This window comes from Microbacterium sp. bgisy189 (genome assembly GCF_057707225.1).
The window spans coordinates 57672-114160 of sequence record NZ_JBYIPT010000002.1 but is presented as its reverse complement, the minus strand read 5'-3'; the positions used below and the strand labels follow the sequence as shown (position 1 = coordinate 114160).

52 protein-coding genes (2 of these 52 cut by a window edge) are annotated in these 56489 nt (G+C 69.3%); 24 read left to right on the top strand and 28 right to left on the bottom strand.

What is annotated here, in order from left to right:
• From AC3ENX_RS03575 to glpK, 3 genes are all read left to right on the top strand, one after another.
• On the top strand, positions 1 to 1378 hold the 3' portion of the coding sequence (locus tag AC3ENX_RS03575) for a glycerol-3-phosphate dehydrogenase/oxidase (protein WP_434810489.1). Its footprint begins 353 nt before the window's first position; only the last 1378 of its 1731 coding nucleotides appear in the window; its start codon lies off the left edge, out of view; it ends in the stop codon at positions 1376 to 1378.
• A gap of 115 nt (positions 1379 to 1493) precedes the next feature.
• Positions 1494 to 2246, top strand: coding sequence for an MIP/aquaporin family protein (locus AC3ENX_RS03570; protein WP_434810488.1), 753 nt, complete (start codon positions 1494 to 1496; stop codon positions 2244 to 2246).
• Positions 2247 to 2291: 45 nt separating this feature from the next.
• Positions 2292 to 3809 carry a glycerol kinase GlpK gene (glpK, locus tag AC3ENX_RS03565; RefSeq protein ID WP_434810486.1) on the top strand — a complete coding sequence of 506 codons (1518 nt, stop codon included), beginning with the start codon at positions 2292 to 2294 and terminating at the stop codon, positions 3807 to 3809.
• 58 nt (positions 3810 to 3867) lie between these two features.
• Here the strand turns inward: glpK and AC3ENX_RS03560 are convergent, their stop codons facing one another.
• Together AC3ENX_RS03560 and AC3ENX_RS03555 are read right to left on the bottom strand one after the other, a co-directional pair.
• Complete coding sequence (locus AC3ENX_RS03560; protein WP_434810485.1) at positions 3868 to 4731, bottom strand: Fpg/Nei family DNA glycosylase; 864 nt, start codon at positions 4729 to 4731, stop codon at positions 3868 to 3870.
• A gap of 33 nt (positions 4732 to 4764) precedes the next feature.
• Positions 4765 to 5355 (bottom strand): GNAT family N-acetyltransferase, encoded by a 591-nt coding sequence (locus tag AC3ENX_RS03555; protein WP_434810484.1) that lies wholly within the window; start codon positions 5353 to 5355, stop codon positions 4765 to 4767.
• A 41-nt stretch (positions 5356 to 5396) separates the two neighbouring features.
• On the opposite strand from AC3ENX_RS03555, the gene AC3ENX_RS03550 reads away from it, so the two are divergent.
• The gene (locus AC3ENX_RS03550) at positions 5397 to 6413 is read left to right on the top strand and encodes a DUF559 domain-containing protein (RefSeq protein WP_488184904.1); all 1017 of its coding nucleotides are present in this window, start codon (positions 5397 to 5399) and stop codon (positions 6411 to 6413) included.
• A gap of 158 nt (positions 6414 to 6571) precedes the next feature.
• On the opposite strand, the gene trpS is transcribed toward AC3ENX_RS03550, so the two are convergent.
• The 7 genes from trpS to sdhC form a co-directional block, all read right to left on the bottom strand.
• A complete protein-coding gene (gene trpS, locus AC3ENX_RS03545) occupies positions 6572 to 7576 on the bottom strand; it encodes a tryptophan--tRNA ligase (RefSeq protein ID WP_434810482.1) in 1005 nt (334 codons plus the stop codon).
• Between the two features lie 68 nt (positions 7577 to 7644).
• A complete protein-coding gene (locus AC3ENX_RS03540; protein ID WP_434810481.1) occupies positions 7645 to 8481 on the bottom strand; it encodes an exodeoxyribonuclease III in 837 nt (278 codons plus the stop codon).
• Positions 8482 to 8522: 41 nt separating this feature from the next.
• On the bottom strand, positions 8523 to 9758 hold the full coding sequence (locus AC3ENX_RS03535; RefSeq protein ID WP_434810480.1) for a YihY/virulence factor BrkB family protein: 1236 nt from the start codon (positions 9756 to 9758) through the stop codon (positions 8523 to 8525).
• Between the two features lie 62 nt (positions 9759 to 9820).
• The gene (locus AC3ENX_RS03530) at positions 9821 to 10582 is read right to left on the bottom strand and encodes a succinate dehydrogenase iron-sulfur subunit (protein WP_434810479.1); all 762 of its coding nucleotides are present in this window, start codon (positions 10580 to 10582) and stop codon (positions 9821 to 9823) included.
• Positions 10582 to 12408, bottom strand: a complete 1827-nt coding sequence (gene sdhA / locus AC3ENX_RS03525; protein ID WP_434810478.1) for a succinate dehydrogenase flavoprotein subunit — start codon at positions 12406 to 12408, stop codon at positions 10582 to 10584. Before sdhA ends, AC3ENX_RS03530 begins: the two co-directional genes overlap by 1 nt.
• A 25-nt stretch (positions 12409 to 12433) precedes the next feature.
• Complete coding sequence (locus tag AC3ENX_RS03520; RefSeq protein ID WP_434810477.1) at positions 12434 to 12880, bottom strand: succinate dehydrogenase hydrophobic membrane anchor subunit; 447 nt, start codon at positions 12878 to 12880, stop codon at positions 12434 to 12436.
• Complete coding sequence (sdhC, locus tag AC3ENX_RS03515) at positions 12880 to 13317, bottom strand: succinate dehydrogenase, cytochrome b556 subunit (protein ID WP_434810476.1); 438 nt, start codon at positions 13315 to 13317, stop codon at positions 12880 to 12882. The genes AC3ENX_RS03520 and sdhC overlap by 1 nt, the downstream gene beginning before the upstream one ends.
• 208 nt (positions 13318 to 13525) lie before the next feature.
• On the opposite strand from sdhC, the gene AC3ENX_RS03510 reads away from it, so the two are divergent.
• From AC3ENX_RS03510 to AC3ENX_RS03470, 9 genes are all read left to right on the top strand, one after another.
• Complete coding sequence (locus AC3ENX_RS03510; RefSeq protein WP_434810475.1) at positions 13526 to 14641, top strand: mannose-1-phosphate guanylyltransferase; 1116 nt, start codon at positions 13526 to 13528, stop codon at positions 14639 to 14641.
• A 183-nt stretch (positions 14642 to 14824) separates the two neighbouring features.
• Entirely contained in the window at positions 14825 to 15934 is a 1110-nt protein-coding gene (locus AC3ENX_RS03505) for a BMP family lipoprotein (protein WP_434810474.1), read from the top strand.
• A gap of 93 nt (positions 15935 to 16027) precedes the next feature.
• On the top strand, positions 16028 to 17548 hold the full coding sequence (locus tag AC3ENX_RS03500; RefSeq protein WP_434810473.1) for an ABC transporter ATP-binding protein: 1521 nt from the start codon (positions 16028 to 16030) through the stop codon (positions 17546 to 17548).
• 5 nt (positions 17549 to 17553) lie between these two features.
• Entirely contained in the window at positions 17554 to 18870 is a 1317-nt protein-coding gene (locus tag AC3ENX_RS03495) for an ABC transporter permease (RefSeq protein WP_434810810.1), read from the top strand.
• Entirely contained in the window at positions 18867 to 20144 is a 1278-nt protein-coding gene (locus tag AC3ENX_RS03490; RefSeq protein ID WP_434810472.1) for an ABC transporter permease, read from the top strand. The genes AC3ENX_RS03495 and AC3ENX_RS03490 overlap by 4 nt, the downstream gene beginning before the upstream one ends.
• A gap of 8 nt (positions 20145 to 20152) precedes the next feature.
• Positions 20153 to 20554, top strand: a complete 402-nt coding sequence (locus AC3ENX_RS03485) for a cytidine deaminase (protein WP_434810470.1) — start codon at positions 20153 to 20155, stop codon at positions 20552 to 20554.
• Positions 20551 to 21843, top strand: coding sequence for a thymidine phosphorylase (locus tag AC3ENX_RS03480; protein ID WP_434810469.1), 1293 nt, complete (start codon positions 20551 to 20553; stop codon positions 21841 to 21843). The genes AC3ENX_RS03485 and AC3ENX_RS03480 overlap by 4 nt, the downstream gene beginning before the upstream one ends.
• Before the next feature lie 36 nt (positions 21844 to 21879).
• Complete coding sequence (locus tag AC3ENX_RS03475; RefSeq protein WP_434810468.1) at positions 21880 to 22995, top strand: adenosine deaminase; 1116 nt, start codon at positions 21880 to 21882, stop codon at positions 22993 to 22995.
• A gap of 43 nt (positions 22996 to 23038) precedes the next feature.
• Positions 23039 to 23974: a hypothetical protein gene (locus AC3ENX_RS03470; RefSeq protein ID WP_434810467.1), complete on the top strand. Its 936-nt coding sequence runs from the start codon at positions 23039 to 23041 to the stop codon at positions 23972 to 23974.
• Between the two features lie 127 nt (positions 23975 to 24101).
• On the opposite strand, the gene AC3ENX_RS03465 is transcribed toward AC3ENX_RS03470, so the two are convergent.
• The 10 genes from AC3ENX_RS03465 to AC3ENX_RS03420 all read right to left on the bottom strand — a co-directional run bounded on the left by AC3ENX_RS03465 (position 24102) and on the right by AC3ENX_RS03420 (position 34325).
• Positions 24102 to 24983: a hypothetical protein gene (locus tag AC3ENX_RS03465; protein ID WP_434810466.1), complete on the bottom strand. Its 882-nt coding sequence runs from the start codon at positions 24981 to 24983 to the stop codon at positions 24102 to 24104.
• Positions 24984 to 25369: 386 nt separating this feature from the next.
• On the bottom strand, positions 25370 to 26323 hold the full coding sequence (locus AC3ENX_RS03460) for an SDR family oxidoreductase (protein ID WP_434810465.1): 954 nt from the start codon (positions 26321 to 26323) through the stop codon (positions 25370 to 25372).
• Complete coding sequence (locus AC3ENX_RS03455; RefSeq protein ID WP_434810464.1) at positions 26320 to 27303, bottom strand: bile acid:sodium symporter family protein; 984 nt, start codon at positions 27301 to 27303, stop codon at positions 26320 to 26322. Before AC3ENX_RS03455 ends, AC3ENX_RS03460 begins: the two co-directional genes overlap by 4 nt.
• Entirely contained in the window at positions 27300 to 28625 is a 1326-nt protein-coding gene (locus AC3ENX_RS03450) for a flavin-containing monooxygenase (protein WP_434810463.1), read from the bottom strand. Before AC3ENX_RS03450 ends, AC3ENX_RS03455 begins: the two co-directional genes overlap by 4 nt.
• Before the next feature lie 73 nt (positions 28626 to 28698).
• Positions 28699 to 29850, bottom strand: a complete 1152-nt coding sequence (locus tag AC3ENX_RS03445; protein WP_434810462.1) for a mannitol-1-phosphate 5-dehydrogenase — start codon at positions 29848 to 29850, stop codon at positions 28699 to 28701.
• A complete protein-coding gene (locus tag AC3ENX_RS03440; RefSeq protein ID WP_434810461.1) occupies positions 29847 to 30287 on the bottom strand; it encodes a PTS mannitol transporter subunit IIA in 441 nt (146 codons plus the stop codon). Before AC3ENX_RS03440 ends, AC3ENX_RS03445 begins: the two co-directional genes overlap by 4 nt.
• A 111-nt stretch (positions 30288 to 30398) precedes the next feature.
• Positions 30399 to 31997: a PTS mannitol transporter subunit IIBC gene (locus AC3ENX_RS03435; protein WP_434810460.1), complete on the bottom strand. Its 1599-nt coding sequence runs from the start codon at positions 31995 to 31997 to the stop codon at positions 30399 to 30401.
• On the bottom strand, positions 31994 to 33664 hold the full coding sequence (ptsP, locus tag AC3ENX_RS03430; RefSeq protein WP_434810458.1) for a phosphoenolpyruvate--protein phosphotransferase: 1671 nt from the start codon (positions 33662 to 33664) through the stop codon (positions 31994 to 31996). The genes AC3ENX_RS03435 and ptsP overlap by 4 nt, the downstream gene beginning before the upstream one ends.
• Positions 33665 to 33684: 20 nt before the next feature.
• On the bottom strand, positions 33685 to 33957 hold the full coding sequence (locus AC3ENX_RS03425) for an HPr family phosphocarrier protein (protein WP_434810457.1): 273 nt from the start codon (positions 33955 to 33957) through the stop codon (positions 33685 to 33687).
• Positions 33945 to 34325, bottom strand: coding sequence for a PTS sugar transporter subunit IIB (locus tag AC3ENX_RS03420; RefSeq protein ID WP_434810456.1), 381 nt, complete (start codon positions 34323 to 34325; stop codon positions 33945 to 33947). Before AC3ENX_RS03420 ends, AC3ENX_RS03425 begins: the two co-directional genes overlap by 13 nt.
• Positions 34326 to 34432: 107 nt before the next feature.
• Between AC3ENX_RS03420 and AC3ENX_RS03415 the strand changes: the two genes are divergently transcribed.
• The gene (locus tag AC3ENX_RS03415) at positions 34433 to 36379 is read left to right on the top strand and encodes a BglG family transcription antiterminator (protein ID WP_434810455.1); all 1947 of its coding nucleotides are present in this window, start codon (positions 34433 to 34435) and stop codon (positions 36377 to 36379) included.
• A 101-nt stretch (positions 36380 to 36480) separates the two neighbouring features.
• Here AC3ENX_RS03415 and AC3ENX_RS03410 read toward each other — a convergent pair whose 3' ends face one another.
• From AC3ENX_RS03410 to AC3ENX_RS03395, 4 genes are read right to left on the bottom strand one after another with little or no spacing between them, the layout of a single operon-like run.
• Positions 36481 to 37056: a GNAT family N-acetyltransferase gene (locus AC3ENX_RS03410; RefSeq protein WP_434810454.1), complete on the bottom strand. Its 576-nt coding sequence runs from the start codon at positions 37054 to 37056 to the stop codon at positions 36481 to 36483.
• A 22-nt stretch (positions 37057 to 37078) separates the two neighbouring features.
• On the bottom strand, positions 37079 to 38176 hold the full coding sequence (moaA, locus tag AC3ENX_RS03405; protein ID WP_434810453.1) for a GTP 3',8-cyclase MoaA: 1098 nt from the start codon (positions 38174 to 38176) through the stop codon (positions 37079 to 37081).
• Positions 38177 to 38179: 3 nt separating this feature from the next.
• Positions 38180 to 39853, bottom strand: coding sequence for a phospho-sugar mutase (locus tag AC3ENX_RS03400; RefSeq protein WP_434810452.1), 1674 nt, complete (start codon positions 39851 to 39853; stop codon positions 38180 to 38182).
• Positions 39850 to 40683, bottom strand: a complete 834-nt coding sequence (locus AC3ENX_RS03395) for a purine-nucleoside phosphorylase (protein ID WP_434810451.1) — start codon at positions 40681 to 40683, stop codon at positions 39850 to 39852. The genes AC3ENX_RS03400 and AC3ENX_RS03395 overlap by 4 nt, the downstream gene beginning before the upstream one ends.
• A gap of 80 nt (positions 40684 to 40763) precedes the next feature.
• On the opposite strand from AC3ENX_RS03395, the gene AC3ENX_RS03390 reads away from it, so the two are divergent.
• Entirely contained in the window at positions 40764 to 42209 is a 1446-nt protein-coding gene (locus AC3ENX_RS03390) for an NAD(P)H-quinone dehydrogenase (RefSeq protein WP_434810450.1), read from the top strand.
• A 12-nt stretch (positions 42210 to 42221) separates the two neighbouring features.
• Here the strand turns inward: AC3ENX_RS03390 and AC3ENX_RS03385 are convergent, their stop codons facing one another.
• The 3 genes from AC3ENX_RS03385 to AC3ENX_RS03375 all read right to left on the bottom strand — a co-directional run bounded on the left by AC3ENX_RS03385 (position 42222) and on the right by AC3ENX_RS03375 (position 45688).
• Positions 42222 to 43061, bottom strand: coding sequence for a hypothetical protein (locus AC3ENX_RS03385; protein WP_434810449.1), 840 nt, complete (start codon positions 43059 to 43061; stop codon positions 42222 to 42224).
• Between the two features lie 125 nt (positions 43062 to 43186).
• Positions 43187 to 44953 carry an acetyl/propionyl/methylcrotonyl-CoA carboxylase subunit alpha gene (locus AC3ENX_RS03380; protein WP_434810448.1) on the bottom strand — a complete coding sequence of 589 codons (1767 nt, stop codon included), beginning with the start codon at positions 44951 to 44953 and terminating at the stop codon, positions 43187 to 43189.
• Positions 44954 to 45031: 78 nt separating this feature from the next.
• Positions 45032 to 45688 (bottom strand): Maf family protein, encoded by a 657-nt coding sequence (locus AC3ENX_RS03375; protein WP_434810447.1) that lies wholly within the window; start codon positions 45686 to 45688, stop codon positions 45032 to 45034.
• A gap of 66 nt (positions 45689 to 45754) precedes the next feature.
• Between AC3ENX_RS03375 and AC3ENX_RS03370 the strand changes: the two genes are divergently transcribed.
• The 4 genes from AC3ENX_RS03370 to AC3ENX_RS03355 are packed head-to-tail and all read left to right on the top strand — an operon-like array spanning position 45755 to position 49999.
• A complete protein-coding gene (locus AC3ENX_RS03370) occupies positions 45755 to 47092 on the top strand; it encodes a class I SAM-dependent RNA methyltransferase (RefSeq protein ID WP_434810446.1) in 1338 nt (445 codons plus the stop codon).
• A gap of 9 nt (positions 47093 to 47101) precedes the next feature.
• On the top strand, positions 47102 to 47755 hold the full coding sequence (locus tag AC3ENX_RS03365) for a response regulator transcription factor (protein ID WP_434810445.1): 654 nt from the start codon (positions 47102 to 47104) through the stop codon (positions 47753 to 47755).
• On the top strand, positions 47745 to 48971 hold the full coding sequence (locus tag AC3ENX_RS03360; protein ID WP_434810444.1) for a sensor histidine kinase: 1227 nt from the start codon (positions 47745 to 47747) through the stop codon (positions 48969 to 48971). The genes AC3ENX_RS03365 and AC3ENX_RS03360 overlap by 11 nt, the downstream gene beginning before the upstream one ends.
• Positions 48968 to 49999 (top strand): hypothetical protein, encoded by a 1032-nt coding sequence (locus tag AC3ENX_RS03355; protein ID WP_434810443.1) that lies wholly within the window; start codon positions 48968 to 48970, stop codon positions 49997 to 49999. Before AC3ENX_RS03360 ends, AC3ENX_RS03355 begins: the two co-directional genes overlap by 4 nt.
• A 233-nt stretch (positions 50000 to 50232) precedes the next feature.
• Here AC3ENX_RS03355 and AC3ENX_RS03350 read toward each other — a convergent pair whose 3' ends face one another.
• Both AC3ENX_RS03350 and AC3ENX_RS03345 read right to left on the bottom strand, forming a co-directional pair.
• Positions 50233 to 50454, bottom strand: a complete 222-nt coding sequence (locus AC3ENX_RS03350; RefSeq protein ID WP_434810442.1) for an acyl-CoA carboxylase subunit epsilon — start codon at positions 50452 to 50454, stop codon at positions 50233 to 50235.
• A complete protein-coding gene (locus tag AC3ENX_RS03345; RefSeq protein ID WP_434810809.1) occupies positions 50451 to 52070 on the bottom strand; it encodes an acyl-CoA carboxylase subunit beta in 1620 nt (539 codons plus the stop codon). The genes AC3ENX_RS03350 and AC3ENX_RS03345 overlap by 4 nt, the downstream gene beginning before the upstream one ends.
• Before the next feature lie 103 nt (positions 52071 to 52173).
• On the opposite strand from AC3ENX_RS03345, the gene AC3ENX_RS03340 reads away from it, so the two are divergent.
• The 5 genes from AC3ENX_RS03340 to AC3ENX_RS03320 all read left to right on the top strand — a co-directional run.
• Positions 52174 to 52953, top strand: a complete 780-nt coding sequence (locus AC3ENX_RS03340; RefSeq protein WP_434810441.1) for a biotin--[acetyl-CoA-carboxylase] ligase — start codon at positions 52174 to 52176, stop codon at positions 52951 to 52953.
• Positions 52954 to 53018: 65 nt separating this feature from the next.
• Complete coding sequence (locus AC3ENX_RS03335) at positions 53019 to 53573, top strand: PH domain-containing protein (protein ID WP_434810440.1); 555 nt, start codon at positions 53019 to 53021, stop codon at positions 53571 to 53573.
• Between the two features lie 59 nt (positions 53574 to 53632).
• Positions 53633 to 54760: a 5-(carboxyamino)imidazole ribonucleotide synthase gene (locus AC3ENX_RS03330; protein ID WP_434810439.1), complete on the top strand. Its 1128-nt coding sequence runs from the start codon at positions 53633 to 53635 to the stop codon at positions 54758 to 54760.
• Positions 54761 to 54880: 120 nt separating this feature from the next.
• Entirely contained in the window at positions 54881 to 55348 is a 468-nt protein-coding gene (gene purE, locus AC3ENX_RS03325) for a 5-(carboxyamino)imidazole ribonucleotide mutase (RefSeq protein ID WP_434810808.1), read from the top strand.
• Positions 55349 to 55472: 124 nt separating this feature from the next.
• Positions 55473 to 56489: the 5' portion of an LCP family protein gene (locus tag AC3ENX_RS03320; RefSeq protein WP_434810438.1), read on the top strand. It continues 312 nt past the right edge of the window; only the first 1017 of its 1329 coding nucleotides appear in the window; the start codon lies at positions 55473 to 55475; its stop codon lies off the right edge, out of view.

Here is a 56489-nt window from a genome sequence, read left to right as displayed (position 1 = left end):
GGCGCCGTTCCGACTGCTGTTCACCCACGGCACCGGCAAGCCGAATGAGCGCGGCGCGCTGCTGATCAAGGTCGGCCTCATGATCTACGACACCTTCTCCCGCGACGGAGGCTCCGTTCCCCGCCACGTCTTCCGTGGAAAGAAGCGTTCATTGCGCGCCTTCCCGCGGATGAACAAGGGCGTGGCGTACACGGCCACCTACTTCGATGCCTCGATGCACGACCCCGAACGCCTCGCGCTGGACGTGCTGCACGACGGAATCATGGCAGGACGTGGCGCCGCGCGCGCCGCGAACTACGTCTCGGCCGTCGACGCCGACGGTGACGGCGTCGTGCTGCGCGACGAACGCACCGGCGAGACCTTCACGTTCAACGCACGTGTCATTGTGAACACGAGCGGACCGTGGACGGACCTGACGAACGCGGCTCTCGGGCGACCGACGACCTTCATGGGTGGGACCAAGGGGTCGCACATCGTGCTCGAGAACGACGAACTCCTCGCGGCCACCGGCGGCAACGAGATCTTCTTCGAGCACTCCGACGGCCGGATCGTGCTCATCTATCCCCTGAAGGGGCGCGTGATGGTCGGAACAACCGACATCGACGCCGACCCGCGGGAGCAGTCGGTGTGCACCGACGACGAGATCGACTACTTCTTCGATCTGATCGGGCACGTCTTCCCCGACGTGACGGTCGAGCGCTCCCAGATCCGCTACACGTTCTCCGGCATCCGGCCGCTTCCGCGGCACGATGACATGGCACCCGGCTTCGTCTCGCGCGACTACCGGATCGAGCGCGGACAGCTCGGCGGCGTCACCACCCTCAGCCTCGTCGGTGGCAAGTGGACGACCTTCCGAGCGCTCGCCGAGCATGTCGCGACGGACGCGCTGAAGATCCTCGGTCGAGAGCGCGTCGCATCGACAGCCGACCTCTCGATCGGCGGCGGCGTCGACTACCCGCGTACCCCTCGGACGCGCGCGAAGTGGATCGCCGCCCATCGGGGCGAGCACAGCGCGGCGCTGGCCGAGCAGATGCTGGAACGATACGGAACCCGCGCCGCCGACGTGCTCGACGCCGTCACGCCCGGCGCAGCCGAGCTGAGCGCGGTCCCCGGCTACTTCGCTGAAGAGATCGCGTACCTGTCCGCGACCGAGGACGTCGTGACGCTGACCGACGTCATCTTGCGCCGCACGTCGATCGCCTTCGTCGGTGGCATGACAACCGCCGGACTTCGCCAGATCGCCGCAGCCGCCGCGTCATCGTTGGGCTGGGATACCGAGACGCAGGCCGCGGAGGTCGATGAGGCGACCCGCGTGCTGCGTGCCCACCACCGCACCGCCCTCGACGCGGATCACGACAGTCTGGTCGCGCTCGGCTGACGGCGCGCGTCGGCGACGCCTGGCGTCGACGCGCACACGAACAATCCCAGGCGCCACCTACCACCGAGCGACGATGGTCGACGTTCGGCGTGCAATGAAAGGTCGATGACGACATATGAATGACATCAACATGGGGCTGTACTTCCTCTCCGAAGTCGTCGGGACGGGCATGCTCATCCTGCTCGGCTGCGGCGTGGTGGCCAACGTGATCCTCGCCAAGACCAAGGGCTTCGGCGGCGGCACCCTCATGATCAACTGGGGCTGGGGGCTTGCGGTCTTCGCCGGTGTGCTCACGTCGGCCTACTCCGGCGCGCAGCTGAACCCCGCGGTCTCGTTCGGGCTGCTGCTGGCCGGCAAGCTCGAGGTCGGGCTGTTCTTCGTGGCGGTCGCAGGCCAACTGACCGGGGCCTTCCTCGGTGCGATCGGCTGCTGGCTCGCGTACAAGCAGCACTTCGATGCCGAAGCAGACCCCGCAGCCAAGCTCGGCGTGTTCTCGACCGGGCCGGCGATCCGTTCCTACGGCTGGAATCTCGTCACCGAGATCTTCGGCACCTTCGTCCTGGTGTTCGTCATCTTCGCGTTCGCTGACTACGGCGACATCGAGATCGGCACACCCGGAGGCCTCGGCCCCCTCACGGCGCTGCCGGTCGCGCTTCTCGTGGTCGGCATCGGCGCCTCCCTGGGTGGTCCGACCGGATACGCCATCAACCCGGCACGTGACCTCGGTCCGCGCATCGCGCACGCACTCCTGCCCATCAAGGGCAAGGGCTCGAGTGACTGGGCCTACTCGTGGGTCCCCGTCGTCGGACCGTTGATCGGCGGCGGTCTCGCCGCCCTCGCGTCGCCTGCGCTCCTGGCACTCGTCTGAGCCGACTCCGCTACCATCCATCACACGAACAGACAAGGAAGTCCAATGGCTGACTACATCATCGCCATCGATCAAGGCACCACATCGAGCCGCGCGATCATCTTCGACCACGGCGGGTCGATCATCGCGACCGGGCAGAAGGAACACGAGCAGATCCTGCCGCGCGCCGGCTGGGTCGAGCACGACCCGACCGAGATCTGGCACAACGTGCAGGAGGTGATCGGCGTCGCGCTCGCCAAGGCCGACCTGACGCGCCACGACATCGCTGCGATCGGCATCACCAACCAGCGCGAGACCGCGGTGGTCTGGGACAAGCACACCGGTGAGCCGGTCTACAACGCCATCGTGTGGCAGGACACCCGCACCCAGGCAATCGTCGACCGACTCGCAACCGAAGGGCTCGGCACCGAACGCTACAAGGGCATCGTCGGTCTGCCCCTCGCGACCTACTTCTCGGGCACCAAGATCGCGTGGATCCTCGAGAACGTCGACGGTGCGCGCGAGCGCGCCGAGGCGGGCGACCTGCTGTTCGGCACAACCGACACGTGGGTGCTTTGGAACCTCACCGGCGGCCCGGACGGCGGCGTGCACGCTACCGACGTCACCAACGCGTCGCGCACGATGTTCATGGATCTGGAGACGCTGCAGTGGCGCGAGGACATCCTCGACGACTTCGGCGTACCGCTGTCGATGATGCCCGAGATCCGCTCGTCCTCCGAGGTCTACGGTCACGCCGAGGACTCGTCCCTGCTTCGCGAGACGCCGGTCGCCGGCATCCTGGGTGACCAGCAGGCAGCGACGTTCGGGCAGGCGGCGTTCGACAGTGGCGAGAGCAAGAACACGTACGGTACCGGCAACTTCCTGATCTTCCAGACCGGTGAGGAGATCGTCCACTCGCGCAACGGCCTGCTGACCACCGTCGGGTACAAGCTCGGTGACCAGCCGGCCAGGTACGCGCTCGAGGGATCGATCGCCGTGACCGGATCGCTCATCCAATGGCTGCGCGACCAGGTGGGGCTGATCGACTCGGCACCCGAGGTCGAGACCCTCGCGGCCTCGGTCGAAGACAACGGGGGCGTGTATGTCGTCCCCGCCTTCTCGGGCTTGTTCGCGCCGTACTGGCGTCCTGATGCGCGTGGTGCGATCGTCGGTCTGACCCGCTTCGCGAACCGCGGTCACATCGCCCGCGCCGCACTCGAGGCGACCGCCTTCCAGACGCGCGAGGTGCTCGACGCGGTGAACGCAGATTCCGGCGTCGACCTGACCGAGCTGAAGGTCGACGGCGGCATGACCGCGAACTCGACGCTGATGCAGTTCCAGGCAGACATGCTCGGTGTCCCGGTCGTGCGCCCCGTCGTCGCCGAGACCACCGCGCTCGGCGCCGCGTACGCTGCCGGCCTCGCGGTCGGATTCTGGTCCGGCCTCGATGAACTCCGCGCCAACTGGCAGGAGGATGCCCGCTGGGAGCCCACTGACGACGCCGAGGAGCGGGACCGTCAGCTGCGGCTGTGGAAGAAGGCCGTCACGAAGTCCTTCGACTGGGTCGACGACGACGTGCGCTGAGCAGCGCCTGAACGGGGCCCCGCCGCAATCCGCGGCGGGGCCTCGTCGTCGCTCCGGGCTACTTCAGCAACCGCGACAGGCGCCGGTCGGCGAGGATCTTACCGCCGGTCTGGCAGGTCGCGCAGTACTCGAGCGAGTTGTCGGCGAAGAACACGCTGCGCACCTCGTCACCGCAGACCGGGCACGGCTGACCGCGGCGGCCGTGCACAGCCATGCCTCGCCGCTTCGCGTCCTTCAGATCTGCCGGCGGCTTGCCCGACGCCGCACGCACGGCCTCGTCGAGCGTGGTCGTGACGGCGGTGAACAGGGTGTCGACCTCGGTGTCGGCGAGGCTCGCCGCCAATGCGTACGGCGACATCCGCGCGGCGTGCAGGATCTCGTCCGAGTAGGCGTTGCCGATGCCGGCGATGATCGACTGGTCGCGCAGCACACCCTTGATCTGCGTGCGTCGCCCCTGCAGCATCTCGGCGAGCGTGTCGCGCGTGAAGCCGGCATCCAGCGGATCAGGACCCAGCCGCGCGATGCCGGGAACGTCCTGCGGGTCGCGTACCGCGTAGACGGCGAGCGACTTCTTCGTGCCCGCCTCGGTCAGGTCGAAGCCGGCGCCGTCCGCGAGGCGCACCCGCAGCGCGATCGGCGTCTTCCCCGGCCGGATGACGGTGCCCGGGATCTGGTCGTACCAGCGCAGCCACCCCGCCTTCGCGAGGTGGAACACGAGGTGGACGCCGGCATCCGTCGTGATGTCGACGAACTTGCCGTGCCGTGAGACACCCGTCACCGTCGCCCCGGCGAGGGTCTCGATCTGCGGGTCGTACGTCTTCAGCGCCGCGATGTTCGCGACCGTCGGCCTGCCGAACGCCACGCCTCGCAGCCGCCCGTCGAGGAAGTCGACGAGCCCCTGCACCTCGGGCATCTCGGGCATGACCTCATCCTGCCACGCGCCGCCGGCGCCGTCTCAGTCCTCGAGCACGCTCCACGGCTGCCGCGTGCGGTCGTCCGTCGCGAGCACTCCCGTGATCCAGCCGTCGTGACGGCCGCGCGGATCGGACAGTCCCTGCCGCAGCAGCCCCTCGTAGCGGAAGCCGAGCGCCCGGGCAGCGCGGGCCGAGGGGATGTTGCCGGCGATGGCCCGCCACTCGATGCGCGCCAGGCCCAGGCCTTCCGCGGAGAAGCCCCACGCGACGACGGCATGCGCAGCCTCGGTCAGATACCCGCGTCCGCGGGCCTGCAAGGCCATCCAGTACCCGATCTCGGCCGCCCCGCCGGCGTGGTCACGATGCGACGGGCGCGACTTGTGGGTGTGCAGCCCGAGCATCCCGATCCACTGGCCGCCGGCGCGCACGGCCCACGTGTACTCGGAGTTCTCGTCCCACCAGGAGCGCGACAACCGCACGAAGTCCTCCGCGTCGGTGCGCTTGTAGGGCGACGGCAGTGTCGTCCACCGGGGCACCTCGGGATCCTGCGCGGCGGCGGTGATCGCCTCGACATCCGTCCCCGTCGGGATCGAGAGTTCGAGCCGCGCCGTCCGCAACATCACCGGTTCCATCCGGCCACCATATCCGCGCCGGGCCCGTTCAGGATTCAGGCTTGGAGCACCGCGGCGGTCCGTGGCCTGCGGAAAACTGCGCGGTCACCTCGCGCCGGCATCCAGTGAGCCTGAATGTTGAACGGATCGTCGCCTCCTCCACAACTCGCGATCTTGGGCAATTGTGCCCGCACGAGCGTCGTCGTTCAATCGAAGTGTCCGCGGCTTGCGAGTGTCGGGGGATGTTCGAGGTGTGGACGAGGGCGGAACTCCGCGAAATGGGCCTTTCCGGCCGCGAGATCACCACAGCCGTACGTCGCGGCGACATCTTGCGTCCGAGGCAAGGCTGTTACGTCGCCCGCGACGCACCGGAGCTGTTCGTACAGGCAGTCCGTGTCGGCGGCCGGCTCGCGTGTGTATCGCTCCTCGCCGAGCTCGGGGTCTTCGTCTTCGACGCGACCCCGCTTCACGTCCACATGGAGCCGAACGCGAGTCGCATGCGCGCCCCTGCGGGGTGCACGTCGCTGCTGCCGCGTACACAGCGGGCCGTTCGCCTCCACTGGCGTGCGCCGGAACGGCCACCGACGGCCGGATGCGTCAGCATCATCGACGCGCTGATCGATGCGGTCCGATGCCAGGAGCCGCGGTACGCGATTGCCACCCTTGACAGTGCGCTCAACAGAGGATGGGCCGACCTCGATGACATCGCCGAAGTGTTTGCGGCCCTCCCGGCTCGATACGGTGCGCTCAAGAGGTGGATCGATGGTGCGGCGCAGGCCGGCACGGAGACGCTCGTGCGGCTGATGCTCATGCGCCTCGGATGTCACGTCGATCTGCAAGTGGCCTTCAGCGGCGTCGGCTGGGTCGACCTCGTCGTGGACGAATGGCTTGTCGTCGAGTGTGACAGTAAAGAGTTCCACTCGAGTTGGGAGCAGCAACGCAAGGACTACCGCCGTGATCGACGTTTGGCCGAGCTCGGATTTTGCGTGCTCCGACTTACCGCCGAAGACATCCTCTACCGGCCCGCGAGCGTGCTCGCTGCGCTGAAGGGACTTCTCGAGAGCCGTCGCACGTCATGACGCATCGAGCGCGGTCGAGATCTTGGTGCAAGATTCAGGCTTGCCTGGCGACGGAGAAGGCGCTTGCCCGAGAATCCGAGGCGGCGGGCGAAGGGCCCGCTCGGGAAACCTGAATACCGAACGGACCACCGCGCCGAACGACCGCCCGGATGCCGGGGTCAGACGCGGCGGAGGAGGCCGACCTTGTCGTACACGGCGGCGAGGGTGGCGTCGGCGACCTCGTCGGCGCGGGCGGCGTTGGCGGCGAGCACGCGGTCGAGTTCGGCGGGGTCGTCGAGCAGTTCAAGGGCGCGCTCGCGCACCGGGCCGAACTCGTTCACGACGACCTCGGCGAGCCCCTTCTTGAAGTCGCCGTAGCCGCGACCGGCGTACTCGTCCTCGATCGATTCGATCTGGCGGCCGGTGAGGGCCGCGTAGATCACCAGGAGGTTCGAGACGCCGGGCTTGGTCTCGCGGTCGTAGCGCACGGTGCCGTCGGAGTCAGTCACGGCCCGCATGATCTTCTTCGCAGAGACCTTCGGGTCGTCGAGCAGCCACAGCACACCGGCGTCCGATTCGGCCGACTTCGACATCTTCGCGGTCGGGTTCTGCAGGTCGTAGATGCGGGCGGTGTCCTGCTGGATCACGGGCATCGGCACCTGGAATGTCTTGCCATGGCGTGCGTTGAAGCGCTCGGCCAGGTCACGCGTCAGCTCGACGTGCTGCTTCTGGTCGTCGCCGACCGGCACGATGTCGGTCTGGTACAGCAGGATGTCGGCGGCCATGAGCACCGGGTAGGTGAACAGGCCGACGTTCGTCGCGTCGCTGCCGTATCGGGCCGACTTGTCCTTGAACTGCGTCATCCGACCGGCCTCACCGAAACCGGTGATCGTCGACAGCACCCACGCCAGTTCGGTGTGCGCGCGCACGTGCGACTGCACATACAGGGTCGACTTCGACGGCTCGATGCCGGCGGCGATGTACTGCGCCGCGGTGCGCCGAGTCTTCGCGCGGAGCTCGGCCGGGTCGTTCGGCTGCGTGAGCGCGTGCAGGTCGACGACGGAGAAGAACGCCTCGTAAGCCTCCTGCAGGTCCCGCCACTGCATGAGCGCCCCGATGTAGTTGCCGATCTGGAGGGAGTCGGCGGAGGGCTGCATTCCGGAGTACAGGCGGGGTTTGCTCACCCGATCGATTCTATGCCGGGCGGGTGGAGTGGGCGTTTCGTCTCGCTGCGCTCGCTCAACGACCGCGCTCAGCCGAAGGCGTAGTCGGCGACGACGGGGGCATGGTCGCTCCAGCGGGTATCCCACGCCGACGCGCGATGCACGCGGTAGTCGGCGACCCGTGCGGCCAGTGCGGGGGATGCCAGGTGGTAGTCGATCCGCCACCCCGTGTCGTTGTCGAACGCCTTGCCGCGGTTCGACCACCACGTGTACGGACCGTCGACCTCGCCGGCCCAGAGTCGGCCGACGTCGACCCAGCCGAGTCCGGTGCCACGCCCGCCGTCGACGGTCGCGACCTCGGCACCCTCCACCCCGGTGAACCGATCGAAGTATGCACGTTCGCGCGGCAGGAAGCCCGCCTTCTTGACGTTGCCCTTCCAATTGCGGATGTCGAGCTCGCGGTGCCCGACGTTGAGGTCGCCGGTGATGAGCGCCAGCTCGCCGAGCTGCGGCATCCGCGCCTCCATCGCATCGAGGAACGCGTACTTGGCGACCTGCTTCTCGGTGCCGTCTTCGCCGGTGAACACGTAGGCGCTGACGACCGTCACCAGCTCGCCGTCGACGTCGATCTCGGCCTCGACCCAGCGGCCTTTCGAATCGAGGGTCTCGTCACCGAGCTCGACACGCCACACGTCGAACGGCTCGCGGGTGGCGATCGCGACACCGGCGCGGCCCTTCGCGAGCGCCTCGTCGTTGACGATGTGCCACCCGGGCAAAGCGGCGGCGAGGTCGGATGCCTCGGCACGCACCTCCTGCAGCGTCAGCACGTCGACACCCGACGCCTCCAGCCACGGCGTCATCCCCTTGCGGGCGGCGGCACGGATGCCGTTGACGTTGACAGAGGCGATGCGAAGGTTCCGGGGCACCAGAACACACTACCCAGCGCCTCCGACACCGCCGGGCGGGGTCAGTCGAGCAGCGACGCCCCGCGCCGACCGGGCCGCGGGGGAGCGGATGCCTCGACCTCGACGAGCTCTTCGTGCGCCTGCCGCACCGCACGATCGGCGGGGAGTCGCCGGTACCACGGCGCCTGCGAGCGAGCATCCTGCGCCGTGCGCAGCCGCACCTGCGCCGCGACGAGCAGCGCCTGGTGCTCGTCCCACAGCCGTTGCGCCTCGCTGCGCTGCAGCAGCGGCACGTTCTCGTCGGCGGCGGTCACCGCGATCCACGCGGCGGCGATCAGCACGACCATGCCCAGCGCCCGGTACCACAGCAGTAGTCCGACGAAGATCGCGAAGGTCGCCAGCAGCGGATTGCTCGGCGTGTAGCTGAGCAGGAGCCCCGCGGCCAACTGCAGCACCGTCAGCCCGATGCCGCCGGCCAGCGAACCCGGCCAGATCGTGCGCCAGCGGCGGGTCGTGCCGGTGAGGAACCAGAACAGTGACGCGAGCGCGGCCGTGTTCAGGCCGAGCGAGACGGCGACCGAAACCGCCTGGATGCCGCCGTTGAACAGGATCGAGTCGGTGCCCCATCCCAGCAGCCCGAACACGGCCCGCAGCGACCACGTGCCCACCGTCGTCAGCACGAAGCCGACGATCAGCGCCGCGCCGAACGCGGCGGCCGCCACCAGGTCGCGAGCCTTCAGCAGCACGTACGACCGGTCGTCGAACGGCAGCCCGAAGATGTCGCGCACGGCACGGCGCGTGTAGGTGACGAACCCGATGGCCGTCCACCCGGCGGTCACGAGCGCGATCGCGCCGGTCACGGCCAGCACGCTCGCCGTGCCCCGGGCGATCTCGACGACCTGCTCGGTGGTGAGGAGTCCGGCATCCGTATCGTCGGTGATGAGCCCCGGCACGTAGGTGTTGATGATGGCGATCATCCGCTCGATGGCCTCGCGGCTGCCGCCCAGCCACAGGCCGACGCCGGCGAAGGCGACGTAGATGCCGGCGAAGAACGAGAAGAGGGCCTGGTAGCTGACGCCCGCGGCGATCAGAAAGCCGTTGTGCTGCAGGAAATGGCGCCACACGCGCACCGGGAACATGCCCATCGTGCGTCGCGTGATGGCCGTCGCCCGCTCGATCGGCGCGTCGAACCGTTCGCGGAGGGATGCCTGGGTCGCCTCCCATCGGCGGCGCAGCCCCTCCTCTTCGGCTCGCGCCTCGGCGGCCGCGCGGTGCGGGGGAGCAGGACGGTCGGCCACGGCTCCACACTAGCGAGGGGCCCCGCCACATCGGCGGAGCCCCCCTCGTGAAGCGTTGCGGTTCAGCCGCGCAGGACGGCCTGCTTGACTTCGGCGATGGCCTTCGTGACCTCGATGCCGCGGGGGCATGCCTCGGTGCAGTTGAAGGTCGTGCGGCAGCGCCACACGCCCTCTTTGTCGTTGAGGATGCTCAGGCGCACGTCGCCGGCGTCGTCGCGCGAGTCGAAGATGAACCGGTGCGCGTTGACGATCGCAGCGGGACCGAAGTACTGGCCGTCGGTCCAGAACACGGGGCACGACGAGGTGCACGCGGCGCACAGGATGCACTTGGTGGTGTCGTCGAAGACCTCGCGGTCGACGATCGACTGGATCCGCTCCTTGCCGGCTTCGGGCTTCGAGTTCGCGATGAGGAACGGCTGCACCTCGCGGTACGACGCGAAGAACGGCTCCATGTCGACGACGAGGTCCTTCTCCAGCGGCAGGCCCTTGATCGCCTCGACGTAGATCGGCTGCGAGATGTCGAGGTCTTTGATGAGCGTCTTGCAGGCCAGGCGGTTGCGGCCGTTGATGCGCATCGCGTCGGACCCGCAGATGCCGTGGGCGCACGAGCGGCGGAAGGTCAGCGAGCCGTCGACCTCCCATTTGATCTTGTGCAGCGCGTCGAGCACACGGTCGGTCGAGTACAGCTCGACGTCGTAGTCGACCCAGCGCGGCTCGCTGTCGACCTCGGGGTCGAAGCGGCGGATGATGAAGGTGACGAGGAACGACTGGATGCCGGTGTCGTTCTGCGCCTCTGCCGTGGCGTCGTCGGCGACGAGGGTCATCAGTACTTCCTCTCCATCGGCGGGTAGTTCAACTCGCCCTTCTCGTTCTTCGTGAAGACGACGGGCTTCCACCCCAGGCGGATGTGGTCTTCGGCGTTCGACGACCCGGCGTCGCCCGAGAGGTACGACATCGTGTGCTGCATGTAGTTCTCGTCGTCGCGGTTCGGGAAGTCGTCGCGCATGTGCCCGCCGCGGGATTCCTTGCGATTCTTCGCGGCGACGACGACGACCTCGGCGATGTCGAGCAGGAAGCCCAGCTCGACGGCCTCGAGCAGGTCGGTGTTGAACCGCTTGCCCTTGTCGTCGACGTGCACGTTCTTGTAGCGCTCGCGCAGCTCTTCGATCGTGCCGAGCACGTCGGTGAGTGACTCGTCGGTTCGGAAGACCTGGGCCTTGCGGTCCATTTCGTCCTGCAGCGTCTTGCGAAGCACCGCGATGCGCTCGGTGCCGGGGTTGTTGCGCAGCCCTTCGAGCATCTCGCGAACGTCCTTCGCGGGATCTTCGGGCAGTTCGACGAACTCGGCGGTCTGCACGTACTCGACCGCGTTGCGGCCGGCGCGCTTGCCGAAGACGTTGATGTCGAGCAGCGAGTTGGTGCCGAGGCGGTTCGAGCCGTGTACCGACACGCACGCGCATTCGCCTGCGGCGTACAGGCCGGGCACGACGGTGGTGTTGTCGGCGAGCACCTCGGCGTTGGTGTTGGTGGGGATGCCGCCCATCGCGTAGTGCGCGGTCGGCATGACCGGCACCGGCTCGACGACCGGATCGACGCCCAGGTAGGTGCGGGCGAACTCGGTGATGTCGGGGAGCTTGGTCTCGAGCACCTCGGCGCCCAGGTGCGTGCAGTCCAGCAGCACGTAGTCGCGGTGCGGACCTGCGCCGCGGCCCTCCGCGACCTCCTGCACCATGCAGCGGCTGACGATGTCGCGGGGTGCGAGGTCCTTGATGGTGGGCGCGTAGCGCTCCATGAAGCGCTCACCTGACGCGTTGCGCAGGATCGCGCCCTCACCGCGGGCGCCCTCGGTCAGCAGGATGCCGAGGCCCGCGAGCCCGGTCGGGTGGAACTGGAAGAACTCCATGTCCTCCAGGGGGAGGCCCTTGCGCCAGATGACGCCGACGCCGTCACCGGTGAGGGTGTGCGCGTTCGAGGTGGTCTTGAAGATCTTGCCGAAGCCGCCCGTCGCGAACACGACCGCCTTGGACTGGAAGACGTGCAGCTCACCGGTCGCGAGGTCGTAGGCCACGACCCCTGCCACCTGCGTGTTGCCGTCGGCATCCTTCACGGTCACGAGGTCGAGGACGTAGAACTCGTTGAAGAAGTTGATGCCGAGCTTGACGCAGTTCTGGAACAGCGTCTGCAGGATCATGTGGCCGGTGCGGTCGGCCGCGTAGCAGGCGCGTCGGACGGGGGTCTTGCCGTGGTCTGCCGTGTGCCCGCCGAAGCGGCGCTGGTCGATCTTGCCCTCGGGCGTGCGGTTGAACGGCAGACCCATGTTCTCGAGGTCGATGACGGCGTCGATCGCCTCTTTCGCGAGGATCTCGGCGGCATCCTGGTCGACGAGATAGTCGCCGCCCTTGACGGTGTCGAAGGTGTGCCACTCCCACGAGTCCTCTTCGACGTTGGCGAGCGCCGCCGCCATGCCGCCCTGCGCCGCACCGGTGTGGGAGCGGGTCGGGTAGAGCTTCGTGATGACGGCGGTCTTCGCGCCGGGGCCGGCCTCGATCGCCGCGCGCATGCCGGCCCCGCCGGCGCCCACGATGACGATGTCGAACTGGTGGTAGTGCACGCCGTCCTTGACGACGGAGTCTGCGGTGTCAGTGCTCACAAGCTGCTTTCTTTCCGCGCGCCGATCAGGCTGCGCACACCTCGGCCAGCACGCTGCCGTCGCTGAGGTTGGGGATGCACGGGTCGAAGGTGAAGACGACGAGGGTGCCGAGGAGGATGAGGAAGCCGGCGGCGACCCACAGCGCCCACACGAGCACGGTGCGTGCCTTCTCGTTGGTCACGTAGTCGTTGACGATCGTGCGCATGCCGTTGGCGCCGTGGATGAGCGCGAGCCACAGCATGAGCACGTCCCACCACTGCCAGAAGGGCGTCGCGAACTTGCCGGCGACGAAGGCGAAGTCGATGCCGCGGATGCCTTCGCCGAGCATGAGGTTGACGAAGAGGTGACCGAAGATCAGCACGACCAGCAGCACGCCGGAGACGCGCATGTAGATCCAGCCCCACTTCTCGAGGTTGGCGCCCTTCTTGCGGACGGCGGGGGTGCGGGGTGCGGCGAGCGTGTCGGCGGACATCAGTGACCCCCTCCTGCGAATTCGGCGAAAACGATGGGCAGGTGACGTGCGGCGAAGCCGGCGACGGTGATCACCCACACGACCAGGACTGTCCACCACAGTTGACGCTGGTGGCGTGTCGCCCACGGCCAGATGTCGACCGCGATGATGCGCAGGCCGTTGAAGGCGTGGTAGACGATCGCGGCGACCAGGACGGTCTCGCCGAGACCCATGATCGGGTTCTTATAGGTGCTCATGACGGCGTCGTAGGCCTCGGGCGCGACGCGGATCAGCGCAGTGTCGAGCACGTGCACGAGCAGGAAGAAGAAGATGGCGATGCCGGTGATGCGGTGCAGCACCCAAGACCACATGCCTTCGCGGCCGCGATAGAGCGTTCCGCGAGGCGTCGGGGACGTGGTCTGAGCTACCGACGGCGTGACGCGTGCTGGTGCAGACACGGTCGTCCTCCCTTGGTATGAACGGACACCTCGCGCACGATCGGGGCGACGCTGCGTCCCGGGGAATCCGCCCCCTGCGCCGCGCGTGGATGCCGTTTCATCCTATTCCCGTCTGTTCGAACGGTCGACGAAGGGCACCCTAAGTTCTCTCGATATCGAGAGAAGAGAGAGGAACTGAGGTTCTTTCGATCACCGGTAGCCTCGGAGCATGGCAGCTCCCATCGACGACTTCTACGCCGTGATTCCCGCAGGCGGTGTCGGCAGCAGACTGTGGCCGCTGTCTCGCGCCGATGCGCCGAAGTTCTTGCACGACCTCACCGGGTCGGGCCACTCGCTGCTGCGCGACACGTGGGACCGCCTCGAGCCGCTCTCCGGTCCCGATCGGATCGCGGTCGTCACGGGGCGCGCGCACCGCGCCGCCGTGGAGGAGCAGTTGCCCGGCATCGCCGACCTCAACGTCTTCCTCGAGTCCGAACCGCGCGACTCCGCCGCCGCGATCGGCCTCGCTGCTGCGATCCTGCACCGTCGCGAACCCGATGTCATCATCGGATCGTTCGCCGCAGACCACGTGATCCGTGGCTCCCGCGTGTTCGAATTCGCGGTGCGCGACGCCGTCGAAGTCGCACGCGAGGGCTACATCTGCACCATCGGCATCTCGCCGTCGGAGCCCGCCGTGGGGTTCGGCTACATCAAACGCGGCGGCGAACTCATCGTCGACGGCGCGCGCGATGCCTCGCTCGTCGAGCGGTTCGTCGAGAAGCCCGACCTCGAGACCGCCAAGGCCTACGTGGCAGATCGGTCGTACCTGTGGAACGCGGGGATGTTCATTTCTCGCGCCGACGTGCTCTTGGCGGAGATCGAGGCGAACAACCCGGCATTGCATGCGGGGCTCCTCGAACTGGCCGAGGCGTGGGATGACCGTGACCGTCGCGGCCCCGTCGTCGATCGCGTGTGGCCCAAGCTGCCGAAGATCGCGATCGACTACGTCGTCGCCGAGCCTGCGGCGGACAAGGGCAAGCTGGCGGTCGTGCCGGGCCACTTCGACTGGGACGACGTGGGGGACTTCGCGAGCCTCGCCAAGCTCAACTCCGGCGGTCGCAAGAACGACCTCGCGATCCTGGGCGAGAACGCCCGCATCCTCTCCGATGCGGCGAGCGGCATCGTGGTCAGTCACACGAAGCGGGTCATCAGCCTGATCGGGGTCAAGGACATCGTCGTCGTCGACACCGACGACGCGCTGCTGGTGACCACGAGTGAGCACGCACAGCGGGTGAAGGGCGTCGTCGACGCGCTCAAGCTGACCGGTCGCGGTGACGTGCTTTGAGGGCGGAACCCGGACTCACCGATCGTGAGACCGGGTGCAGGATGCCGTGTGCATGACGGATTGATTGCGTCTTTGTAACCTTTCCCGTCCCGCGGCCCACGCAGGGTGCAACTTGGCCGTCACAGTGGGTAACTTTTGCGTGATCCCCGCGAAGTCCGCGGGACCTGCCACGTGGAGGCTGTCTTGACCATCTCGACCACCAAGAAGCTCGCCGGCGTCACCGCCGCTGCCGGGCTCATCATCGCGCTCGCCGGCTGCGGCGCCGCTCCCGAAGCCGACCCGACGGGTGAGGCACCCGCAGAGACGCTCGAGGCCGTCGAGGGCTTCAAGCCCTGCATGGTCTCCGACGAAGGCGGCTTCGACGACAAGTCGTTCAACCAGCTCGGCTACGAGGGCCTGGTCCGCGCCTCCGAGCAGTTCGGAGTCGAGCCGGTCACGGTCACCTCCGACGCAGAAGAGGACTACGCGCCGAACCTGCAGAGCCTGGTCGACCAGAACTGCACGCTCATCGTCACCGTCGGCTTCGCGCTCGCCGCCGCTGCCGGCGAGGCCGCTGCCGCCAACCCGGACATCAGCTTCGTCTCGATCGACGACATGGTCGACAACGACTTCGACGGTACGACGGACTCGCCGAACATCAAGCCGCTCGTCTACGACACCGCGCAGGCCGCCTTCCTGGCCGGCTACGCCGCCGCGTCGTACTCCGAGGCCGACAAGGTCGGTACCTTCGGTGGTGCGCCCTACCCGACCGTCACGATCTTCATGGACGGCTTCAAGCAGGGCGTCGACTACTGGAACGAGCAGAAGGGCGAGAGCGTCGAGGTGATCGGCTGGGACGGCACCGACGGTGTCTTCACCGGTGGCTTCGCGGCCAACAACGACGCCATCAACGCGGCTGACGGCATCGTCGGCCAGGGCGTCGACGTGCTGCTGCCGGTCGGTGGACCGATCTACCAGAGCGCCGCCTCCGTCATCCGTGACTCGGGCCGCGACATCGCGCTCATCGGTGTCGACGCCGACGTCTATGAGACCGACCCGACGGTCGCCGACCTGCTGCTCACCTCGATCCGCAAGTTCATGGATCTCGGTGTCGAAGAAGCCGTTCTCGCGGCGGGCCAGGACGAGTTCGACGCGACGGCGTACGTCGGCACGCTCGAGAACGGGGGCGTCGGCATCGCCGACTTCCACGACTTCGCGGACCTCGTCTCGGGCGACCTGCAGGGCGAGCTCGACACGATCAAGGCCGGCATCATCGACGGCTCGATCGAGGTCACCTCGTACCTCGCGCAGTAATCCACTCCTGACGTGGGGAGGTCGGTACGCCGACCTCCCCACGTCACGTTTCCACCGGTGCGCGCGGCGCACCCCTTCCCTAGGATCGAGATCATGAAGCTCGAACTTCGCGGCATCACCAAGCGGTTCGGCAGTCTCGTCGCGAACGAGCACATCGATCTGGTGGTCGAACCCGGCGAGATCCACTGCCTGCTCGGTGAGAACGGCGCCGGCAAGTCGACCCTGATGAACGTGCTCTACGGCCTGTATCGCGCCGACGACGGCGAGATCCTGCTCGACGACCACCCCCAGAACTTCCAAGGACCCGGTGACGCGATGCGCGCCGGCATCGGCATGGTGCACCAGCACTTCATGCTGGTCTCCGTCTTCACCGTCGCCGAGAACGTCATGCTCGGGCACGAGGCCACCAAGGGCGGCGGCTTCCTCGACCTCGCAACGGCACGTCAGCGCGTCCGCGACATCTCGGCACGCTTCGGGTTCGACGTCGACCCCGACGCCATCGTCGAAGACCTTCCCGTGGGCGTGCAGCAGCGCGTCGAGATCATCAAGGCGCTCTCGCGCGACGCGCAGGTCATCGTCTTCGACGAGCCGACCGCGGTGCTCACGCCGCAAGAGACCGACGAGCTCATGGGCATCATGCGCGAGCTGAAGGCCGCCGGCACCTCGATCGTGTTCATCACGCACAAGCTGCGTGAGGTGCGCGAGGTCGCCGACCGTATCACCGTCATCCGTCTCGGCAAGGTCGTCGGCGAAGCCTCGCCGACCGCCTCCAACGCCGAACTCGCCTCGCTCATGGTCGGCCGCGCCGTCGAGCTCACGGTGCACAAGGATGCGCCCAAGCTCGGCGAGAAGGCGCTCGTCGTCGAGGGGCTCACGGTACGCGACGCCGTCGGCACCAACGTCGTCGACGACGTGTCGTTCGAAGTGCGCGGCGGTGAGATCCTCGCGATCGCCGGTGTGCAGGGCAACGGCCAGACCGAGCTCACCGAGGCGATCCTCGGCCTGCAGCCGCTGGTGCGGGGGTCGATCACCCTCAACGGCACCGAGCTCACCGGTCGTTCGGTGCGCGGCATCCTCGACGAGGGCGTCGGATTCGTGCCCGAGGACCGCAAGGTCGACGGGCTGGTCGGTACGTTCACGATCGCCGAGAACCTGATGCTCGACCGCGCCGACGGCGCCCCGTTCGTGCGCGCCGGCACGATCCAGCGCGGCGCGCTGGAGGCGTTCGCCGAAGAGAAGTTCGCTGAGTTCGACGTGCGCGCGCAGGGCATCGACACCCCTGTCGGCACGCTCTCGGGCGGCAACCAGCAGAAGGTCGTGCTGGCCCGTGAGCTCAGCCGCGACCTGTCGCTGTTCGTCGCCGCGCAGCCCACCCGCGGCGTCGACGTCGGATCGATCGAGTTCATCCACAAGCGCATCGTCGCGACACGCGACGAGGGCGTGCCGGTCATCGTGATCTCGACCGAACTCGATGAGGTCGCGGCCCTCGCGGACCGCATCATGGTCATGTACCGCGGCCGCATCGTCGGCATCGTCCCGGGCGACACGCCCCGTGACGTGCTGGGCCTCATGATGGCGGGCGAAGCTCCCGCAGGAGAAGGAGCGGCGGCATGAGCGCCATGACCACGCAGACGCCGGCAGAGGTTCCGCCGCCGTCGACATGGCACACCACTCTGCGCCAGATCACCCAGGGCAATGCGCTGATCTCGGTACTCGCGATCATCCTCGCCCTGCTCGTCGGCGGCGTCATGATCGCCTTCACCGACAAAGGCGTGCAGGCGGCCTCGGGCTATTTCTTCGCGCGACCGCTCGACACGATCGTCGCCGTGCTGGATGCCGTGGGCGGTGCGTACGCTGCGCTCTTCCAGGGGTCGATCTACAACTTCGGCGCCCCCGACTTCCTCCGCGGCATCCGACCGTTCACCGAGACCCTGACGTTCGCGACGCCGCTGATCGCCGCAGGTCTCGGCGTCGCGCTCGCGTTCCGCGTCGGCATGTTCAACATCGGTGGCCGCGGCCAGATGCTGCTGGCGGCAGCGGGCGCCGGCTGGGTCGCGTTCGCGCTCGACCTCCCCTGGGGCCTCCACATGATCGTCGCCCTCGTCGTCGGTGTCGCCGCCGGCGCGCTGTGGGGCGGCATCGCCGGGTTCCTCAAGGCCCGCACCGGCGCCCACGAGGTGATCGTGACGATCATGCTCAACTACATCGCGTACTACTTCGTATCGTGGATGCTGCGCACCCCCGGGCTCCTGCAGGCCCCCGGCTCGAGCAACCCGAAGACGCCGCCGATGAAGGACACCGCCGTCCTCCCGGATCTGCTGGGCCCCGGCTACAACCTGCACTTCGGCTTCATCCTCGTGATCCTCGCGACCGTGCTCGTGTGGTGGATCCTGCGCCGGTCAAGCCTCGGCTTCCAGTTCCGCGCCGTGGGTGAGAACCCCAACGCCGCGCGCGTGGCGGGTATCAGCGTGCCGCGCATGTACATCTACGGCATGCTCATCGCCGGTGGCCTCGTCGGCCTCGCCGGTGTCGTGCAGGTGCTCGGCACCACGACCACCGGCTTCACCTCGGGTGTCGATGCCGGCATCGGGTTCGACGCGATCACCGTCGCGCTGCTGGGCCGGTCGACTCCGTGGGGCACCTTCGCCGCCGGCATCCTGTTCGGCGCCTTCAAGGCCGGCGGCTACAGCATGCAGGCTGCCGAGCAGGTGCCGATCGAGATCGTCACCGTCGTGCAGGCGCTCATCGTGCTGTTCATCGCGGCGCCGCCGCTCGTGCGCACCATCTTCTTCCTGCCTTCCGACGAGCGCGACCGCCGTCGCCGTGAGAAGGCGCGCAAGAAGGAACTCAAGGCGAAGATCGCCGAAGACGCCGCCGCAAGCGAGGAGGCAGCCGCCGACCACGTCGACGCCGCGACCGAGGAGGTGTCGAAGTGAGCCACGCCACCGTCTCGACCACCGATGCGCTGCCCAAGACGACCATCGTGCGCAGTTGGAAGACACCCATCGCGCTCGCCGTCTTCACGGCGCTGTTCGCCCTGTTGCTGATCGCCGCCCCGCGCGGCGGTGAGACGACGTTCCGCGTCTCGACCGCGGCCGACGCCATCCTCCTGCCCGACGTCGTCGCACCGGTCGGATTCACCGGTTGGGCGTGCGTCGTGCTCATGGCACTGCTCGCGGCGGGCTCGGCCTGGCTCGTCCGCTCGGTCGGCAGGTCACCCCTGTGGGTCGTGAGCGTGTTCATCATCGTCGGCGTCGTCGGCTTCCTCACGTGGGCGGCCTCCGGTGGCACCGTGCCGGTCGCGAACCTGCTCGCCGGCGCGCTGCTGGGCGCGATGCCGCTCATCTTCGGGGCCCTCGGCGGTGTCATCGGTGAGCGAGCCGGTGTCGTCAACATCGCGATCGAAAGCCAGCTGCTCGCAGGAGCGTTCACCGCCGGCGTCATCGCGAGCATCACCAAGCAGCCGCTGTTGGGCCTGGTCGGTGCGGCGTTCGCCGGTGTGCTGGTCGCGGTCGTGCTGGCCGTGTTCGCCATCAAGTACCTCGTCGAGCAGGTCATCGTCGGTGTCGTGCTGAACGTGCTCGTCGCGGGACTCACGAGCTTCCTGTTCACGCAGGTGCTGCAGCCCAACGCCCAGACGCTGAACAACCCGACGCGCCTGCCGCGCATCGCGATCCCGTTCCTGAGCGAGATTCCGGTGATCGGGCCGGTGTTCTTCCGCCAGACCGTCATCGTCTACCTCGCCTACTTCATCGTCGCCGCGGTGTTCGTCGCGATGTTCTACACGCGCTGGGGCCTGCGTCTGCGCGCGGTGGGCGAGCACCCGCAGGCAGCAGACACGGTCGGCATCAACGTCAACGCCACCCGGTTCTGGAACGTGCTGCTCGCCGGCGCGATCGCAGGCCTCGGCGGCGCACTGTTCACCGTCGGCGGCGGCATCGCCTTCGGCAAGGAGATGACCAACGGTGCCGGCTTCATCGCCCTCGCGGCGGTCATCTTCGGCCAGTGGCATCCGATCAAGGCGACCCTCGCGGCGCTGCTGTTCGGCTTCGCATCCAACCTGCAGAACACGCTCAGCATCATCGGCTCGCCGGTGCCGAGCGAATTCATGCTCATGCTTCCGTATCTCGTCACGATCTTCGTGGTGGCCGGTGTCGTCGGAAAATCCCGCGCACCCGCCGCCGACGGCGTGCCGTACATCAAGGGGTGATCGATTCCGTGACCGACATCGACTGGGACGAACTGCGCCACGTCGCCACCGACGCCATGCAGCGGGCCTACGCGCCCTACTCGCGCTACCGCGTGGGCGCTGCCGCACTCGTGAGCGACGGACGCATCGTGTCCGGCTGCAACGTCGAGAACGCCTCGTACGGCGTCGGCCTGTGCGCCGAGTGCGCACTCGTCGGCGACCTGCACATGTCAGGCGGCGGGCAGCTGGTCGCGTTCGTGTGCGTCAACAACGACGGCGAGACGATCATGCCGTGCGGGCGATGCCGCCAGCTGCTGTACGAATTCGCGCTGCCCGGGATGCTGCTCGAGACCGTGTCGGGCATCCGCACGATCGATGAGGTGCTGCCCGACGCGTTCGGTCCGCGCGACCTGGAAGAGGGCGCCCGATGAACGCCGTCGAGCCGTTCGACGCCGTCGACGTCATCCGCACCAAGCGCGATGGCGGCGCCGTCCCCGAGGACGCGCTGCGCTGGATGATCGACGCCTACACGCGCGAGTACGTGGCCGATTCGCAGATGGCGGCGTTCGCGATGGCGGTGCTGCTCAACGGCATGACCCGCGACGAGATCCGCGTCATGACCGACGCGATGATCGCGTCGGGGGAGCGCATGCGCTTCGACGGCCTCGTCAAGCCCACCGTCGACAAGCACTCCACGGGCGGCGTGGGAGACAAGATCACGTTGCCGCTGGCACCGCTGGTCGGCTCGTTCGGCGTCGCCGTGCCGCAGCTGTCGGGTCGCGGGCTCGGCCACACCGGTGGCACCCTCGACAAGCTCGAGGCGATCCCCGGCTGGCGCGCCGCACTCAGCAACGACGAGATGTTCGAGCAGATGCGCACCGTGGGCGCCGTCATCTGCGCCGCAGGCTCGGGCCTCGCGCCCGCCGACAAGCGCCTGTATGCCCTTCGCGACGTCACCGGAACCGTCGAAGCGATCCCGCTGATCGCCTCGAGCATCATGTCGAAGAAGATCGCCGAAGGCACCGACGCCCTCGTGCTGGACGTGAAGTTCGGCTCGGGCGCGTTCATGAAAGACGTCGACAAGGCCCGCGAGTTGGCTCGCACGATGGTCGCCCTCGGCACCGACTCCGGCGTGGCCACGACGGCGCTGCTGACCGACATGAACACTCCCCTGGGGCTCGCGATCGGCAACGCGAACGAAGTGCGCGAATCGGTCGAGGTGCTCGCCGGCGGTGGCCCCGCCGACATCGTCGAACTCACCGTCGCCCTCGCGCGTGAGATGCTCACCCTCGCCGGTCAGCCCGACGCGGACGTCGAGGCTGCCCTGCGCGACGGCCGTGCGATGGACACGTGGCGCGAGATGATCCGCGCGCAGGACGGCGACCCCGACGCGCCCCTACCGACCGCAAACGAGACGCACACCGTTACCGCAGATCGCGACGGCGTGATCACGAGCATGGCCGCCCTGCCGTTCGGGGTGGCCGCCTGGCGCCTCGGCGCCGGCCGCGCCCGCGCGCAGGATCCGGTGCTGCACGCCGCCGGCATCGACCTGCTCGTCAAGCCCGGTGACACCGTCACCGCAGGCCAGCCCATCTTCACGCTGTCCGCCGACGACGACACCCGCTTCGGGCGCGCGATGGACGCCCTCGAGGGCGCGTGGGAGATCGGGGCGGAAGCCCCGGCATCCACCCCGCTCGTGCTCGAGCGCATCACCGCCTGATCTTCTCCCGCCCTCCCACCACCCCAGAGGACTGACATGGCCATCGACCAGCACGGCGACCGCAAGCTGCAGGGCGTCTCGATCCGCTCGCTGCCGAAGGTGTCGCTGCACGACCACCTCGACGGCGCCGTGCGGCCCGCGACCATCATCGAGCTCGCAGAGGACATCGATCTCGACATCCCCGAGACCGACGCCGACGACCTCGCCGACTGGTTCGAGGAAAAGAGCGACTCCGGGTCGCTCGTCGAATATTTGAAGACATTCGACCTGACCACCGCCGTCATGCAGACCGCCGACGGGCTGCGCCGCGTCGCCAAGGAGTTCGTCGAAGACCTCGCCGCCGACGGCGTCGTGTACGGCGAAGTGCGGTGGGCGCCCGAACAGCACCTCTCGCGGGGGCTGTCGCTCGAAGCCGCCGTCGAGGCCGTGCAAGAGGGCATCGAAGAAGGCGAGGATGCCGTCGATGCGAACGGCGGCGACATCCGCGTCGGCCAGCTCATCACCGCGATGCGCCACACCGACCGGTCGCTCGAGATCGCGAAGCTCGCCGTCGACTTCCGTGGTCGCGGCGCCGTCGGATTCGACATCGCCGGCCCCGAAGACGGGTTCCCGCCGTCGAACCACCGCGAGGCGTTCGACTACCTGGCATCCGAATTCTTCCCCGTCACGGTGCATGCCGGCGAGGCCGCGGGGCTCGACTCAATCCGCTCCGCCCTCATCGACGGTCGCGCGCTGCGCCTGGGCCACGGCGTGCGCATCGCCGAAGACCTCGACGTCGTCGGCCGCTCGGGCGAAGAAGTGCGCGTCACCTTCGGCGACCTGGCCCGCTGGGTGCGCGACCGCGAGATTCCGCTCGAGCTGTCACCCTCGTCCAACCTGCAGACGGGCGCGATCGCGGCATGGGGCGAAGAGCTCGCCGACCACCCCTTCGACCTGCTGTACCAGCTCGGCTTCGCCGTCACGGTCAACGTCGACAACCGCACGATGAGCCGCACGTCGCTCACGCGCGAGCTGTCGCTGCTGGTCGACACGTTCGAATACACGCTGGAAGACCTCGAGTCGTTCCAGCTCAACGCCGCCGCCGCAGCATTCCTCTCGGTCGAGGAGCGCGAAGAGCTCATCGAGATCATCGCCGACGGCTTCCGCGCCTGACCTTCCTGCCGGGAGCGAGCTGCCCGGTGGATAGGGTCGAAGCATGGGGAACGCACGGGATGAGCTGCGCGAGGTCGCGGCCGCACGCACCGCACGATCAGGCCTCGAACGGCAGCTCCAGGCGATGCTGGCGAGACGGGGCGAGACCCGGCAGCGGGTGTCTGGCGCAGAAGCCGCGCTGGCTGCTGAGGCACGCGACGTTGCCAAGCTGGAGTCGTTCTCGCTGACCAAGGTCTGGGCGAGCCTGCGCGGCACCGACCTCGACGACTTGCAGCGTGAGCGCGCCGAAGTGCAGGCCGCGCAGTACGCGCTCGCCGAGGCGCGGCAAATGCTTGCCGATCACGACGCGAGCGTCGCCGACCTCGAAGGCCGACTCGCAGCGTTCGGCGACCTCGACGCGCGTCACAGCCGGGCACTGGCCGCACGGGAACATGAGATGCGCGCGGGTGACGGTGCGGCCGAGGCGCTCGACCAGGTCGCCGAGCGGCGCGGTGCACTCCACGCCGAGGTCGTCGAGCTGCAGCAGGCGATCGAGGCGAGCGTGCACGCCGACGCGGCCCTCGCCGCAGCCGAAGAGTGTCTCGACAGCGCCTCGGGGTGGGCGACCTACGACACGTTCTTCGGCGGCGGGATGATCGCCGACCTCGTCAAGCACGACCGCATGAACAAGGCCGCCGATCTCATCCGCCGTGCCGACCGTGCCCTCGCCGAACTGGGCGCCGAGCTCGCCGACGTCGGGATGGCGGCGGCAGGCGACCTCGGCATCGACGACTTCTCGCGCGCACTCGACATCTGGTTCGACAACATCTTCACCGACTGGGCGGTCCGCGACCGCGTCGTGGCCGCCGCACAGCGCGTGCAGCAGCTGCGCGCCGGAATCGCCGGCATCCACACCGACCTCACCGCCCGCCTGATCGCCGCCCGCGCCCGCGACGCCGACCTCGTCGCCGAGCACGAGCGCCTCCTCGCCGCCGACTGACGCCGAGCCGCAGCCGGTGTTGCCGCGTGTCGTGCGCCATGAAGAAGCGTTCCCCCGGCGCCGAACTCCTGAGAATCCGGCGACGGCGGGCTCGAACCACCCCCATACGGTTCCGCGGCGCGATTCCTCAGGAGTTGCGCCCAATGCACGGGCGCGGGCGTCGAGTGGACGACCTGGAGTCAGCCCGGGGTCCTTGGGCAAGCGCTGCGCGTAGCCAGCCGATGATGAGATCGGGGTGGTACAGCACGTCTTCAGTGAGGAGGCGCAGCGGGGTGTAGCCGAGCGCGATGGCGGCGGCGTCGCGGCGTCTGTCGCGTCGATGGTCTTCCCATGAGCCATGAAACTCCTCACTGTCGCATTCGATGATCAGCCAGCCGTCGACGAGCAGGTCCACCCGCCCGACACCGCGGATGCGGACCTGGAGTTCCGCGCGATATCCGAGCGCACGCAGCATGAGTCGAACCAGCGTCTCAATGCCTGATTCGGCTCGGCGATCCAACAGCGGCCGCAGTCGGCGGTGCCGCCGCGGGACGAGCGCGAACACTTCCGCCAGATCAGCCTCATCGACAAGACCGCGGTGCCACGCGCTGTCCAGCGTCGCGATTGCGGCGCGAGGTGATTGGCATCGGATGGCCTGCGCGAGCGCCTCAGTGATCGGTACTTCCAGATCGTCGCGGCCCGCATCGCTCGGGCGCCAGTGGCGGGTGGCATCGTCGGGGCAGGCCGGGAGACGGCTCGCAGTCGGCGCGACCTGCACGTGGAGCCGGGCGTGATCCTGGACGAATACACCGAGCCGTCGCAGCCGAGAGATGCAATCCAAGCGCGCGCCGAGTCGTGCTGCGGCAAGGATCGGGCTTGGGACGTCGGGTGCAACGAAGCGGCCGCGGCGAACACGGACGAGCGCTCCTTCGTGGACAGCGTCAGCGATCGCTCGGCGACCTATGCCGTCGTGTCGCAGCTGTGCTGTGCTGAATGAACGCACGGTCGGGGGCGGAGCGGAGTCGAACATAGGCCGAAACTGCCACCTTGGAGTCGCCGCTGACGCGCCCGTCGATCAAATTGTGGATGACCCGGTAGATCGCCGCGTCGTGGAGGAAGCGACGCGCAGCACAGCGATGCGACACATCGCGGGTCGAACTCCGGAGTTTCGTGGCCAGCGGCATCCAATCGGCAGCACCCGGGCATGTCGATGACCAGAACTCAGGAGTTCGGCACGGCTCGGGGCTCGCCGCGCCGTGCCGTGGTCGCCATCGGCGACCTGACCCGGTTGCCTGTTCTCGGAGGGAGAATCCGGCCGAACTCCTGAGATCTGGGCGTCGCTGGGTCAACAACCGGTGTCTCGCGCGCGACGGCGGTGAGAACTCCTGAGTTGCGCGTCGGTGCGGCCCGGGCGGGTCAGCGGCGGGTGACGGCGGGGTTGGCGGCGAGGTAGGCCTCGAAGGCTTCGCGGCTCGTGCGGCGGGGCGTGTAGCCGAACTCTGTCTTGAGGGCGTCGTTGGCCAGCACCGGGCGGTACCGCAGGAATCCGACCTGCTCGGGGCCGTGCACCGTCAACCGAAGCGCGTTCGCGACGCGCAGCGCGGCCGCGAGGACGCTGGCCGGGACCACGAGCGTCGGTTTGCCGAGCCGGCGCGCGATCTCGGGCACGGTGACGCTGCCGTCGCCGGCGACGTTGTAGACGCCGGGCGGGCCGTCGGTCGCGGCGCGCGCCATCGCGGCGGCGACATCGTCGACCCAGACGAACACGAACGGTGCGTCCGAGCCGGCGACGCGCAGGATGCTGCGGCCGTCCCACAACCTCGTGATCTGGTTGCGGACGGTCGGGCCGAGGATCGTGCCGATGCGGAAGACGACCTGCTCGAGTTCGGGGTGCGCCGCCCGGTACGCGCCGAGCAGCTGTTCGACGAGTCGCTTGTGGCGCGCGTACGGAAACGCGTCGTTGCCGCGCAGCGAATCGGACTCGCGCAGCCACGGCGGGTTGTCGGCGTGATAGCCGTACGCGGCGCCGGACGACGACACGACGATGCGCCGCACCCCGGCTGCAAGGCACGCCTCGAGCACGTTGTGCGACCCGTCGACGTCGACGTGGTATTCGGTCTCGTGGTCGCGGCCCGGATTGACGATCGCCGCGAGGTGTACGACGGTGTCGATGCGGTGCCGGTCGAGCAGCGGCGGGATGCCGCCGGGGTCGACGACGTCGCCGCGTTCGTAGACGACGCCGTCGACGGGTTCGACGGGATCTCGCACGTCGGCGGCCACGACGAGTTCAACGTCGTCGCGCGCTGTGAGGGAGCGGGCGACGTGGGTGCCGAGGAACCCGCAGCCGCCGGTGATCAGGACGCGGGTCACGTCGCGGGCTCCGCGGGGCTCGACGCGGCGTCGGGTGCGGATGCCGTGGCGTGGCGGGTCGCGTCGCCCGAGACCGAGCCGGTGCGGCGCTTCGTGCCGCGAGCCCACAGGGTCGCAACGACGAGCCCGGCGATGATGTCCCAAATGCCCCACCATCCGGCGACGATCGCCATGCCGCCGAGGCCGCCGAAGAACGAGAACACGATGCCGAGGCCGAGGCCCGCGTTGCGCACGCCGACCTCGAAGGTGATGGCCTTGCGCTCGCGGGTGCCCATGCCGCCGACGGCCGCGGTGGTGTAGCCGATCGCGAAGGCGACGGCGTCGTGGATGGCGACGGCGAGGACGATCACACCGAGGAAGGCGATGAAGATCTGCCAATTGCCGGCGAGGGCAGCGACGATGAACACGAGCAGGGCGGCGAGCGAGATCCAGCGGACGAACGGCTGTACGCGGGCGGCGAGCGTCGGCAGCTTGGCGCGCACGGTGAGCCCGACGACGAACGGCACCCCGATGATGAGGGCGATCTCCAGCAGCATCTGCGCGGGGTTGAGGGCCACGACGTGCAGCAGGACACGGGTGTCGTCGCGCAGCGACCCCCAGAACGCGATCGACAGCGGCATGGCGAACAGGTAGAGCAGGTTGCCGACGGCGGTCATCGACACCGACAGCGCCACGTTGCCGCCGGCTCGGTGGGTGAGCACCTGCGAGATGTTGCCGGCGGGGCAGCAGGCGACGAGGATCATGCCGAGCGCCATCGACGGCGTCACCGGCAGCAGGAACGTCAGGCCGAAGGTCACCGCGGGCAGCACGAGCAGCTGCGCGATCAGCGCGATGATCATGGGCTTCGGCTTGCGCAGCACCGCTTTGAAGTCGCTGGGGGCAACATCCAGCGCGATGCCGAGCATCAGCAGGCCGAGCACGACGTTGAGGATCATCAGCGTCGCGGGGGTGAAGTTCAAGACGACGTCGTCGGGGTTCATCGGGTGCCCCTTCGTCGAGGGTGTCGGGGGTGCGACGCGGGCTGCAGGGATGCCGTGGCGTCGCGTACGGCGCGCCGGTAGGCGTCTTTGTTGACGTAGTACGACATGCGCTGCAGTGCGAGGTAGCGGTAGCCGCCGGTGAGGTCGGGCCACGGCTCGTCGGTGACGCGGGCGCGGAAGGCTGCGGCATCCGCCTCGGCGGCGGAGAGGTACGCGGCGATGAGCTCCGCCTGCTCGTAGCGGCCCTGCCAGCCGATGCCCGAAGCCTCGATCATGCCCATGACGAACAGGCCGTTGAACCCTGGCGGGAAGACATTGAGGAACAGGTGCGGCGCCATGCCGCGCCAGTTCAGGTGCTCGCGATCGACGAAGGGGTAGTCGAGGGTGTAGCCGGTCGCGAGCAGCACGGTGTCGTAGTCGCCGCTCGTGCCGTCGCGGAAGTGCACTCGTTCGCCGTCGAAGCGCGCGATGTCGGGCCGGATGCGCAGGTCGCCCTGCCCGAGGTGTCCGAGCACCTGGGTGTTGACGATCGGGTGCGATTCGTAGATGCGGTAGTCGGGCTTGGGAAACCCGAATCGGGTGGGGTCGCCGGTGAACGCGCGCAGCACCCTGGTGTCGACGAACTGCTTGATGCGCGCCGGCAGCGGCCGGCCCTGGTTGAGGGTGTCGGAGGGGCGCCCGAACAGGTAGCGGGGCACGAAATAGTAGCCGCGGCGCACGCTCATATCGACGGATGCCGCGTGATGCACGGCATCCACTGCGATGTCGCAGCCGGAGTTGCCCGCCCCGATGATGAGCACACGTCGTCCCGCCAGCGACGTGCCCCGCTTGTACTGCGACGTGTGCAGCAGCTCCCCGGTGAACGCGCCGGGGAAGGTGGGGATGCTGGGCTCGGCGAGTGTGCCGTTGGCGAGGATGACGCCGGCGAAGGTCTCGGTGTGCTCGCCGTCCGGCGAGGTCGCGGTCACGTCCCAGGAGCCGCCTTCAGTGGGGGAGAGCGCCGTGACGCGCGTGTTGAAGCGGAACAGCCCGGTGAGTGCGAAGGCGTCGGCGTAGTCCTCGAAGTACTGCTTGAGCACGCGGTGATCGGGATAGTCCACGGTCGTCCGCATCGGGAACTCGGCGAACTGCGTCGTCGTGCGTGACGAGATGAGGTGCGCCGACTCGTACATCGTCGAGCGGGGATTGTCGATGTCCCAGAGGCCGCCGACACCGTCCGACGCTTCGAACCCGGTGACGTCGAGTCCTGCCTTGGTGAGCGCCCTGGCCGCGGCGAGCCCTGACGGGCCTGCGCCGATCACCGCGTAGCGGCGTGCTGCCATGGCGTGTATTCCCTCGTACTGAGCGGCCGCATCGGGCTGCGGCCGCTCAGGCAATGCTATCGAGGGGGTGTGCTCAGGTGAGCGCCGCCTGGCGGGCGGCGACGATCTCGACGATGCGTGGATGCAGTGGATGCGAGGGCTCGAGGCCCGTGACCTCCGCGGTGAACGTCACCGCATCCTGTTCCCGCAACAGGCGCTGCAGCTCGACCGACTGCTCGTCGGCGGGATCGTCGAACTCGAGCGCGGCGGCCATGGCGGCGACCAGGGCGTCGACACCGAGCCCGCGCTCGGCGGCTTCTGCGGCGGGCCCGACGAACCGTTCGTGGCGTGAAAGTTTGCGCAGCGGTTGGCGGCCGACCCGACCGACGGTGTCGGGCAGTTCGGGGTTCGCGAACCGGCGCAGGATGGTCGCGCGGTAGTCGGCGAGTTCGGCGGCGTCGAGCCCGTGCTTGGCCTCGAGCAGCGCCGAGGTCTCTTCGAGGGCGGAGGCGACCTTCGTGCCGATCGCCGGGTCGGCCAGTGCATCCGAGACCTGCTCGATGCCGGCCTGCGCACCGAAGTACGCGGTGGTGGCGTGGCCGGTGTTCACCGTGAAGAGCTTGCGCTCGATGTACGGTTCGAGGTCGTCGACGAAGTGCGCCCCGGGAATGTTCGGCGGGTCGTCGCCGAACGGGGGACGCTCGATGGCCCACTCGAAGAACGGTTCGACCGTGACATCCACCCCTGCCCCCGCGGGCTGGGCGGGCACGATGCGGTCGACGGCGGTATTGGCGAACACGGCACGCGATGCCACGGCATCCCACCCGTCGCCGGCGAGGGCGACGATGTGCTCGCGCAGCTGGTCGGTCGCACCGATCGCGTTTTCGCACGCCATGACCTGCAGCGGTGGCGCGGCGGGGTCGCGCAGGGCGAGCCCGGCGAGGATGTGGGGCGCCACGAACTTCAGGATCGTCGGGCCGACCGCCGTCGTCACGACGTTCGCGGTCGCAACGGCGTCGGCCACCGCCTGCGGGTCGTCGGCGCTGTTGATGGCCGAGAACCCGGTGACCACCTTGTCGGTGCCGCCGTCGCCGACCTCGTGCACCGTGTACTCCGAGGCGTCGTTGATGGCGTCGACGAGGGGAGCGGCGACGTCGGAGAACACCAGCTCGTAGCCGCCCTCGTGCAGCAGCAGCCCGACGAAGCCGCGGCCGATGTTGCCCGCGCCGAAGTGGACCGCTTTCATCCCTCGTTCACCGACGCGACGAGTGCGAACAGCTCTTCGGGCGTGCCGGCCGCCTTGAGCGCGGCGACCTCGTCGTCATCCGAGAACAACAGCGCGATCTGCGACAGGATCTCGAGGTGCTCGTCACCCTTGCCGGCGATGCCCACGACGAAGGTGACCTGCTCGCCGTCCCAGTCGACGCCGCCGTCGTAGCGCACGAACGACAGGGCCGAGTCGAGGATCGCCTCTTTCGTCTCGTTCGTGCCGTGCGGAATCGCCAGTTCGTTGCCCATGTAGGTCGAGACGGTCTGCTCGCGCTGCTGCATCGCGTCGTAGTACGCCGACGTGACCGCGCCGGCGGCCTGCAGGATGTCGGCGGCCTCGCGCATCGCGTCGTCGCGGCTCACCGAGCCTGCGTGGATGCGAACCTGCCCGACGTTGAGAACCTCACGTGCCATTGGTCTTCACCTTTCTGTTCGTGCTTGCCGGTCTGTCTGGGGCGCTTTCGAAGAGGGGCGATGGGGTCGGGGGCATCTGGCCGGCCCGACCCCACCACCGGTCTTCGGACTCTACGCGCCGTCGGAGTGCTGATCCACGACTCGCTGGACGACCTCGTCGTAGCGCGGCGAGTTCATGAAGTTGTCCACCGAGACGTGCAGGGCGCCGGGATGCTGCGCCTTCGCGCGGTCGGTGAGCTGGTTCTGCGTGATGACCAGATCTTCGGTGCCGTCGAGGTTCGCGATGGCTTTGTTGGTCACCGTGACGTCTTCGACGCCCGCCTTCTTGATCTTGTTGCGCAGCACGCTGGCGCCCATCGCCGAGGAGCCCATACCCGCGTCGCACGCGAACACGATGCTCTTGATCGGCTGGTCGGTGGTGGCAGCGGCCGGTGCGGCGGCAGCGGCCGGTGCAGCTGCGGCGTCGCCACGGAGGCCCGACAGCGCCTCGGACTTCTTGCCCTTGTTGGCTTCGGTTTGCGAGATCGCCGCTCCGAACGCGTCGCCACCGGCTGCCTCGGCGGCCAGGTCGCGCTTGCGCGATGCCCGCAGAATCACCGCCGCGACCAGGAATGTGACGGTCGCCGAGAGGATCACCGAGAGAATGACGCCGACGTAGCTGTCGTTCGCCGTCTGCAGCAGGATCGCGATGATGCTGCCAGGGGCGGCGGGTGCACGAAGGCCCGCGCCGAACAGCATGTTCGTGGTGACACCGGTCATGCCGCCCGCGATGAGCGCGAGGATCAGCATGGGCTTCATGAGCGCGTACGGGAAGTACACCTCGTGGATGCCGCCGAAGAAGTGGATGATTGCGGCACCCGGCGCCGATGCGCGGGCCGCGCCGATGCCGAAGAACGCGAACGCGAGGAGCAGTCCGACACCCGGGCCGGGGTTCGCCTCGAGCAGGAACAGGATCGACTTGCCCGAGTCGCCCGCCTGCTGGAAGCCGAGCGGCGTCAGCACGCCGTGGTTGATGGCGTTGTTGAGGAAGAAGACCTTCGCGGGCTCGATGATGATGCTCGTCAGCGGCAGCAGCCCGGTATCGACGAGCCAGCCGACCGCGCCGCCGAGCACGCGCATGATGCCGTTGACCAGCCAGGCCACCGGGTAGAAGCCGACGATCATCATGATGAGGCCCCAGATGCCCGCCGAGAACATGTTGACGAGCATCTCGAAGCCGGCCTTGACCTTGCCCTCCCAGAGCTTGTCGAGCCAGCGCATCGTGTACGCCGCGAGCGGTCCCATGATCATCGCGCCGATGAACATGTGGATCTGGCCGAGTGGGCCCTCGCCCTGCGGGTCGCTGTCGGAGGGCCACACGCCGCCGAGCTCGGCGAGTCTGGCGTCGTTGACGGCCGCGATGAGGAAGTCGGACCCGGCGATCGCACCCATGACCGCGATCGCGCCGATGACGCCGCCGCGGATCTTGTAGATCATGTATCCGGCGGTGTACGCGATGAGGATCGGCAGCAGGTAGTGGATCATCGGCCCGACGATCGTGGCGAGTGCCGGGACCGGAATCCACCCCACCTCGATGAAGAGGGCCGTGAGCAGACCCCACGCGACGAGCGCGGGGATGTTGGGCATGATCATGCCGGACAGGAACGTGCCGAATCGCTGGACCGCGACGCGTGCACCCCCGCCCGGCTTCGTCGTTGACGCCGTTGTCATTGCTGGTTCTCCTTCGGTGCGGCCGCAGCCTGCGCTGCGGCTCGGGCGGTTGCCGCATCATCGGCGGCGAGGGCGGCGTCGGCGATGCGACGGGCATCGTCGAGCGAGTGGGTGAGCAGGGTCGCGCGCACGTCGGCGAGCGCGGTGGGCGCCATCGACAGGCTCGTCGCGCCGAGCCCGACGAGCACGACGGCCAGCAGCGGGTCGGCGGCGGCTTCGCCGCAGATGCCGACCGGCTTGCCGTTCTTCGCACCACCGTCGGCGGTCGCCTTGACGAGCTTGAGGACGGCCGGATGCCAGGGGTCCTGGAATGATGCGACCGAACCGAGCAGTCGGTCTGCGGCCATCGTGTACTGCGTGAGGTCGTTCGTGCCGATCGACGCGAAGTCGGCCGTCTGCAGGATGCGGTCGGCCATGAGCGCCGAAGACGGCACCTCGACCATGACCCCCGCGGTCTTGATGCCGTGCTCGTGCGCCATCGACACGAAATAGTCGGTCTCTTCGACGTTCGAGACCATGGGCGCCATGACCCAGAGATCGGCGTCGGTGACGGCATCCGCTTCGGCGAGGGCGGTGAGCTGTTCGCGCAGGATGTCCTCGCTGGCGCGGAGGGCGCGCAGCCCTCGAAGCCCCAGGGCCGGGTTCTCTTCGTGGGCGTCGTTGAGGAACGCGAGCGGCTTGTCGGCACCGGCATCCAGCGCGCGCACGACGACCTTCTTGCCCGGGAACGCCTGCAGCAGTTCGGTGTACGACGTGCGCTGCTCCTCGATGGTGGGGGCGTGGCTGGCCGACAGGAACAGGAACTCGGTGCGGAACAGGCCCACCCCTTCGGCACCGAGCTCGACCGCCTCCTGCGCGCCGCCCGGCTTGCCGAGATTCGCGAGCAGTGGGATCGCGGTGCCGTCCGACAGTGCTCCGGGCGTGATCGGTGCGTCGGCAGCGGCACGCCGTGCCTCGGCGCGCTCCTGCGCCTTCGCGAGCTCGTCGGCGGACGGATCGGTCGTGACGATGCCTTGGGCGGCGTCGACAATCACCGTCTGGCCGTCGGTGAGGTTCACCGCGTCGGTGGCACCCACGATCGCGACGATCGACTTCTCGCGCGCCAGGATCGCGGTGTGCGAGGTCGGACCGCCGTCGCTCGTGATGAGCGCGAGCACCTTGTCGAGGTCGAGCAGCGCGGTGTCTGCCGGGGCGAGGTCCTTCGCGACCAGCACAAACGGGTGCCCGGGGTCGGGAACGCCCGGGGCGGGCAGTCCCCGCAGGCGTGCGATGACGCGCTGGGCGACGTCGTCGAGGTCGGCAGCGCGCTCGCCGAGGTAGCCGCCCATCGCCGCGAGCGTGTCGCGGAAGCTCGCAAAGGCGTCGTGCACCGCGAACTCACCCGTCTTCCCCGCCTGTACGCGGGTGCTGATCTCGTCGTCGAGCGTCGGGTCCTCGGCCATCATCGCCTGCGCCTCGAGCACGTCGCGGGCCGCGCCGCCCGCTTGCTCTCCGCGCGCCTCCAACTCGCGTGCGACGGCGGCGACCGCCTCGCGCACGCGCGCCGACTCCTCCTCCGGCGTGAGGGTGCTCGCGGCATCCTCTGGCGCGGCCAGCGGCTCTGCCATGCGTGCCACCGGTCCTTGGGCGACCCCGAGGCCGATTCCCACTCCGCGCATCGTGCTCATCGCATTCGTCCTTCCGTCGGTCACTGGTCGTGGTCGGTCGTGAGCAGCTCGGTGAGCTCGTCGAGCACGTCGTTCGCGCGGTCGTCGTCCGCGGCGAGCGTGACGTAGTCGCCGTACTCGATGCCGAGTGCGATGACCCCGAGGATGCTGGCGGCGTTGACCGGCGCGCCGGATCCCTTGCTGATGGTCACGGCGATGCCGGACTCCTTCGCGGCCTGTGCGAACAGCTTCGCGGGGCGGGCGTGCAGTCCGTGGGATGAGCCCACGCGCACCGTGCGGGTCACTTCTGCCATGTCGGCTTCCTTTCGTCGTCGCCTTCGGCGCTCAGGTCTTGGGGTCTTTGGGTTGAGGGGTCGCCGGGGGAGAGGGCTCTGTCGAGGAGGGCGAGCGTGCGGCTGCCGTCGAGGTCGCCGAACACGTCCTCGGGCAGCAGAACCGCTCGGGCACCGTGCTCGGCGGCCAGCCGGTCGATTTCGGGCATCGACGCGTTCAGGTGCGGTCCGACCATCACGATGTCGGCTCCATCGAGTCCTGCGTGCAGCGAGTGTTCGGTGCCGGCGACGGCATCCACCTGTTCGCCACGCGACTGTGCCGCTCGGCGCAGTCGCTGCGCGACGAACGTGCTGGACGCACCCGCCCCGCAGATCACGAGGATCCTCATCGATCCGCCTCCTCTGACGCCATTGTTGTGAATTCGCTGAGTACCGACAACCACTCCTGTTTCCGCAGGGGCGGAAAGTCCGCTCGTACGCATGATTGACTTGGACGGTGACCAGAGCCCGGCAAGATCGTGTGGTCGGGCTGCTCACGCGCGACGGCGACTGGATGACGGCGAGCGAACTCGCCGACGCGATCGGCGTGACGCCGCGCAGCATCCGCAGCTACGTCACGGCCCTCAATGCGCGCGTCGCCGACGGGGTCGTCGTCGAGTCGGGCCCGCAGGGCTACCGCGCGGGCGGTGGCGCATCGGCCGCGCTGCGGCAACCCGATTCCGCGACCCCACGTGAGCGCCTGCACCGGCTCGTCCGTGCCATTCTCGGCAGCCCGGACGGCGTCGACGTGCACGAGACGGCAGACGCCTTCCACGTCAGCACGGCGACGCTCGAAGCCGATCTCGGCCGTGTGCGTGCCCTGCTCGGTGGCACCGAACTGGCGCTGGAGCGGTCGGGGTCGCGGGCGACGCTGCGCGGCACCGAGATGGCCCAGCGGCGCCTGCTGAGCAGACTCGCCCACGAAGAGACCGAAGCGGGCGGGTTCGACCTGGCGGCGCTGCGTCGCTCGCTCGGCGAGGACGCGACGGGTGCCGACGCGCTCATGACGTTCAAGGCCGAGCTGGTCGCCGGGCTGGCCGACCTCGGCTACTTCGTGAACGAGTTCGGCATCGCCGATGTCATGATGCACATCGCGATCACCGTGGACCGGGTCGCGCACGGTCGCGCACTCGACGTGCCGGGTGCCGGCGAACCTGCCGAGCTGGCGCGGATCGGCGAGCTGCTCGACACGCTCGTCGACCGCTATTTCGCCGTGCGCCTCGGTGCCGGTGATCTTCGCCATCTCGCGACCCTCGTCCACAGTCGCGTCATCGCCCCCGGCGGCGCCGCGGGCACCATCGCGTCGCGACTCGAGCCCGACGTGGCGGCCGCCGTCCGCGACGTCGTCCACCGGGCTGCGGCCGAGTTCCTCGTCGACATCGAGCACGACGACTTCATCGAGCGCCTCGCACTCCACGTGCAGAACCTGCGCCAGCGCGCGCGGGAGCAGGCGTGGTCGCGAAACCCGCTGACGCGATCGCTGAAGGCGACGTACCCGATGATCTTCGAGGTCGCGGTGTTCATCGCCGACGGGCTGCGCGGACTGCTGGGCTTTCCGCCTCGGAGCGAGGCGGGCGCGGACGAGGTGCGCATGGAGGAGGACGAGATCGCGTACATCGCGATGCACGTCGGCGGTCGGCTCGAGCGCAGCGGCGCGGGGGCTCGTCGGCTCACGGCGACGATCGTGTGCCCCGGCTACTACGAGCTGCATGAGCTGCTGCGCACGAGCATCGACCGCTCGCTCGGTCAGGCCGTCGACGTCGTCGGCGTCGAGACGCGGGTCGATCCCGACTGGAACGCGATCGACACCGACCTCGTGCTCACGACGATCGACGCCCCCATTTCGGGGGACCGGGTGGTCCGCATCCCCCCGTTCCTCACCGAACCCGACATCGAACGCATCCAGACCGCGGCCGGCCGGGTGCGGCGTGCCCGCCGGCTGGCGCGGCTTCGGGTCGAGCTCGAGCGGTACTTCAGCGCCGATGCGTTCGTCGCACCGCTGTCGGGCGCGGGAGGCGAGGAGGGCGTCATCCGCGAACTCGGTGCACTGTTGGTCGCCCAGGGCGTCATCGACGACGGCTACGTCGAGCGCACGCTCGAACGCGAACGGCTCTCGTCCACCGCCTTCACCGACGCACTCGCCGTCCCGCACGCCCTCGGCATGACGGCATCGCGCACCGCGATCGCCGTCGGCATCGCCGACCCCACGATCGCGTGGGGCGACGGCCGGGTGCACGTCGTCGCGATGGTCGCCTTCTCAGAGTCCGACCGTGCGGCGTTCCAGACGGTGTTCGAGCAGCTCGTCGAGGTGTTCAGTGAGCGCGACAGCGTGCAGCGGATCGTGCGCCGCGGCACCTCGTTCGCCGCGTTCCTCGACGAGCTCGTCGCGGTGGTCGACGGCTGAGGGGAACCCGCCCCGTGCGCAACTCCTGAGAATCCGACGGCGTCGGCCGCAGAGCGGCGGTTCGGAGGGCGTTCGACTGAGAACTCAGGAGTTCGGCACGGTCAGCGGGCGAGCCGCGACAGCAGATTCAGGCGGACCGCGGGCCACTCGTGCGGGAGGATCGAGTACACGACGGTGTCGCGGAGGGTCCCGTCCGGGCCGAGCCGGTGGTTGCGCAGTACACCGTCCTGCTTCGCGCCGAGTCGCTCGATCGCTGCGCGCGACTGCCGGTTGTGCCAGTGCGTGCGAAACTCCACTGCGATCGCGTCGCAGGTCTCGAACGCGTGGCCCAGCAGCAGTAGTTTGGCGGCCGTGTTGACCGCGGTGCGCTGCACGCTCGCGGCGAGCCACGTGTAGCCGATCTCGACGTGGCGGTTCGGCTGGTCGATGTCGCAGAACGTCGTCATGCCGACGGGCTGATCGGATGCCGGGTCGACCACCGCCCAGGGGTTCATGCGCCCCGCGGCATGCTCACCGAGGCGCCGTTCGATCTCGGCATCCACGTCTGCCGGAACCGACGTGTACCAGGCGTAGGCGAGATCGGCACTCGCGGCACGGAGCCCGGCTGCGTGGTCCGTGCGCAGCGGTTCGAGGCGCACGTGCGGGTTCTCGAGCACGATCGGGTCGGTCAGCAGCATGGTGCCAGCCTACGGTCGGGGCTCAGCCGCCGATGTAGCTCATTTCGATCCGCTGCCGGGTCGCGCGCAGCTCGGGTGTGAGACTTGCGCGCTCCTCCGAGTACCGGTCGTCGCGCGCACCCCAGATGGATGCCATCGCCGCCGCCAGCTCGGGGTCACTCGCGCCGCCGCGCAGCAGCGCCCGCAGATCGTGGCCCTCGGTCGCGAACAGGCAGGTGAAGAGCTTTCCCTCCGTCGAGATGCGCGCGCGGTTGCAGGTGCCGCAGAAGGTGTCAGTGACAGATGAGATCACGCCGATCTGGCCGCCGCCGTCGCGGTACCGCCAGCGGCGAGCGGTCTCGCCGGGGACCGCGGCGGGGATCGGGTCGAGGGGGAAGCGCGCCCCGATGCGTTCGACGATCTCAGCGGCGGGCACCACGTCGTCGAGTGCCCACCCGTTGGAGGTGCCGACATCCATGTACTCGATGAAGCGCAGCGTGAACGGCGTGCCGCGGAACCGCTCGGCCATGCGTTCGATCTCGCCGTCGTTGAGGCCGCGCTTGACGACCATGTTCAGTTTGATCGGGCCGATGCCTGCCGCGTGCGCCGCGTCGATCCCGTCGAGCACCCGAGCGACGGGGAATCGGACGTCGTTCATCCGCTGGAACAGTTCGTCGTCGAGCGAGTCGATCGACACGGTCAGGCGGTCGAGGCCGGCGTCCTTCAATGCCTGCGCTTTGACCGCCAGCGCCGAGCCGTTCGTGGTCATGGCGATTTCGAGGCGGGTGCCGTCCGGTGTGCGGATGGCTGCGAGGCGTGCGACGAGGTCCTCGACGCCGCGTCGCAGCAGTGGTTCGCCGCCGGTGAGGCGCAGTTTGCGCACCCCGTGGCCGACCGCGATGCGCGCGATCCGTTCGATCTCATCGAAGGTGAGGAGCTGCTCGCGATCGAGGAACGCGTAGTCGGGGCCGAAGACCGCGCGGGGCATGCAGTACACGCACCGGAAGTTGCACCGGTCGGTGATCGAGATGCGCAGGTCGCGCAGCGGCCGGTCGAACCGGTCGGCGAGGGCACCGGTCGACGGCAGCCGAACGGCCCGCGGCGCCCGGTGGGCGTCGGAGTCGATCGGTGCCGTGGCCATCGTTCAGCCTCGGGCGGCGTCGATGATGGTGCGGGTAGCCGCGTCGAGCGCTGCAAGGCGGGCGTCGGCGTCGGATGCCGAGTCGCCGCGCACATCGAGATACGCCTTGAGCTTGGGCTCGGTGCCGCTCGGGCGGACGATGACGCGTGACCCGTCGACGAGCCACAGTCGCAGCACGTCGCCCGGGGGGAACCCGTCGACGCCGGTCAGCAGATCGTCGATGCGGTCGACCGCGACGTCACCGAATGTCGTGGGCGGTGCCGCACGCAGCGCCGCCATGATCCGGCCGATGATCGACACGTCGTCGACGCGGATGGAGACCTGACCGCTCGCGAAACAGCCGAACTCGTCCTGGAACTGCGCCAGCAGGTCGGCGACGGTGCGCCCCTCCTCGCGGGCCGCTGCGATCATGCCGAGCATCGCGACGGCAGCAGAGACGCCGTCCTTGTCGCGCACGGTCTCGGGATTGACGAGGTACCCGAGGGCCTCCTCGAACCCGAAGACGAGTCCGGGTGCCCGCGAGATCCACTTGAAGCCCGTGAGGGTCGCGTGGAAGTCGAGGCCGTGCGCCTCGGCGACGGCGGCCAGTCCCGGCGATGACACCAACGAGCAGGCCAACGACGCGCCGGGGTGCTTCGCGGCGGCCGTGCGCGCAGCACGCCACCCCAACAGCAGACCCACCTCGTTGCCGGTGAGGCGTCGCCACCCGCCGTCCGCCGACGCGTCGGGGATCGCGACCGCGAGCCGATCGGCATCCGGGTCGTTCGCGAGGATGAACTCTGCACCCGACGCACGCGCGGCCTCGTACGCGAGGTCCATCGCGCCGGGCTCTTCCGGGTTGGGGAACGCCACGGTCGGAAACCGCCCGTCCGGTTCGATCTGCGCGTCGACGACCGTCGGCAGCGGGTAGCCCGCGACTTCGAGGATGCGTGCGAGCGTCTCGTAGCCGACGCCGTGCATGGCGGTGTAGACCCACGGCATCCCTGCGGCGCCCGCGGGGGCGGGGGCCACTGTCGCAGTCGCCGCGATGTACGCGTCGATGAGCGACTCGTCGGCGACCTCGTACGCCTCCGAACGGGGCAGCACGCCGATGTCGCCGGCGTCTGCGACCCGCTGGATGTGCGCGGCGATCTCGGCGTCGGCGGGCGAGACGATCTGCGCGCCCTCGTCGGCGCCGCCGAGGTACACCTTGTAGCCGTTGTCGTCGGGCGGGTTGTGCGAGGCGGTCACCATGACGCCCGCGGCGGCACCCAGGTGCCGCACCGCGAAGGCGAGCACGGGGGTCGGCAGCATGCGGGGGAGCAGCACGGCGCGCAGGCCTGCACCGGCGAACAGTTCCGCGCTGTCGCGGGCGAACACGTCGGAATTGCGCCGACCGTCGTAGCCGATGACGACCGTCGGGGTCTCTCCCGATGCGGCCTGCTCGGCCAGGTAGCCGGCGAACCCGGCCGCCGCCTGCGACACGAGCACCCGGTTCATGCGGTTCGACCCGGCGCCGAGGCGGCCGCGCAGGCCGGCGGTGCCGAACGCGAGGCGGGTCGCGAATCGGTCGTCGAGGTCGGCGGATGCCGCGGGATCCCCGTTCTCGGCCGCCTCGATCAGCGACGACAGTTCGTCGCGGGTGACGGGGTCGGGGTCCTGCGCCAACCAGGCGCGGGCGGCCGCGAGGGTGCTCACAGCTGCCCGATCACGCGGGCGAGCAGGTCCGAGATCACCGGCTCGGCCTCGCGACCGGCGTCGATGACCTCCTGGTGGCTGAGCGGCGTGGTCTGGATGCCGGCGGCCATGTTCGTGATGAGCGAGAAGCCCAGGATCTCCATGCCGGCCTGCCGCGCGGCGATCGCTTCGAGCGCCGTCGACATGCCCACGATGTGCCCGCCGATGGTCTTCGCCATCCGCACCTCCGCCGGGGTCTCGTACTGCGGCCCGCGGAACTGGCAGTAGACGCCCTCGTCGAGCGACGGGTCGACGCGGTGGGCGAGGTCGCGCAGCCGCGTCGAGTACAGGTCGGTCAGATCGATGAACGTCGCACCCTCGAGTGGCGAGTCGCCGGTGAGGTTGATGTGGTCGCTGATGAGGACGGGCTGGCCGGGCTTCCACGTCGGTTTGATGCCGCCGGCGCCGTTGGTGAGCACCATCGTCTTCGCGCCTGTCGCGGCCGCCGTGCGCACGCTGTGCACGACCCGTCGCGGCCCGTGCCCCTCGTAGTAGTGGGTGCGTGCGCCGATGACGAGCACCCGCTTGCCCCTCGGCGTGACGATGCTGCGGAGCGATCCGACGTGGCCGGCGAGGGCGGGCTTGCTGAAGCCGGTGACCTCGGTGGCGGGGATCGTGGCGGTCGTCTCGCCGATGAGCTCTGCCGCCTTCCCCCATCCGCTGCCGAGGGTGAGGGCGATGTCGTGCTGCTCGACGCCGGTGAGCCGGGCGATGTCGGCTGCGGCCTGGGCGGCGATCTCGAACGGGTCTGCGGTCGGATCGTCGAGCGGGTTGTGCGGGGTTACGGACATGCTCCCACTGTACGAACCCGAGGGCTCCGCGTGCCACAGGCGGTGCGCGGGGGTGTCGACGTGCTGAAAGAATGGATGCCATGTCCTTGAGCTTCGAGCGCACCCAATCCGTCGCCGTCCTCGGTGGCGGGCCCGGCGGCTACGAGGCGGCGCTGGCCGCCGCTCAGCTCGGTGCCGAGGTGACCCTCGTCGAACGGGCGGGCGTCGGCGGCTCGGCCGTCATCACCGACGTCGTGCCGTCGAAGAGCCTCATCGCGACCGCCGACGCCGCCGTCGCGATCTCGGAGGCATCCGATCTGGGCGTGCAGCTGTTCGCGACGGGGGAGAAGGGCAAGCCGCTCAAGCCGCAGGTCGCGATCAACCTCGCCGCCGTCAACAAGCGGTTGCTGTCGCTGGCCCGTCAGCAATCCGACGACATGCGCGCGCAACTCGTCGACGCGGGTGTGCGCATCATCTCCGGCCACGGGCGGCTCGACGGCGAGCACGCCGTCGTCGTCTCGACCGGTCCCGGCGGCACCGACTTCGACCGGGTCGAGGCCGACACCCTCGTCGTCGCCGTCGGCGCGTCGCCGCGCGAACTGCCCAGCGCCAAGCCCGACGGCGAGCGCATCCTCACCTGGACGCAGCTGTACGACATGAAGGCGCTCCCCGAGCACCTGATCGTCGTCGGTTCGGGTGTCACGGGTGCGGAGTTCGCGTCGGCGTACATGAACCTCGGTGCGAAGGTGACGCTCATCTCGAGCCGCGAGCAGGTGCTCCCCGGTGAAGACACCGACGCCGCCGCCGTGCTCGAGAAGGTGTTCAAGCGTGGCGGCATGAAGGTCATGTCGAAGTGCCGCGCCGACAAGGTGGAGCGCACCGAGAACGGCGTCGTCGCCACCCTGTCGGACGGGCGGACGGTCGAGGGCAGCCACTGCCTCATGGCGGTCGGCTCGATCCCGAACACGGCGGCCATCGGTCTCGAGGAGGCCGGCATCCAATTGACCGAGTCGGGGCACATCCAGGTGAACCGTGTCGCCCGCACGTCGGTGCCGAACATCTACGCCGCCGGTGACTGCACGACGTTCGTGCCGCTGGCCTCGGTCGCCTCGATGCAGGGCCGGACGGCCGTCTTTCACGCGCTCGGTGACACGGTCATCCCGCTCGAGCGACGCCGCATCACGGCGAACATCTTCACCGCTCCCGAGATCGCGACGGTCGGCTGGTCGGAGCAGGACCTCGAAGAGGGCGAGATCAACGGGTTCGTGCACAAGCTGCCACTCGCCTCGAACGCACGCGCCAAGATGATGGGCGTCAAGGACGGCTTCGTGAAGATCATCGCTCGCGAGGGGTCGGGCACCGTCATCGGCGGCGTCATCGTCGCCCCGCGTGCCTCCGAGCTCATCTACCCGATCGCGATCGCGGTCGAGCGCCGACTCACGGTCGACCAGGTCTCGCGCGTGTTCGCGGTCTTCCCGTCGCTGACGGGCAGCATCACCGACGCCGCCCGGGCGATGCACATCGTGCAGCGCGACGAGCAGGCCTGACCCGCGACGCAGTCACGGTGCGGGGTACGTGACGCCCTCGTCGACGCGGAACCGCACGGCACCCGCGGTGTCGGCGCTGTCGGCGCGGAACACGAGCCCCGGTTCGGTCGTCGTCACCTCGATCGTCGTACTGCCCGGGCAGGTGAGTTCGACCGGTTCCCCGGAGGCGGCATCGTCCAGCGAACCGGTCACGCTCGCAGTGATGGTGAGGAACGTCGGGCCGTCGCAGTCCACCTCGACTGTGTGCGCGCCGGCAGGAATGTCGAGTGCGGTCTCCTCGAAGGGGTTCACCTGGTCGGTCGGGCCGAACGTGCCCACGGTCTGGTAGGCGTATGACCCCTCCGGCACCGCGAGCGCGTCGATCCAGGTGTCGTGGGTCGGCGGCGTCCCCTCGATCTCGACGACGCCGCTGGTCGTACCGGTCCCGCTGCCGCGGGCGGTCACCCGCAGCACCGGCTCGGCGGGGCTGATGGGGATGCGGTGGACCCCGCGATCGCACGGCACGTCGGCCGCGTGCGTCGTCGCGGTGGTGCGTCCGGTCAGCTCGATCGCGACCGTGAGGCCGGAATCACCCGAACAGGTGACGGTCGCGCCGGTCACCTCGGTCAGCTGTGGAAAGTCCCAGCTGATGCCACCGTCCCCGTCGCTCTCAGGCGCGTTCCGGTCGGAGCCGATCGATCCCATCCCGAGCAGGCCGTCGAGCGTCGCATCATCATCGAGCACCGACTCGGCCCACGCCCGGTCGTCCGCGATCTGCTCCTGCGACAGCGTCGGCGGCGCGATCGCGTCGCACCCGCCAAGCACCAGCATCCCCATCGCCGCCGCAACGGCGACGCACCCCCTCCGTCTCATGCGCTCACGCTAGCGCAGGGGTGTCGCGGATTCGGATGATGTCGACAGATTCGGAGACCGGCGGCGAAAACGTCCGAATCCGATGCCATTCTCCGAATCTGCGACGCCGCGCTGCCGCCGTGGAATCAGGAGATCGTGAGCAACTGGTGTCCGGCCGAGACCGTGGTGCCGGGGTCGGCGTTGATCGCGCCGATCACGCCGTCCTTGTGGGCCTGGATGGGCTGCTCCATCTTCATCGCCTCGAGCACGACGACCAGGTCGCCCTTGACGACCTGCTGTCCGTCTTCGACGGCGATCTTGACGACCGTGGCCTGCATCGGGCTCTTCACGGCGTCACCGCTGGCTCCACCGACGGCGGACGGTGCGTGCGAACGGCGTGACGGCGGCACGGCGGCGGGGCGCCCCACCTTCGTCGGTGCGTGCACGATGCGGTCGGGGAGGCTCACTTCGAGGCGCTTGCCCGACACCTCGACGACGACGGTGTGGCGCGGCTCGGCGGCATCGGGGGCCTCGAGCTCACCGTCCCACGGGGCGATGTCGTTGTCGAACTCGGTCTCGATCCACCGGGTGTACACGCCGAACGTGCCGTCGTCGGCGGTGAAGGCGGGGTCGCGGACGACCTTGCGGTGGAACGGGAGCACGGTGGGCATGCCCGAGACCTCGAACTCGTCGAGGGCGCGGCGCGAACGCTCGAGGGCCTCGGCGCGGTCGCGCCCGGTGACGATGATCTTGCCGAGCATCGAGTCGAATGCGCCCGAGACGCTGTCTCCCGCGGTGACGCCGGAATCGAGACGGATGCCGGGGCCGCCGAAGGTCTTGAACACGTGGATGCGGCCGGGCTGCGGCAGGAAGTTCCGTCCCGGGTCCTCGCCGTTGATGCGGAACTCGATCGAGTGTCCGACCGGCTCTGGGTCGTCGTAGTCGAGCGTGCCGCCCTCAGCGAGCCGGAACTGCTCGCGCACCAGGTCGATGCCGGTGACCTCTTCGGAGACGGGGTGCTCGACCTGCAGTCGCGTGTTCACCTCGAGGAACGAGATCGTGCCGTCCGCGCCGATGAGGAACTCGCACGTGCCGGCGCCGACGTAGCCGACCTCTTTGAGGATCTTCTTCGACGCGTCGTACAGGGTCGCGTTCTGCGCGTCGCTGAGGAACGGTGCGGGGGCCTCTTCGACGAGCTTCTGGTGGCGGCGCTGCAGCGAGCAGTCGCGGGTCGAGACGACCACGACGTTGCCGGCGGCATCCGCGAGACACTGCGTCTCGACGTGACGCGGCTTGTCGAGGTACTTCTCGACGAAGCACTCGCCACGTCCGAAGGCGGTGATCGCCTCACGGGTGGCCGACTCGAAGAGCTCTTCGACCTCAGACAGCTCGCGCGCGACCTTCAGGCCGCGACCGCCGCCGCCGTACGCGGCTTTGATCGCGATGGGCAGGCCGTACTCCTGCGCGAAGGCGACGACCTCGTCGGCACCTTCGACAGGGCCGGGGGTGCCGGGAGCGAGCGGGGCGCCGACCTTCTCGGCCACGTGACGGGCGGTCACCTTGTCGCCGAGTGCTTCGATGGCCTCGGGGGAGGGGCCGATCCAGATGAGGCCTGCGCCGATCACGGCACGGGCGAATTCGGCGTTCTCGGCCAGGAAGCCGTAGCCGGGGTGCACCGCGTCTGCACCGGAGCGGCGTGCGACCGACAGGATCTTCTCGATCGACAGGTAGGTCTCGGCGCTGGTGGCGCCCTCGAGCGCGTACGCCTCGTCGGCGAGTCGCGCGTGCAGCGCATCCCGGTCCTGGTCCGCGTAGACGGCGACGGAGGCCTTTCCGGAGTCGCGCGCTGCGCGGATGATGCGGACGGCGATCTCGCCGCGGTTCGCGATGAGCACCTTGGCGATGTGAGGCATGGATGCCAGCCTACCGAGCGCAGCACCCCCTCCTTTGGATCACTCGCACAAAGTCACCCAGAAAACGTGTGCGGGAGTCTACGAGCCGGCGTCGCGGTTCCACAGGTCGGTCCACGAGACGCCGAGCTCGCCCGTGATCCGTCGCAACGTCGACAGCGACATGCCGACGACGGTCGACGGATCGCCTTCGACCCGCTCGATGAACGCACCGCCGAGGCTGTCGACCGTGAACGCGCCGGCGACGTGCAGCGGTTCACCGCTGGCCACATAGGCGGCGATCTCGTCGTCGGTGATGTCGGCGGCGAACGTGACGGACGCTTCGGCGACGGCGAAGGCCTCCGCCGGTTCGTGCCCGGCGCGCACGCGGAAGACGCTGTGCCCCGAGTGCAGCACTCCGGTTCCCCCGCGCATTGCCCGCCACCGGGCCGCGGCGATCTCGGGTTCGTACGGTTTGCCGAGCACTTCGCCGCCGAAGGCGAACATCGAGTCGCCACCGATGACGATGCCGTCGAAGTCCGGCTCGTCGGCGCGCAGTGATGCGACGACGTCGGCGGCCTTGTGGCGGGCCAGCAGCAGCACGTGCTCCGCCGGCGGCAGGACGCGCCATTCCTGTTCCTCGACGGCGGCGATCACCGCTTCCTCGTCGACCTGCGGCGCGCGGGTGAGCGGTTCGATGCCCGCCTGTCGCAGCAGCATGAGTCGAGCGGGCGAGGTGGATGCCAGACAGACACGCATCCACCCACGCTAGCCGTGTCGCGGCGACCGTGCGGATCTGAGCCCTGCCCGTGCGATCCTCGAAGGATGAGTTCCGCGGCCTCCGGCGACCTGATCGATCTCGACGTGACCGACGTCGCCCACGGCGGCGTGTTCGTCGGGCGCCACGAAGGACGGGTCGTCTTCGTCCCAGACGCGGTCCCCGGCGAACGGGTGCGGGTACGGCTGACGGACACGCGCAAGTCGTCGTTCTGGCGGGGGGACGTGCTCGAGGTGCTCGACGCCTCCCCGCACCGGCGGGCCCACGTGTGGGGCGCTGCCGACATCTCGCGCGCGCCCGACCAGCGTGCCGGGGGCGCCGATTTCGGTCACATCGACCTTGCGCACCAGCGCGATCTGAAGCAGCGCGTCGTCGTCGACGCACTCACACGGATCGGTCGCCTCGACCTGCCGGTGACCATCGAGGCCGCGCATGGGGCCCGCGGCGCCGATGGTGTGGTCACCGCGGAAGAAGCCGCAGACGGCACGGGTTGGCGCACGCGCGTGAGCCTGCACGTGGACGATGCCGGGCGGATCGGGCCGTACTCGGCGCGCAGCCACCGCGTCATCGCCGTCGACGACCTGCCGCTGGCGACGTCTGCGATCGAAGACGCGGCGCAGCGCCCCCGCTCGGCGCAGGCCGGGCGGCTCGATCTCGTCCAGCCCGCCGACGGGCGCGTCCGGGTGCTCGTGCGGCCGGACGCCGGTCGCGGCCCGCGTCGCGGCGGCCGCGGAGTCGATGAACCCGCAGCGCCTGAAGTGGTCGTGGAGACGGTCGCCGGACGGGACTTCACCGTCGACGTCGGCGGGTTCTGGCAGGTGCACCGACTCGCCGCGCAGACGCTCACCGATGCGGTCGTCGACGCCGTCGCCGGCGCACTCGACCCCGACGGCCACCACCTCGACCTCTACGGCGGTGTCGGGCTGCTCGCGGCGGCCGTGGCGGGCGTCGCGGGCCCTGGGGTGCGCATCACGAGCATCGAGTCGGATCCCCGCGCCACCGAGCACGCCGGCGAGAACCTCGTCGACTGGGTGGGAGCGCGCGCCGAGACCGCGCGCGTCGACCGCTGGCTCGCGGCTGCGCCCGACGCGATCGGTGCAGCGCAACGCGAACGCATCTCACGCGGTGTCGTCGTCCTCGATCCGCCGCGGGCCGGGGCCGGACGCGAGGTCGTCGACGGCATCGCGGCGCTCGACCCGGCGCGTGTCGTGTACGTCGCGTGCGACCCCGTCGCGCTCGCGCGCGACCTCGCGACGTTCGCCGGTCACGGCTATCGCGCCGCGGCCGTTCGCGCGTTCGACCTGTTCCCGCACTCCCACCACGTCGAGGCCGTCGCGGTGCTCGATCGCGACACGGGAGGGTCGTCCGGCGAGCGTGCTCGCTAGGCTGTGCCCATGACGAGAGTCGCGCTGATCGACGACCACGAGTCCGTGCGGCTCGGCCTCGAGGCCGCGTGCGAACGCGCAGGCAAGCAGGTGGTGTTCTCGGGAAGCTCCGTCACCGCCTATGTCGACTGGCGCACGTTCGCCAATGCGCTCCCGGCCGACGTCGTCGTGCTCGATCTCACGCTCGGCGACGGTACGACCGTCACCGAGAACGTCACCAGGCTCGTGCGCGACGGTTCGTCCGTCATCATCCACAGTGTCGCCGACCGTCCCGCGGCCGTTCGTGAGGCGCTCGCGGCGGGCGCAGCCGGCATCGTCAGCAAGTCCTCGCGCATCGACGAGGTCATCGCTGCGGTGCGCACCGTGGCGCGCGGGGACCACCTCGACAACGTCGAGTGGGCCAGTGCCGTCGAGGGCGATCGTGCCTTCGCCGACGCCCAACTCTCCGCGCGTGAGCGAGACGTGCTGCGCCTGTATGCAGCAGGTCTGCCGCTGAAGATGGTCGCCGACCGCCTCGGCATCGCCTATTCCACCGCGAAAGAGAACATCACGCGGGTGCGTGTGAAGTACGTCGAGGTCGGGCGCCCCGCGCCGACGAAGGTCGATCTGCTGCGACGCGCGATGGAGGACGGGCTCGTCGACGAGGAACCCGGTGAGCGCTGAGGCACGTCACCGCGACAGCGACGGTCGGCCCAGCGCGCTGGACGTCGGCTCCGAGACGTTCACACGCGCGCGCATCGAGCGCATCCTGAGTCTCGTCGTGGGCTTCGGCTGCACGATCCTGGGGGCGCAGGCCTTTCTCAACGCCCTCGCCAGTGAGCAGGAAGCCCCGGGATGGCAGCCCTGGCTCAACATCGGCGTGTTCGCGCCCCTCGGCATCATGCTGCTGGCCTGCTTCGTGGGCCGATGGGTCAAGACCACGACACGGATCTTCGCACTCGTCTACCCGCTCGCCCTGCTGCTGTGGCCGGCAGCGACCGCCGGGCAGTTCGAAACGGCTGCGGGCGAACCGTGGGTCTGGTACCTCATCAACGTCGCGACCTCGGCGTCCGTGCTCGCCTTCGCATTGCCGCTGCAGATGGTGTGGGCCGCCGCCATGCCGGTCATGTACGGCGTCGTCAGACTGATGCAGCTGGGGTTTCCCAGCGACCGGCTCATTCTCGTGATCCTCGACGTCGTGTTCGCGATCATCCTCGCCGGCGTCGTGCTCGCGCTCGGGTGGATGCTGCGCACCGTCGCGCTCGACATGGACCGCACCCGGGCCGAGGCGGTGCGCTCGTACGCCGCGGCGGCCGCAGCGGAGGCCGCCGAGCGCGAGCGCATCGCCGTCGCCGCCCTCATGCACGACAGCGTGCTGGCCGCGCTCATCTCGGCCGAACGTGCCGTCACGCCGCGCGAACGGACCCTGGCCGTGTCGATGGCGCGCGAAGCGCTCACGCGGCTCGCCAACGCCGACCAGGACTCGGGGGAGGGTTCCGACGAGCCGGTCGCTCCCGTGCAGCTCGCCGCTGCGCTTGAACGCGCGATCCGTGAGGTCGGAGCGGCCGTCCCCGTCGACGCCGATATCGAGTCCGATGCCCCCCCTGTTCCGGGTCGCGTCGCCCGTGCGTTGGTGCTGGCGAGCGTGCAGGCCGTCTCGAACGCCCGACAGCACGCCGACGGTGCGGGGCTGGCCATCGCCTTCCGCGCGCACGGTGAGGCGGTCGAGATCCGCGTCGCCGACACCGGTCCCGGGTTCGACCCCGATGTGGTGCCGGAGGACCGGCTGGGCATCCGCGGCTCGATCGTCGCGCGGATGGCAGCGGTCGGCGGCTCGGCAGCGGTCGCCAGCGGCGAGGGCGGCACCACGGTGACGCTCGGATGGCGGGGTGTGTCGTGACCGTCGCCGTCCGCTCGGTGCTCTCCGGGCTCGCCGTCGCCTTCACCGCCTATCTCGCGGTCGGCGGATTGCTGTGGACCGACGGTGTCGACAACCCGCTCATCATGGTCGCGGCCCTCGCGCTGTACCTCGTCGTGACGTGGCTGTGCGTCTTCTGGAACGCGACCCCGTCCGAGGCGCTCGCAGAAGGCGCACGCCGCACCGTCCTGCCCGCGTGGGCCGCCGTCCTGGCGCTCGTGACCGCGGTGCTCGTGCCCAACGCGACGTGGTTCGCCGCGGGCCCGGACGTCCGGCTGCTGTCCTACGCGACCTGGAGTCTCGGCGGCATCAGCGCGCTGATGGCGATCGTCATGGTGCGCGGCCGACCGTGGGTCGCGTGGAGCGGCGTCATCATCGTCACGATCGAGGCGTCGCTGTGGATCGGGGTCCCGAGCGCCCTCGCCCTCGGCGCCACCGGCGCCGTCGTGTGGGTCGGCGTCGCGCAGCTGCTGACATGGCTCATGGATCGCGCCGCACGCGACACCGCCGAGTTGACGGGGCTGCAGCGCGCGGCATCCGAATGGCTCGCGACGCAGGACGGGCGGCGCCGCGAGCGCCGGGTGCAGGTGCAGCGTGCCCTCGCAGTGGCAGGCCCGGTGCTCATCCGTACGATCGAATCCGGTGGGATGCTCGAGGCCACCGACCGCACCCGGGCCGTGCTCGCGGAGGGGCGGCTGCGCGATGAGCTGCGCGGCCCGCGCCTGCTCGACGACGCCGTGCGCACCCAACTCGAGGCGGCGCGACTGCGCGGGTCGAACGTGACGATGCTCGACGAGGGCGGCCTCGACGGCATGCCCGAGGACGCGCTGCATGAGATCCGCACACGCCTGGCCGAAGCGCTCGAAGAGGCCGCTTCGGAGCGCCTCTACATCCGCACCTCGCCCCACCCCGAGATCGCGGTGACGGTCGTCGGGCGATCGCGACCCGTCGACGACCCCGACGGCGAAGAGGTCGTCGACCTGTGGGCTGAGATCCACCGCCCGAAATGACAGAAGGCCTTCTTTCGAAGGCCTTCTGAAGAAGAGGAGGTGAGGGGCGGCGAAGCCGCCCGCCCCTCACCAACGCGAGCGGTTACCCGAAAACCTGCCCGCATGGCCAGAAGATGCTCTCAAGGAGACTTCCGGCCGAACGCAGAAGCGTTCCAGCAAGACCATTCTCGCCGAGGTGCAACAACCCCGTCTGTAGGTATTTTGGGGGACATTCTGCGGCGGGATTCCGGCCCTCAGCCGCTGAAACGTCCCCAACCGATGTCGCGCCGCAGCGGGGCGCGCAACGCCCGCGCCGAAACGTCCCAGGCGCGAACCTGCGTGGCGTCGTCGGCGAGCGTCATCGCGGCCTCGCGTTCGTACGCCTCGGTGACGACGGCGATGACCGCGGCGAGCTCCTCGGGGGTCGGCTCTCCGCGCCGCACATCGATGCGCAGCGGTCCGTCGGCGTCGGTCATAGCGGGATGTTACCGTGCTTCTTCGCCGGCAGGCTCGCCCGCTTCCCGCGCAGCGCGCGCAGCGCCTTCGCGATCGCGACGCGCGTCTGCGCCGGCTCGATGATGCCGTCGAGTTCGCCGCGTTCGGCCGCCAGGAACGGCGACGCGACGTTGTAGGTGTACTCGTTCGCGAGGCGCGTGCGCACGGCCGCGACATCTTCGCCGGCCTCCTCGGCCTTCTTGATCTCACCGCGGTAGAGGATGTTGACCGCGCCCTGCCCGCCCATGACGGCGATCTCGGCGGTCGGCCACGCGAGGTTGACGTCTGCGCCGAGCTGCTTCGAGCCCATCACGATGTAGGCGCCGCCGTACGCCTTGCGCAGGATGACGGTGACCAGGGGCACGGTGGCCTCGGCGTACGCGTAGAGCAGCTTCGCGCCGCGGCGGATGACGCCGGTCCACTCCTGATCGGTACCAGGGAGGTATCCGGGCACGTCGACGAGGGTCACGATCGGGATCGAGAACGCGTCGCAGAACCGCACGAACCGGCTCGCCTTCTCGCCGGCCTCGATGTTGAGGGTGCCCGCCATCTGCGACGGCTGGTTCGCGATGATGCCGACCGTGCGACCTTCGATGCGCCCGAAGCCGATGACGATGTTCGGCGCGAACAGCGGCTGCACTTCGAGAAAATCGCCGCTGTCGACGATGTGGCCGATGACCTGGTGGATGTCGTAGGGCTGGTTGGGGGAGTCGGGGATGATCGTGTTGAGCACGCGGTCGCTGTCAGTGGTCTCCCACTCGAACTCGTTCTCGTAGCCGGGCAGCTCCGACATGTTGTTGTCGGGCAGGTAGCCGACCATCGTGCGGACGTAGTCGATCGCATCGTCCTCGTCCTCGGCGAGGTAGTGGGCGACACCCGAGCGGGTGTTGTGCGTGTGCGCCCCGCCGAGTTCTTCCATGCCGACGTCCTCGCCGGTGACCGTCTTGATGACGTCGGGGCCGGTCACGAACATCTGGCTGGTCTTGTCGACCATCACGACGAAGTCGGTGAGCGCGGGGGAGTAGACCGCGCCGCCGGCGGCGGGCCCCATGATGATGGAGATCTGCGGGATGACTCCGGATGCCGCGGTGTTCAGGCGGAAGATCTCGCCGTACTTGCCGAGGGCGACCACGCCCTCCTGGATGCGGGCGCCGCCCGAGTCGAGCATGCCGATGATGGGGATGCCGCTGCGAAGGGCGAACTCCATCACCTTGATGATCTTGTCGCCGGCGACCTCGCCGAGGGAGCCGCCGAAGGTCGTGAAGTCCTGGGCGTACACGGCGACGGTGCGGCCGTGGATGGTGCCGATGCCGGTGACGACCGAGTCGCCGTAGGGGCGGGAGCGATCCATGCCGAACGCCGAGGTGCGGTGGCGCACGTACTCGTCGAGTTCGACGAAGCTGCCCGGGTCGACCAGCAACTCGATGCGCTCGCGGGCGGTGAGCTTGCCCTTCGCATGCTGCTTCTGCACCGACACCGCCTCGGCATCGACGACCGCCTCCTGATACCGGGCGCGGAGGTCGGCGATCTTGCCGGCGGTCGTGGACATGTCAGGCTGCTCGGTCACGCGTTCCACCCTAGCGAGCAGGATCGGCATCCTGTTGGAGTACGCGCACAACGCGCGGGCGCATCCGATGTGCGAATCCGCGAAGCCGTCGGCGGGCCAGAACGCCGATGCGCGGCCCGCGTAGGGTGGCGGCATGTCGCTCCCCGAAGCCGGATTCCCGCTCGCCGCCGCCGTGTCGCCGCGGCTGCATCTGATCGAGACGGTCGACTCGACCAACGCGAAACTGCTGCACGACGCCGCAGCCGCGCCGCAGGACCACCCGCACCTGTCGGTCGTGCTCACGCGCGACCAGCGCGCCGGCCGCGGCCGCCTGGACCGCACCTGGACCGCGCCGCCGGGAACCGCGCTGGCGATCTCGGTGCTGCTTCGGGTGGAGGACGTCCCGACCCACGAGCGAGGGTGGATCCCGCTCCTGGCCGGCGAAGCGATGAGCCGCGCCGTCGCGGCGCAGGCGCCGGACATCGAGGTGGGGCTGAAGTGGCCCAACGACGTGCTCGTCGAAGGCCGCAAGATCAGCGGCATCCTGGCTGAGGTGCTGCCGGCCGACCCGTTCGCCGTGATCGTCGGCGCAGGGGTGAACACGTCGATGACGAGCGCCGACCTTCCTGTGCCGACGGCGACCTCGTTCGAAGCCTTGGGGCGGGTCGTCGATGAGGACCGCCTCGTCGCCGACTACCTCGAAGGGCTGCGCGACGGTGTCGCCGCGCTCGCCGCGACGCTCACCGCGCCCGCCGTGAAAGAGGCCGTGCGCGCGGCGTGCACGACGCTCGGTCGCGTCGTGACGGTGAGTCTTCCCGACGGGTCGGTGCTCGCGGGCACGGCGGAGCGGATCGACGACGACGGGAGACTCGTCGTGGTCGCCGAAGGCGTCGAGGCTGTCGTCGCGGCGGGCGACGTCGTGCACGTGCGCTGACCGCGTCGGCGTCGTGTCGGGCGCGCCGCCGAGGCGGCACCGGGGGCGCGCGCCATGATGGAGCTGTGACGCAGCCCACCTCGTTCTCGGGACGCCCGGCCGCCCCGGCGCCCGGGGCGCCCACGGCCGAGCTGCGGGTGGCGCGCCTGCGACCGCACGCGCGGAGGCTGTTCTGGTCGGCGCTCGTGCTCATCGCCGTCGCCGGAACCGTCGGATTCTTCACAGGCAATCTGCCCGAGCCGTTCGAGGACTGGATGCTGTGGGCGGCCGGTGCCGCCCTGGTCCTGGTACTCGTGATCGTCCCGTGGCTGCGCTGGTTGAACCACACGTACACGATCACGACCAGACGCGTCATCGAGCAGTCCGGCGTGTTCGGCCGCAACCGTCGCGAGATCGGACATGCCCGCGGGTACACCATCTCGGAGCGCCGCGGTCCGGTCCAACGCATGGTCGGTGCGGGCACGCTGACCCTCTCCAGCGGTGTGGATGCGCCGTTCCGCCTCGTCGATGTGCCCGGTGTCCGGCTCGTGCACGAAGTCCTCGCGGATCAGGTCGAGGTCAGCCAGATCCTCGCGCATCGCGATTCGCACGGCATCCCCGTCGTCCCCGACGAAGACTGATCGTCCACGCGCGCCGCGTCGGTGCGAGAGGATGGGTGGGTTCAACGAAAGGGTGCCCCATGTCTCTGCGCGTCGGAATCGTCGGTGGCGGCCAGCTGGCCCGCATGATGATCGCTCCCGCCGTCGAACTCGGCGTCGAGGTGTCGGTCCTGGCAGAACAGCCCGGCATGGCCGCCGAACTCGCCGCGAGCGCCGTCGGCGACTACCGTGACGCCGCGACCGTGCTCGCGTTCGCGAAGAACGTCGACGTCGTCACCTTCGACCACGAGCACGTGCCGCAGGAGGTGCTGCGCGCCCTCGTGGATGCCGGGATCGCCGTCCATCCCGGTCCCGACGCGCTGCGCTTCGCGCAGGACAAGCTCGAGATGCGTGCGCGCCTGGCCGAGCTCGGCATGCCGCAGCCCGACTGGGCCGCGATCTCGGATGCCGCCGGCCTGCAGTCCTTCCTCGATGCCCACGGCGGGCGCGCGGTCGTCAAAACCCCTCGCGGCGGCTACGACGGCAAGGGCGTGCGGGTCGTGTCGACCACAGACGAAGCCGCCGATTGGATCGGCGCCCTCGACGACGGTGCGCAGCTGCTCGTCGAAGAACTCGTCGACTTCACGCGCGAACTCGCCCAGCAGGTCGCGCGCCGCCCCTCGGGCGAGGTCGCCGTTTACCCCGTCGTCGAGACGGTGCAGCGAGACGGCGTGTGCGCAGAGGTGATCGCGCCGGCGCCGCACGCGGGCGCGCGCCTCGGTCGCGTCGCAGCGGGGATCGGCACGACGATCGCCGAGGGGCTGGGAGTGACCGGCATGCTCGCCGTCGAACTCTTCGAAACCGCCGACGAGCGCCTGCTCGTCAACGAGCTCGCGATGCGGCCGCACAACAGCGGGCACTGGAGCCAGGACGGCGCGGTCACCGGGCAGTTCGAGCAGCACGTGCGCGCGGTGCTCGATCTGCCGCTCGGCGACACGGCTCCGCGTGCGGCGTGGGCGACGATGATCAACATCCTCGGTGGGCCCGCGACGGACTCGCTGCAGAGCAGATTCGCGGCGGTGCTCGCCGAGCATCCGTCCGTCAAGGTGCACACGTACGGCAAGGCGCCGCGACCGGGGCGCAAGGTCGGTCATGTCAACGCGTGGGGCGAGGACCTCGATAGCGTCGTGTACGAGGCGCGAGCGGCAGCAGCCTTCTTCGAGGACTGAGACACGCCCCCGGCGGCACGAAGCGCCGTGCCGTTGCGGGGAGTTTCCAGGCGAGCGCCCTAGCCTTGTCGGGTGACCCGCCCCCTCCACTCGTCCGAGACGCCGCTCGTCGGCGTCGTCATGGGATCCGACTCGGACTGGCGGGTGATGAGCGACGCGTCGCAGATCCTGACCGACTTCGGTATTCCGCACGAGGTCGAGGTCGTCTCCGCGCACCGCACCCCCGACAAGCTGCTCAGCTACGGGCGTGAAGCGCGGGCCCGTGGGCTGCGCGCGATCATCGCCGGCGCCGGCGGTGCCGCGCATCTTCCCGGCATGCTCGCCTCCCTGACGGCGCTTCCCGTCATCGGCGTCCCGGTGCAGCTCGCGACGCTCGACGGCATGGATTCGCTGCTGAGCATCGTGCAGATGCCCGCCGGCATCCCGGTCGCCACGGTTTCGATCAACGGCGCCCGCAACGCCGGCCTGCTCGCCACCCGCATTCTCGGCGCCTCCGACGAATCGATCGGTGACCGCGTCGAGGCGTACGCACGTGAACTCGAAGCGCAGGTGGAGGAGAAGAACCGCCGGCTGAAGGACTCCCTGTGAGCGTTGCGGCGGTCACGCGATGAGCGTGATGAGCCCAGCGCGCCCGCAGTCGTCGAACTCGCGCGGCGTCGCGATCGCCGGCACCCAGCCGTTGCGATACCCCGATGCGTCGTCGAAGGCGGTCATGACCCGCCGCGGCTGGTGGCTCGTCGTCGCCGGCTTCCTCCTGCCCGGCTCCGCCCAACTGCTCGCCGGCAACCGACGGCTCGGTCGCATCGGCGTCGTGGCGACGCTCGCCGGCTGGATCGCGATCCTGTTCGCCGTGCTGCTCGCGCTCATGTGGCGACCCATGCTCATCACACTCGCCGCCAACTGGTGGGTGCTCCTGGCGTTGCAGCTCGTGCTGCTCGCGTACGCGGCGCTGTGGGTCGTGCTCGCGATCGACACGCTGCGGCTCGTGCGGCTCGTCCGCACCGGGCCACGTGCCCGCATCGGCATCGCAGCCCTCGCGGTCGTCCTCACGGCGCTGCCGAGCGGAATCGCGGTCTACGGGGCGCAGTCGGTGGTCGCCCCCGCGCGCGACGGACTGGCGATCTTCGGATCGGGTGCGTCCGTGCCGCCCTCCGATGGCTACTACAACTTCCTCCTGCTCGGTGCCGACAGCGGCGAGGGCCGCGACCACATGCTCTTCGACAGCATCTCGGTCGTCTCGGTCAACGCCGACACCGGTGCCGTGTCGATCTTCGGCATCCCGCGCGACATGCGTGACGTGCCCTTCTCGGAAGGGCCCATGCAGGAGCTCTACCCGAACGGCCACGAGGGTCACGCCGACCCGGCCTGCGGGTGGGACAACAAGATCAATCAGCTCAACACCGAGGTCGGCCTGTGCCGTGACGGTGAAGCGCTGTATCCGGATGCCGCGGCCCGTGGCTCTTCGCCGGGCATCGAGGCGACGCGCGATGCAGCCGAAGGCGTGCTCGGCATCGAGATCCCGTACTTCGTCTTCATCGACATGGACGGATTCGCCGCCCTCATCGACGCCCTCGGCGGTGTCGACATCACGGTGTCCGAGCGCATTCCGACCGGTGCGCTCCACGAGAACGAAGACGGCACGCTGTCGGGCATCACCGGATGGATCGAGGCCGGCGAACAGCACATGGACGGCGACACCGCGCAGTGGTACGCGCGTTCGCGGTACACG

What these genes read in the sequence shown, in the direction of transcription:
- AC3ENX_RS03570 (WP_434810488.1), top strand. Translation starts at nt 1,494, where the DNA reads ATGAATGACATCAACATGGGGCTGTACTTCCTCTCCGAAGTCGTCGGG.
- glpK (WP_434810486.1), top strand. Translation starts at nt 2,292, where the DNA reads ATGGCTGACTACATCATCGCCATCGATCAAGGCACCACATCGAGCCGC.
- AC3ENX_RS03560 (WP_434810485.1), bottom strand. Translation starts at nt 4,731, where the DNA reads ATGCCCGAGATGCCCGAGGTGCAGGGGCTCGTCGACTTCCTCGACGGG.
- AC3ENX_RS03555 (WP_434810484.1), bottom strand. Translation starts at nt 5,355, where the DNA reads ATGGAACCGGTGATGTTGCGGACGGCGCGGCTCGAACTCTCGATCCCG.
- AC3ENX_RS03530 (WP_434810479.1), bottom strand. Translation starts at nt 10,582, where the DNA reads ATGACCCTCGTCGCCGACGACGCCACGGCAGAGGCGCAGAACGACACC.
- AC3ENX_RS03520 (WP_434810477.1), bottom strand. Translation starts at nt 12,880, where the DNA reads ATGTCCGCCGACACGCTCGCCGCACCCCGCACCCCCGCCGTCCGCAAG.
- AC3ENX_RS03510 (WP_434810475.1), top strand. Translation starts at nt 13,526, where the DNA reads ATGGCAGCTCCCATCGACGACTTCTACGCCGTGATTCCCGCAGGCGGT.
- AC3ENX_RS03500 (WP_434810473.1), top strand. Translation starts at nt 16,028, where the DNA reads ATGAAGCTCGAACTTCGCGGCATCACCAAGCGGTTCGGCAGTCTCGTC.
- AC3ENX_RS03495 (WP_434810810.1), top strand. Translation starts at nt 17,554, where the DNA reads ATGACCACGCAGACGCCGGCAGAGGTTCCGCCGCCGTCGACATGGCAC.
- AC3ENX_RS03480 (WP_434810469.1), top strand. Translation starts at nt 20,551, where the DNA reads ATGAACGCCGTCGAGCCGTTCGACGCCGTCGACGTCATCCGCACCAAG.
- AC3ENX_RS03475 (WP_434810468.1), top strand. Translation starts at nt 21,880, where the DNA reads ATGGCCATCGACCAGCACGGCGACCGCAAGCTGCAGGGCGTCTCGATC.
- AC3ENX_RS03470 (WP_434810467.1), top strand. Translation starts at nt 23,039, where the DNA reads ATGGGGAACGCACGGGATGAGCTGCGCGAGGTCGCGGCCGCACGCACC.
- AC3ENX_RS03465 (WP_434810466.1), bottom strand. Translation starts at nt 24,983, where the DNA reads ATGTTCGACTCCGCTCCGCCCCCGACCGTGCGTTCATTCAGCACAGCA.
- AC3ENX_RS03455 (WP_434810464.1), bottom strand. Translation starts at nt 27,303, where the DNA reads ATGAACCCCGACGACGTCGTCTTGAACTTCACCCCCGCGACGCTGATG.
- AC3ENX_RS03450 (WP_434810463.1), bottom strand. Translation starts at nt 28,625, where the DNA reads ATGGCAGCACGCCGCTACGCGGTGATCGGCGCAGGCCCGTCAGGGCTC.
- AC3ENX_RS03445 (WP_434810462.1), bottom strand. Translation starts at nt 29,850, where the DNA reads ATGAAAGCGGTCCACTTCGGCGCGGGCAACATCGGCCGCGGCTTCGTC.
- AC3ENX_RS03440 (WP_434810461.1), bottom strand. Translation starts at nt 30,287, where the DNA reads ATGGCACGTGAGGTTCTCAACGTCGGGCAGGTTCGCATCCACGCAGGC.
- AC3ENX_RS03435 (WP_434810460.1), bottom strand. Translation starts at nt 31,997, where the DNA reads ATGACAACGGCGTCAACGACGAAGCCGGGCGGGGGTGCACGCGTCGCG.
- ptsP (WP_434810458.1), bottom strand. Translation starts at nt 33,664, where the DNA reads ATGAGCACGATGCGCGGAGTGGGAATCGGCCTCGGGGTCGCCCAAGGA.
- AC3ENX_RS03425 (WP_434810457.1), bottom strand. Translation starts at nt 33,957, where the DNA reads ATGGCAGAAGTGACCCGCACGGTGCGCGTGGGCTCATCCCACGGACTG.
- AC3ENX_RS03420 (WP_434810456.1), bottom strand. Translation starts at nt 34,325, where the DNA reads ATGAGGATCCTCGTGATCTGCGGGGCGGGTGCGTCCAGCACGTTCGTC.
- AC3ENX_RS03410 (WP_434810454.1), bottom strand. Translation starts at nt 37,056, where the DNA reads ATGCTGCTGACCGACCCGATCGTGCTCGAGAACCCGCACGTGCGCCTC.
- moaA (WP_434810453.1), bottom strand. Translation starts at nt 38,176, where the DNA reads ATGGCCACGGCACCGATCGACTCCGACGCCCACCGGGCGCCGCGGGCC.
- AC3ENX_RS03395 (WP_434810451.1), bottom strand. Translation starts at nt 40,683, where the DNA reads ATGTCCGTAACCCCGCACAACCCGCTCGACGATCCGACCGCAGACCCG.
- AC3ENX_RS03390 (WP_434810450.1), top strand. Translation starts at nt 40,764, where the DNA reads ATGTCCTTGAGCTTCGAGCGCACCCAATCCGTCGCCGTCCTCGGTGGC.
- AC3ENX_RS03385 (WP_434810449.1), bottom strand. Translation starts at nt 43,061, where the DNA reads ATGAGACGGAGGGGGTGCGTCGCCGTTGCGGCGGCGATGGGGATGCTG.
- AC3ENX_RS03380 (WP_434810448.1), bottom strand. Translation starts at nt 44,953, where the DNA reads ATGCCTCACATCGCCAAGGTGCTCATCGCGAACCGCGGCGAGATCGCC.
- AC3ENX_RS03375 (WP_434810447.1), bottom strand. Translation starts at nt 45,688, where the DNA reads ATGCGTGTCTGTCTGGCATCCACCTCGCCCGCTCGACTCATGCTGCTG.
- AC3ENX_RS03370 (WP_434810446.1), top strand. Translation starts at nt 45,755, where the DNA reads ATGAGTTCCGCGGCCTCCGGCGACCTGATCGATCTCGACGTGACCGAC.
- AC3ENX_RS03365 (WP_434810445.1), top strand. Translation starts at nt 47,102, where the DNA reads ATGACGAGAGTCGCGCTGATCGACGACCACGAGTCCGTGCGGCTCGGC.
- AC3ENX_RS03350 (WP_434810442.1), bottom strand. Translation starts at nt 50,454, where the DNA reads ATGACCGACGCCGACGGACCGCTGCGCATCGATGTGCGGCGCGGAGAG.
- AC3ENX_RS03345 (WP_434810809.1), bottom strand. Translation starts at nt 52,070, where the DNA reads ATGCCGATCCTGCTCGCTAGGGTGGAACGCGTGACCGAGCAGCCTGAC.
- AC3ENX_RS03340 (WP_434810441.1), top strand. Translation starts at nt 52,174, where the DNA reads ATGTCGCTCCCCGAAGCCGGATTCCCGCTCGCCGCCGCCGTGTCGCCG.
- AC3ENX_RS03330 (WP_434810439.1), top strand. Translation starts at nt 53,633, where the DNA reads ATGTCTCTGCGCGTCGGAATCGTCGGTGGCGGCCAGCTGGCCCGCATG.
- purE (WP_434810808.1), top strand. Translation starts at nt 54,881, where the DNA reads ATGGGATCCGACTCGGACTGGCGGGTGATGAGCGACGCGTCGCAGATC.